Below are 46,410 nucleotides of genomic sequence, written 5' to 3'. Positions count from 1 at the left end.
GGAAGCAGACCCCGGGTGGGTCAGATTTACTTCGGCGATTCGACGGAAAGTGGGTCAGATTTAAATCGGCGTTGACAGGTGCCTCTGCATCCAACGCTGCCATCGTGCAAGTGGAAGGGGGCGGCATGCCATTGCCGATGAAGCGATATTCGGCGTTCGCTGTCACCCGTCTGGCTGGGCAGCTCTGCCACTACGAAGACCTCGCTGCCAAGCACATCACACTCTGCACATCAGACGCTCAAGCCAGCCGGATCGCTGCCGCTAGCGACCCATGAGCCGGCCGCCTGATGCGCCGGCCTTGTGGCAGGAGCCAGGTTTGGGCGCACAGGACAATTCGACGGACCAGCCGGGCGCGGGGGCGCCGGTCAGCCTGCAACAGCAGGGCGATGGATTGGTCGGTCTCAGTGACATGATCGGGCGCCGTGCCTGGCTGCGGCGACCTGCTGCGTGGGCGTTGCGCTGGGTGGATGTGAGCCTGCGCATCTTCGTAGTAGTGTTCCTGTTGACGGTGGTCGTCGGCGTGCTCGATCCGTTTGGATTGAAGCGTGCCAGTGAAGTGCAGTCGCAACGGATCGCGGGACGGATGTTCGCACCGTTCTATGGGATGCCGCCGACACCCGCCGGTTCGCCGCCGACGATTGCGCAGGACCATATCGCGGTGGTGTTGATCGACGACCACACTCTGCGGGCGCGCGAGTTGGCGTGGCCGCCGCGCTACAACTATTACGACGAGGTGCTGCGGCGGGTGTTGGCGCAGCGGCCGCGGGCGGTCTATGTCGACATCCTGATGGAGCGGCGGCGCGACTACGACGATAGCTATGCGGACGCGCGCGACGGCATCGCGGCCGAGATCGGCTGCGCGAAGGTGCCGGTGTTGTTCGGGGTATCGGCGCCGGGGCGGCGTTCCATCTTCTCCGGGGTGGGCTCTGCCGCATCCGGCTGCAGCACGGGCCCGGTTGCGACCGAGAGCGGCGTTACACCTGTTGCCCAGGATGTGGTGACCAGTTGGAGGGGCGTGGGCAGCGACTATCCGCTGTTGCTGGCAGCCGAGAACGTGCGCGACGAAGGCTGGATACCGCCGCTGTCCACCGGGCCGGGGTTCGGGGCGGATTATCGTTCGGTGGCCCTGGCGTTGTATCAGCAGGCCTGCCGGACACGCTCGAGCGCGGGCTGCCGCGAGCGTGCGCAGGCACTGAGTTCAGAAGTGCTGGGCACGCCCATGGCGGTGCAGTGGGGCTCGACATTGCCGCGCGTGCAGGCGCGGCCGCGTGGGCTGGGGTGTGTGCGCACCGCGCCGGCAGGATGGTGGAGCCGCCTGCACAGCGCGCTTGGGCTGACACGCGATGGCCTTGCCAGCGGTGTCGATGCGCAGGCGGAAAACCGACGGCGCGAGCGCTGCGCATACACGCTGACCGTGTTCGAGGAACAGCTGGATGACCCGGCGGTGGCTGTCGTGCTGAAGGACCGTGTGGTGCTGATCGGCACGCGCCTGAGCGGTCTTGGCGACCAGGTGCTGTCGCCCGTGCACCAGCAACTGCCAGGCGTCTACCTGCATGCCATGGCGCTGGACAATTTGATGAGCTGGGGCAGCCAGCACATGTCGACCGACAGCTGGCGCGACCGCGTGGCGGAGCTGCTCGGCATGTTGCTGCTCTGCTTCGCTGCGGGTGCGGCCTTGCTGCTGACCAGACGCGTGCCGCTGCGCAGACTGCGCGCCATTACCGTGGTGGTGGCCTGCCTCGGTAGCAGTCTGTTGATCGTTCTGGTGTCCCAGCTCTATCTGCGGCAGCCGCCAGGCCACTGGCTTTCTACGCTGGTGCTTGCCTTTGTCGCGATCAGGGCAGTGGGGTGGCGGGATGTTCGCGAACAAACCTTGGCCCAGCCTGCCGAGGCGCCGGAGAACACACATGGGTGATGCGATGAAGCGATTTTGGTCGATGCTGCTGCTGGCGGCGCTGCAGGTGCAGCCAGCCCTGGCGCAGGGACGGCAGCAGGCGTATGTGGCAGAGGTGTATGGGCAGGTGATGACCTATCAGGAGGTCGATGGCAGATTTCGCCGCGTAGGGCCGCTGCCGGCAGGCATTGAGCTGCGTCAGGCGCGGGTCAGCCGCGTGTCTCCCAAGGGCTATGTGCTGGTCGAAACCGCGGCTGGGCCGGTCTGGCTGGACAAGTTGAAGGTGAAGGTCGCTGGCGATCTCACGCTTTCCGGTAACGTGCGTTGCACCAGCACGGTCAGCGAGGCCAGCGACGCGGTCACTGCCGGTGTGCGCGGCGTCGGCGAGGGATGTCGGTGACTCCGGTGTGCCGTCTGCTCGCCGTGGCGCTGGCGCTGCTGGTCACCGGGTATGCCAGTGCTGGCGACACGCTGATCAAACAGAAACACATCGACGCGATCGGCCGCGGTCTGCAGATCTTCACCGGTGCCAATCAATCGCTGCGGCAGGGACGGGTCATGACGGCGCTGCAGCGGCAGCGATGGACTTATGGCACCGTGCAGCACGCCCAGCTCGATGCCGACCTGGATCAGGTATTGCAGGAGATTCGCACCGTGGCCGGGGCCTCGGCGCCGGCGGCCAGGATCCATGTCACACCGGCGCCACTGCTGGAGGCCTATGCAAACGAGGATGGCTCCATCTTCATCGCGGCCGGCATGCTGTCCAACCTGCCCAGCCGTGATGCGTTGGCGGCCCTGATTGCGCACGAGTATGCGCATGTGATGATGCGCCATGCCGGTGCCAGTCTGCTCGAGCGGCTGAGCAATGTGGGCGGTGGGCTGACCTCGCTCTACCTGGATCAGGCCTATGTGGACGCACAGCGCCGGGGCAATGCGGAGACCGGCTATGTGCGCGAGGCCGTGATGCGCGAGGCGTTGTTGAAATCGGTGCAGGCGGGAATCGTGCCGCGGCGGATGCGCCTGCAGGAAGAGGAGGCCGACCGCAAGGGTATCGACCTGATGATCGCTGCCGGCTACAACCCGCTGGGAATGATGGAATTGTTGACACTGATGGAGCTGTGGGAACAACAGAACAAGCGCGTCAACGCGGAGGCGATTGCGAAGGCAGGACTGTCTGGCACGGTGGAGCGGTATCTCAAGGCGAGCGATCAGGCGCACTCGGCCGCACGCAAGGTGGGCGACCGCAACCTGATCGATGGCCTGATCACGACTGTCGTGCAGAGCGTGAACCGTTCCGTGGACCAGGCTAGCCGTGGTCACCGCGCGGCGGAGCAGCGGGCCGAGCAAGCGCGCGGACATATCGAAGCGCGCTATGGCGATGCCGAGCGCCCGGACATGCGCGCTCTGCCCTGGCGCCAGCAGCCGCAGGTGGCCGACCTGTTTGCCGATCTGGAGCAGATCCAGACATTGATGGAAGACGATGCCGGCCGGCAGCCGCGGCGTCGCCATGCTGCATCCACTGCACTGGCGTCGCTGCTCGCACGGCCTGCGGGGCAGACGCCTCTGGGCCGCTATCTGCAGTTGCGCCTGAAGGAACATTCAAGCGACGAGGGTGCGGCATTGCTGGAACGGCAGCGCGAGCTGGCGCGCGACGATTCGCTGTTCATTGCCCATCAATTCGCGCTGGAAGCCATGGACCGCTACAACCAGCGCGAGCAAGCGCTCGAGCTGCTCGCGATCAGCCGCAAAAGCCTGGGTGACCCGCCGGAACTGCTGCCCTACGACATTCGCTTCCAACGGCGCATGGGCAAGGACGACCTTGCAAAGCTCGCCCTGGCGCGCTGTGCGGGAACCGGCGATCCCCGCCTGCGGCGTGCCTGCGAGGAAGCGCGGTGATGCGCGGTGAGGTGGTGAAGGTGCGCTTGCCTGCGACGCAGGGAGTAATAGCGAGACACGCTAATGCAACGAGCTGAACGCGCAATAGACCCACTCTACCCGTTGGCTACGGCACGGGACACCGACGCGCCGCAAGCTGCGCCGCTGTGGCGTATGCTGCGGCAGACCTTTGGGGTCGATCTGAAGTGGTGGGTGCCTTGCTGGGGCGGTGGCATGGTGTTGACGCACTTCTTGCGTATCGGGTATGTGCCTTCGCTGTCGCTTGGCGATCTGGGTGTGGTGCTGAGTGCGGTCGCGTTATTCGGAGGGTTGGCCCTGCTGGGCTTCCTGGCCCTGCTGGTGGTACCCGCCTGGATGATTGGGTTGATGGTGGATCAGCATCTGCTTCCGGTACCGCTGCGTGCCAAGCAGAACGTTACACCCAGAAGTGCACTGCGGTCGTATTATCGGCACGCGCAGCTGAAGCCAGGGAAGCGACGGAAACGGGTTTTGGACAGACTCCCCGTCTTTGCCTGCGCAGCGGTGCTGGCCGCGTGTTACTACGCTGTCATGCTGCTGTGCGCACATGGCGGACATGGACGCGTGGCGACTTACGGCATCGTCGCCGGTTTCTGTATAGGTGCATCCGGTCTGACGATCCTCGCGGTAGCCTGGGATTTAGACAGAGTGCGCCGCTTGTGGCCGCTGTTGCGCAAACGCCGCGGTACGCTGGCATTGATGTTGCTGCTATATCTGGCGTTCTGGCCATTGGCAGGATTCGCTGTGGGCTATTTGGCTCCGCCAACTGCAGGAGCGGACTGGATGTATCTGATCCTTTCCGCCGTCATGGTGATCATGATGCATTGGGCAATCTATGCCACACATCGGGCTGGCTTTTCCCAGCGGCTTCGAGTCGTGGGGCCTGCCATGCTAGTCGCATTGCTCTACAGCGGCGGACTGTTGGGCATGGTCGATGTCAGCGTTCGCAAGCTGGGCATCGGTATGCTGGATGGCGTGCAGTTGCAGTTGACCGAACAGGGTTGCCAGATCGTCAAGGCGAGTTGGCCGGAGGCAGCTTGCCGGCGAGCGCAGCCGTCATCGCCTGTCTTCGTGCTGCCGGCGGTGGATATCGTCACCCGCCTAGGATCGGATTTCTATGTGACGCAGCCGGGCGGACTTGCCGACGAAAGTAGGCCTCGCCTGCTGATCCCAGCAAGCCAGATCCTGAGCTGGAGCAGGGTGGGTAAGTCCAGGAAGGTCGCCGCCACGGCAGCGCCGACGCGATGACCCGAGGCGTGTTGGATGCAGTGGTCCTCGGCATGCCAAGAGAGGCTGCCAGCACTGACGCAGGAATTTCGCCACGCGCAGATGTCGTCCCTCAACAGGGTGGCACCAGGCCGCCGGTCACACCGGCGCAGACTTCAAAATCCCCGACAAACTCTCGCGCAGGATCAACTGCAGATGCATGCGGTTGAGTTCCATGCCGCTGGTCATCACGCTGTGCAGGCCGCCGCACATGGCGGCGACGGCGAAGACGCGGGCCTGGAATTCGTGTTCGCTGCTGGCGGGGTCGGCGTGGCCGCGCAGTAGCCGCTTGAGCAGTGCGCTGAGGTGTTCGATCAGCGATGCGCTCTGCCGGCGCATGAAGGCGGCCAGCACCGGGTCGCGCAGGGTGGCCAGGTGCAGTTCCAGGTCGATGCGGGTGCGCTTGATGTTGATTTCCTGCAGCAGCCAGTCTTCGAGCAGTCCGGCGATGAAGTCCACCACGTGCACGTCGGCCGGGCGTTGCACCAGCCACATCTGGCGGATGGCGCGCATGTAGTTGCGTTCCAGCAAGGCGCGCACCAGCGCGTCCTTGTCTTCGAAGCGCTGCAGCAAGCTGCCGCAGCTGACCTTGGCGCGTTCTGCGATCAGCTCGAAACTGGTGGCGCCCAGGCCCACCTCGTCGATGCATCGTTCGGTGGCATCGAGCACCTCTTCCAGCAGCAATTCTTCGCGCTCTTTCGCCGTGCGCAGCAGCAGAACGTTGGACATGGGGCAGCAGGTCTGCGGGGGGCTGCAGTATACCGGCGCGGCGTTGCCCTTCCGTCGCGTTCGCTTGTTGCTGTGCCATCAGTCATGGATGCGTGTGCGTATTGAAACGCAGGTCACAGATGCGCTGGTCGACCGTCTTTTCACGGTGGCTGTGCGACACGGGAGGTCGACGTTGTGCTGGAGACGCATGTGAGTGAGAACAGTGCGGTAGCCGGTGTGTCGGCACAGTGGCCGGCGCGGTTATGGGTGGTGCGGCACGGGCAGAGTTCGGGCAATGTGGCGCGCGATGCGGCCGAGTCAAACGGCGCGTCGCTGATCGACCTGGAACACCGCGATGCAGATGTGCCGTTGTCGGCGCTGGGCGAGCGCCAGGCCGAGGCGCTTGGTGCATGGATGGCCGGTCTGCCCGAGTTGGAGCGGCCGACCTTGATCCTGAGTTCCCCCTATGTGCGTGCGCGGCAGACGGCCGCTGCGGTGGCGCGTGCGCTGGGGCAGCCGGCCGAGTCGGTCAGCGTGGACGAGCGGCTGCGCGAGAAGGAGTTCGGCGTGCTCGACCGTTACACCACCGCCGGCATTCTGGCGACCTTTCCGGAACTGGCCGAGCAGCGCAAGCTGGTGGGCAAGTTCTATTTTCGTCCGCCCGGTGGTGAGAGCTGGTGCGATGTGATCTTCCGCCTGCGCAGCATCGTGGGCGACCTCCAGCGCAATCATGTGGGTGCACGCGTGTTGGTGGTGGGGCACCAGGTGATCGTCAATTGCTTCCGCTATCTGATCGAGCGGATGGACGAAGCCACCATCCTGGGCATCGACCGCGAAGGCGATGTGCCCAATTGCGGCGTCACCGACTACGCGGCCACCACCGATGGGCAGTCACTGCAGTTGATCCGCACCAAGTTCGTGCCGCCGGAGCTGGCCGACGAGCCGGTGACCACCGAATCCGACCGCCCGGCCGGGGCACGCTGAATGCGTGCCACGCGGATGCGCACCTTGACGGCCGCGGCGTTGCGCACGATGCCGCTGCCGTCACCGGGTGGCGACAAGGAGCAGCGTGGGCGGGTGCTGATCGTGGGGGGCTCCACGCGTATCCCCGGCGCTGCGCTGTTGGCGGGCGAGGCGGCCTTGCGTGCGGGTGCCGGCAAGCTGCAGATCGCTACCGCGGCAGGCGTGGCGCCAGGGATGGCGTTGGCAGTGCCGGAAGCGATGGTGTTGGGGTTGGGGCAGAACGCGCAGGGCGAGATCGTGCGCGGGCACCGCGCACTGGATGCGGCCATGGCCGCATGCGATGCGGCGGTGATCGGCCCGGGCATGACATCCACCGCCACCACGGCGGCTCTGGTCCAGCGCGCGATTGCGCAGGCGGTATGCACGCTGGTGCTCGATGCGGGTGCATTGTCCAGGCGCTTGCGTGCACCGGCCGGGCGGCCGTTCGTGCTGACGCCGCACGCGGGAGAGATGGCTGCGCTCGCCGATGACGACAAGGCGGCGGTGGAAGCGGCACCTGCCGAGTACGCGCTGGCCTTTGCCAGGAAGATGCGCAGCGTGGTGATCGTCAAGGGCGCGGACAGTTTCATCGCCGGGCCGGACGGCGCGCTGTGGGTGCATCGCGGCGGCGTGCCGGGCTTGGGGACCTCCGGGTCGGGCGATACCCTGGCAGGCGTGATTGCGGGGTTTGCCGCACGCGGAAGCGATGCATTGACCGCAGCGTTGTGGGGCGTGTTCGTGCATGCGGCAGCCGGCAAGCGGCTGGCCGCGCGGATCGGCACCGTGGGTTTTCTGGCACGGGAGATCCTGCCGGAAGTTCCGGGGATCGTGGATCGGTTATCGCGCGGGTCGGCAACGGATAGATAGCTCCTCTCTCATCGGGACAGGGGGGAAGGGACGATTGCTTAACCGTTTTACAAACGGTCGATGCGCTTACTCGCATCGCTGGCGACGCATGCTCTGCGTACGCCCGTACCCTCATCCGGCGCTGCGCGCCACCTTCTCCCGATGGGAGAAGGAATCTGGAGCGCACAACGCGTCGCCGCAGGCATCCCCTGCAGCTTGCCTCCAGTGGTGGGGCCGTATGCCTGCGGGTTGCGCATGGGCATCCATTACTGACGGTGCAGCCTTACTGCACCGACATCGAATACGGCCGCTGCGCCGGATCGGTGGCCCACTGCCGGTTCGGTGTGGCCTGCATGCGGAAGCGCAGTTCGCCGCCGGCCTGGATCTCTTCGTGCGTGAGGTAGGCGCGGGTCAATGGTTTGCCATTGAGCGTGGCGCTGCCGATGTAGGCACGTGTATCGCTGAGGCCATCGGCGAAGACGCTGAAGCGCTTGCCATTGGGCAGGTTGAGCGTGGTGCGCGGCAGGAATGGGCGGCCGATGATGTATTGGTTGCTGCCCGGCGCCACCGGGTAGAAGCCCAGCGTGGTGAACACGTACCAGGCCGACATCTGGCCCAGATCGTCGTTGCCGGCCAGGCCCTCCGGGCCAGCGTGATACTGCGTTTCCATGATCTGCTTCAGGCGGGCCTGCGTGCGCCACGGTTGGCCGGCATACGCGTAGAGATAGGCCACATGGTGGCTGGGCTCGTTGCCGTGCGCGTACCAGCCGATCAGGCCGGTGATGTCTTCCATGTGTTCGAACACCTTGGGGTCGACCTTGGCATCGAATACGGCGTCCAGGCGGGCAAGCAGCCTGTCTTCGCCGCCATGCGCGGCCGCCAGGCCGGCCACGTCCTGCGGCACGTACCAGGAGTACTGCCACGCATTGCCTTCGGTGTAATCGCTGCCGTAGCCGCTGGCGGAGGGATCGAACGGCTCGCGGAAGTCGCCGGCGCGGGTGCGTGCGCGCATGTAGCCAGTGGCCGGGTCGAAGGCGTGCTTCCAGTTGCCGGCGCGCTTGCTGAAGTCGGCGGCGATCTGGTGCTTGCCGAGCTTGTCGGCCATGCGCGCGATGGTCCAGTCGTCGAACGCATATTCCAGCGTCTTCGAGGCGGCTTCGCCTTCTTCGTCGATCGGCACATAGCCGAGCTCGCGGTATTGCGCGATGCCGTCGTAGGGGCCGTAGTTGGCGCTGGCCGCCATCGCCTGCAAGGCTTCGTCGGCGTCGAAACCGCCGATGCCCTTCATGTAGGCGTCGGCGATCACCGGCACCGCGTGGTAGCCGATCATGCACCAGGTTTCCAGGCCGTGGAATGCCCACACCGGCAGGATGCCGTAGGCGCTGTCGCGGCGTGCGGCCAGCAGCGAATTGACCATGTCGCTGCTGCGTTGCGGTGGCTGTACCAGCGTGAGCAACGGGTGCAGGGCGCGGTAGGTGTCCCAGAGCGAGAAGGTGGAATAGTTGGTCCAGCCATCGGCACGATGCACAGCATTGTCCGGGCCGCGGTAGCCGCCATCACTGTCCATGAACAGCGTAGGGCCGAGCAGGCTGTGATACAGCGCGGTGTAGAGCTGGGTACGTTGCCGTGGCGTGCCTTGCGCGTCGATCGCCGACAGTGCCTTCGTCCATTGCGTACGCGCATCGGCGCGCACGCGGTCGAAGTCGAAGCCGGGCACTTCGGCCTGCAGGTTGGCGATGGCGGCCGCTTCACTGACCGGCGACAGCGCCACGGTGACCACCAGTGGCGTGCCGTCGTTGGCGACATCGAACACACCGACCAGTTGCCTGCCTTCGATCTGCGCGCGCTGCGCGGGGTTCTTGTCACCCGGCGGCGGGAAGCCCTTGTACGGGATGTCCTGTTCGGTGTCGTGCAGTTGCGTGGCGGTGAGCGGGCGCGAGAAGCGCATCGCGAAGTACAGCTGCCGGCCCGGTGCCCACCCGCGCGTTTCACGAAAGCCGGTCACGGTGCCATCGGCGCGCACGCGCAGCCGCGACCACTGCACCTTGCCGGGGTAGTCGTACAGGCTGGTGCGCAGGTCCACCAGTACATGCGCCGGCACGCCCTTGGGAAAGCGGTAGCGATGCACGCCCACGCGCGCGCTGGCAGTGAGTTCGGCGCGGATAGCGCGGTCTTTCAAGGTCACCGCGTAATAGCCGGGCTGCGCCTGTTCGCTGGCGTGGTCGAACTGCGCGGTGTAGCCGCTGCCGGGCTTGCTGGCATCGCCGCGTTCCAGCTTGACCTGCCCGGTTTGCGGCATCAGCAGGATGTCGCCCAGATCCGAGTGTCCGGAGCCGGAAAAATGCGTATGCGAAAAGCCCACGATGGTGGTGTCGCTGTGTCGGTATCCTGCCGCCCAGCCGTAGGCCTCCTTGCGCGGCTTGATCTGCGTGTCCGGACTCAACTGCACCATGCCGAACGGCACCGTGGCGCCGGGGTAGGTATGGCCTTCGCCACCTGTGCCGATGAACGGGTCCACTGCGTCGAAGGCGGACGCGGCCGCGCGCGGGGCGGCGGGACACGCGAAGGACGCGACGGCGGCAAACATGGCCAGCCAGCGCAGGCGGGAAACGATCGATCGATGCGGCATGCGAAGCGGCTCCGGGCGGATGCAGCGCCGGACCGTAGCACAGCGGCGACAGCGGACCATGCGTGCGCCTGCGCATCGCGTGCTGGCTGTGGTCGGGGTCGCCAGGCTGACGGGCCCCACGGCGAACCGCTGTATTGGGTGGGTGTGGCTGGCTGCGCGTTGCAAAGCATTGCGGCAGCGACGAACTCGTCCGTCATCCGCGGCCGGTACAAGCGTGGGTTTGCACTGCTGCAATGTGGAGACGTCGATCGATGTCCGGCGACCGCAGTTTCGGCAGGCTGCTGAAATCCCAACGCGCAGCCATGCAGCCACGCGCCGGGCGCAGGTGGGCCTCGCCGAGTCGTCGTCTGTCGACGTCATCGATCAACTGACCGTTGCGATGCAGCCAGCGCTACCGCAACAGCGCGCCTGGAGCACATCGGTTGCGTGCGCTTGTACGGCATCGGTGTTCGCGCGAGCGTCGGCATTGCCCGTTCGGGTGATTGCCATCGCCATCACCCCTGTCCATGCTTGCATGCAGTCCCCCACCTGCGTTGCCGATCCATGCCCCTGGACGATACCCGCCACCATCAGATGTTTCCCGAGCTCGATGCGGGCCAGCTGGCACTTGCGCGGCGCTTCGCCAGCGGCCCGGCGCAGCGGTTCGCGCCAGGCGATACCGTGTTCGAGGTCGGCGATGCGCAGGCGCCGGTCTGGGTGGTGCTGGAAGGCGATATCGAGGTGGTACGCCGCGACGGCCTGGGCAACGAAAAGCCGATCACCCGGCACACGTCCGGCCAGTTCACCGGCGAGGTGAGCCAGCTGGCCGGGCGCGCGTCGCTGGCCGCCGGGCGCGCCGGGCCGGATGGTTGCCTGGCGCTGCCGTTCGATACCGCACATGTGCGTGCGCTGATGATCAGCTCCGCCGAAGTCGGCGAGGTGGTGATGCGTGCGCTGATCCTGCGCCGGGTGGGCCTGATCGAGGGCGATGCCTCCGGCTCGGTGTTGATCGGTGCGCCGGGCGACAGGCATCTGATGCGGCTGCAGGGCTTTCTCACCCGCAACGGTTATCCGAACACGGTGGTGGACATCTCCAACGACGATGGCCGCGCACTGGTCGAGCGCCTGGGTATCCAGGCGCACGATCTGCCGGTGATGGTCTGCCCCAGCGGCCGCGTGCTGCGCCAGCCCAGCGATGCCGAAGCCGCGCATTGCCTGGGCATGACGCCGGAGATCGATCCGGACCGGCGCTACGACGTGGCGATCGTCGGTGCCGGCCCCGCAGGCCTGGCCACCGCGGTGTACGCCGCTTCCGAAGGCCTGTCGGTCCTGGTGATGGACCAGCGCGCCATCGGCGGGCAGGCGGGCGCCTCGGCGCGCATCGAAAACTATCTGGGCTTTCCTACCGGCATTTCCGGCCAGGCGCTGGCCGGTCGTGCCTACAACCAGGCGCTGAAATTCGGTGCGGAACTGGCGATCCCGATCGAGGCGGCCACCCTGGAATGCGGGCGCGACGACGGTGCCCTGCACCTGGATCTGGCCGATGGCAAGCAGGTGCTGGCCAGCACCGTGGTGATCGCTTCGGGCGCACGCTACCGTCGCCCGGAGATCGACGGGCTGGACCGCTTCGAAGGCCATGGCGTTTCGTATTGGGCATCGCCGGTGGAAGCGCGGCTATGCGAGGGCGGCGTGGTGGCGCTGGTGGGTGGCGGCAATTCTGCCGGCCAGGCGGTGGCCTTCCTGGCGCCGCGGGTCGCGCAACTGCATCTGATCATTCGCGGCAATGGGTTGGAAGCATCGATGTCGCAATACCTGATCGAGCGCATCGCTGCGCTGCCGAACGTGCAGCTGCATACCGGTACCGACGTGTCCGCACTGGAAGGCGATGCCGAACGCGGCCTGCAGGCGGCGGTCTTGCGCACGCGCGGCGATGGCACGATCACGCGCGTGGAGCTACGGCACCTGTTCCTGTTCGTCGGTGCCGACCCCAATACCGGTTGGCTGCAGGACTGCGTGGAGACCGACCAACGCGGTTTCGTCGTCACCGGCGCCGCGCGCGGCGATGGCGTGCCGGCCTGCCTGCCGCTGGAAACCAATCGCCCCGGCGTGTTCGCCATCGGCGATGTGCGCGCCGGTTCGGTCAAGCGCGTGGCCGCTGCGGTGGGCGAGGGTGCGGCGGTGGTCGCGCAGATTCATCAGTATCTTGCGCACCAGGCCAATCCGGTGCCGGTGTCCGAGCTTGCCAGTGCTGGGGAATAGGGAATAGGGAAAGCCGCTCGCGCGCTCACTCCGGCCAATGCACCTGCGGCAGTGCGCCGATCTGCGGGCGGGCGAACAGATAGCCTTGCTGCAGCTGGATGCCCAGGTCGCGCAGTGCGCGGTGTTCGCCGGGGCGTTCGATGCCTTCGGCGATGACGGCGATGTGCAGTTCCTCGCACATGCGGGTGACGTGGCGCACGATGGCCTGGCGGCTGCGGTCGGTGTCGATGCCGCGCACCAGCGCGATGTCCAGCTTGAGCAGGTCGGGCTGGAATTCGGCCAGCAGGCCGAGGCCGGCGTAGCCGGCGCCGAAATCGTCGATGGCGGTCTTCATGCCGCGGGCGCGATAGGTGCGCAGGATGTCGAGCAGGTGTGCGGGGTCGGCCAGATATTCCTGTTCGCTGACCTCGAAGATGATGCCCGCCAGCGGCCAGCCGTATTGCGCGGTGGCAGACAGCGTGGCGCGCAGGCAGTGCTCGGGGTTGTAGACCGCGTTGGGCATGAAGTTGATCGACAGCAGCGCGGGCAGGGCGATCTGCGCGGCGCATTCGATGGCCTTGATGCGGCAGGCCTGGTCGAAGGCATAGCGGTTGCGTGCGTCCACCGCCGCCAGGATGCTGCCGGCAGATTCGCCATTGACGCCGCGCACCAGCGCTTCGCCGGCGTAGATGCTGCGCGCGGCGACATCGACGATGGGCTGGAACGCCATGGTGATGGCAGTCGGAAATTCCTGGCCATCGCGGCAGGCGTTGCAAACAGGAATCTGGGTCATGACGTGGGTCACCGTGCGGCGTGGATCGAGCCTAGCCCTATCGGCTGCAATGGCGTGTCATTGAGATGGCCGGTCCGATTGCGGCGCTGCCGACAGGTTTTGCAAGGCCAATGCCCTCAAGCGGCACAGTGGTCCGGGTTATCTGGCCGGCCGATACACGGCCAACGCGTGCGGTGTTGCGCCGACACCGCGGATGGCTGCACCCGCTGCGACGGCCTTCCAGCGTGCGGCGAGGGGCCTGCCGTGCTGCCCAGCTCGCCTTGCCCATCGCACCGTCCTCACCCCGCCTATGGTCGGGCTCGACGATACTGGGAGCATCGCCCGCATCGGATGCCCCATGACCGCTCTCACCGAACGCTACGCCCAGGCCGTGGACTACGCCCGCATCGCCCATGCCGGGCAGCTGCGCAAGGGCACGCAGATCCCTTATCTGAGCCATCTGCTGGGTGTGTCCACCCTGGTGCTGGAATGTGGTGGTGACGAGGAGCAGGCCATCGCCGGGCTGCTGCACGATGTGGTGGAGGATTGCGGCGGCGGGCATGAGGCGTCGATCCGCGCGCAGTTTGGCGACAGCGTGGCCGACATCGTGATGGCCTGCACCGATGCCACCGCCGAGGACAAGGCCGAGGTAGACGACAGCGAGCGTGCACGCAAGCGCGACTGGCGCGAGCGCAAGCTGGCATACCTGGAGCACCTGCGCAGAACGCCGGAGCGCGCCTTGCTGGTGTCTGGCTGCGACAAGCTCTATAACGCACGCACCATCGTGCAGGATCTGGAAAACCCTGCGGTGGGCCAGGACATCTTCGCTGTCTTCACTGCCGGCCGCGATGGCACGCTGTGGTACTACGCCGCACTGGAAGAGATCTTTCGCACCCGCAACACCGCTACTGCGCGCTTGTTCAGCGCGGTGGTGGCGCGCATGCAGGCCTTGGCCGAAATCGGGCAACGGCCGGTGCCCGCGCACGCCCCGGCCTGACACCGATGTGCGCAGGCGATGATCGATCGCAAGCCCTGACGCTGGCTGCATGCCGGGCGCGCTAGGCTGGGGCCTTGTCGATCCCGGTTTCATGTTCATGCTCAATGCAACGCCCGCTTCCTCCGGCCAGGTGCACGTGCGCGGGGCGCGCGAGCACAACCTCAAGAATGTGGATGTGGATATTCCACGCGATGCGCTGGTGGTGTTCACCGGGGTGTCCGGCTCGGGCAAGTCGTCGCTGGCATTCGGCACCATCTTTGCCGAGGCGCAGCGGCGCTATCTGGATTCGATCTCGCCGTACGCACGGCGCCTGATCGACCAGGTGGGCGTGCCGGAAGTGGATGCCATCGACGGCCTGCCACCTGCGGTGGCGCTGCAGCAGGCGCGTGGCGCGCCAAGCGCGCGTTCGTCGGTGGGCAGCGTCACCACCATCTCCAATTCGCTGCGCATGCTGTACTCGCGTGCGGGCCACTATCCGCCGGGGCAGGAGATCATCTATGCGGACGGGTTTTCGCCGAACACGCCGGCGGGTGCCTGCCCCACCTGCCATGGTTTGGGCCGCATTTACGACGCGACCGAGGCGACCATGGTGCTGGATCGCGGCCTGAGCATCCGCGATCGCGCGGTCGCGGCCTGGCCCGGTGCCTGGCACGGCCAGAACCAGCGCGACATCCTCACCACGCTGGGCCATGACGTGGACCTGCCGTGGCACAAGTTGCCGAAGAAGACCCGCGACTGGATTCTCTTCACCGACGAGCAGCCGGTGGTGCCGGTGTATGCCGGCTACAGCCTGGACGAGGTCAAGCGCGCGCTCAAGCGCAAGGAAGAGCCCAGCTACATGGGTACCTTCACCAGCGCGCGGCGCTATGTGCTGCATACCTTCGCCACCACGCAGAGCGCGCAGATGAAAAAGCGCGTGGCGCAGTATCTGGTCAGCACGCAATGCCCGCATTGCGGGGGCAAGCGGCTGCGCCGCGAAGCGCTGTCGGTGACCTTTGCCGGGCTGGATATCGGTGAGCTGTCGCGGCGCCCGCTGGACGAATTGGCCGAGTTGCTGCGCCCGGCAGCGGATGCCGACCTGCGTACGCACGGGAAAAAGAACGGCGCGGCCGAGCATCCGGAGCAGCGTATCGCCGCGCAACGCATCGCCGCCGACCTGCGTGCGCGTATCCAGGTGGTGCAGGCGCTGGGGTTGGGATATCTCAGCCTGGAGCGCAGCACGCCCACCTTGTCGCCGGGCGAGCTGCAGCGCTTGCGGCTGGCCACGCAGATCCGCTCGCAGTTGTTCGGCGTGGTGTACGTGATGGACGAGCCATCGGCCGGTCTGCATCCGGCCGATGCGCAGGCGCTGCTTGGCGCACTGGATCAACTCAAGGCCGCAGGCAACTCGGTCTTCGTGGTGGAGCACGAAGTGGATGTGATCCGTCACGCCGACTGGATCGTGGACGTGGGTCCGGCCGCCGGTGCGCATGGCGGGCAGGTGCTATACAGTGGCCCGCCGGCAGGACTGGAGGCGGTGGAAACCTCGTCCACGCGGCGCTACCTGTTCGGCGCGCCGCCGCAGGCGCGCAGCCGCGCGCGCCAGGGCAGCGGCTGGCTGCAGTTGCGCGGCATCACCCGCAATAACGTGCGTGGGCTGGATGTGGATCTGCCGCTGGGTGTGTTCACCACGGTCACCGGGGTATCCGGCTCGGGCAAGTCGTCGTTGATCAGCCAGGCACTGGTGGAGCTGCTGGCGGCGCATCTGGGACAGGCCCAGGCAGAAGACGACGAGACGCTCGATCCGCTCGAGCGGGGCACCGAGGTGCCGGTGGGCGGCGCGATCGTCGCTGGGCTGGAGCAGGTGCGCCGGCTGGTGCGCGTGGACCAGAAGCCGATCGGGCGGACACCGCGCTCGAATCTGGCCACCTACACGGGCCTGTTCGATCCGGTTCGCAAGTTGTTTGCCGCCACGCCGGCCGCGCGCCGCCGCCGCTACGACCCGGGGCAGTTTTCCTTCAATGTGGCCAAGGGCCGCTGCGCCACCTGCGAGGGCGAAGGCTCGGTATCGGTGGAACTGCTGTTCATGCCCAGCGTGTATGCACCGTGCCCCACATGCCATGGCGCGCGCTATAACGCCAAGACCCTGGAGATCGAATTGCGCGGGCATTCGATCGCGCAGGTGTTGGAGATGACGGTGGAGCAGGCGGCCAGCTTCTTCGCCGACGACGCCAGTGTGCTGCGTCCGCTGCAGGTATTGCGTGAGGTGGGCCTGGGCTATCTGCGTCTTGGTCAGCCGGCCACCGAACTGTCCGGTGGCGAAGCGCAGCGCATCAAGCTGGCCACCGAACTGCAACGCGCCCAGCGGCGCGACACCGTCTACGTGCTCGACGAACCCACCACCGGCCTGCACCCGGCCGACGTGGATACCTTGATGGCGCAGCTGCAGGGGCTGGTGGACGCAGGCAATACGGTGATCGTGGTCGAGCACGATATGCGCGTTGCCGCCGGCAGCGACTGGGTGCTGGACATGGGCCCGGGCGCGGGCGATGCAGGCGGCGAAGTCGTGGTGGCCGGAGCGCCGGAAAGCGTGGCGCGCCATCGTGTCAGCCGCACGGCACCGTTTCTGGCGCAAGCGATGCGCGAGGGAATGCCGCGCTGAGAGTGCGCCGCCGGTAATGGCGGCAGCTGTCCGGTGTACGAGGCCGCTGCGTCGAGCAGATGGCGCGATGCGTTGCCGCACACGCCTGGCATGCAGCGCAGCGGCTGTCGTTACCAATCTTGACTTCGAGGCACTCGCACCGATTGCGGCGCCGATCAGGCTTGCCATCTGCAGGCCCCGGCGCTGGTGCCGCCGGGGCCTGGTCACAGGCACTCGTCGACTGCTGGCCGATCAGTCGGCCATCACCTTGTCCGGTGTCATCGGCGTGCTGCGGACGCGCTTGCCGGTGGCGTGGAAGATGGCGTTGCAGATCGCCGCCGACACGCCGACCTGCCCGATCTCGCCCACGCCCTTCGCGCCCAGGCTGCTGACCACGCGATCGTCTTCGTCGGCGAAGATCACCTCGATGTCGTGGATGTCTGCATTGGCGCTGACGTGATACTGCGCCAGATCGTGATTCATGAAGCGGCCGAAACGATGGTCCGATTGGGTATGTTCGTGCAGCGCCTGGCCGATACCCCACACCACGCCGCCGATGATCTGGCTGCGCGCGGTGGTGGGGTTGAGGATGCGTCCGGCAGCGATGGCGCTGACCACGCGGGTGACCCGTACGGTGCCCAGGTCCTCGTCCACGCGCACTTCGACGAACACGGCCGCGTGCGTGGCGCGGGTGTACTTGCGTTGCTTGAACACGTTGGGCAGCAGCAGAAACTTGTCTTCGATCTGCGCCAGGCCGGCGGCCTGCAGCAGCTGCGGCAACGCGATGGCGCTGCTGGCATCGGCCCGCAGGGCGATCGCACCGTTGGCGAACACCACATCGTCCAGCCTGGTCCGCGCGAAGCGCGAATCGGGCAGGTTCTGGGCCAGCCGCAGCAGCCGCGTACGCAACTTGCCACAGACGCCATCCACGGCAGACCCTATGGTACTCACGTGCGAGGAGCCGCCTTCGATAGGAGCCACCGGCAGAGTTGAATCGCCGAGCTGGAAGCTGACCTGTTCCAGCGGCAGGCCCAGCGCCTCGGCAGCGATCATCGTCATCACCGTATACGTGCCGGTGCCGATATCGCTGGCTGCGCTGCTCACCACCAGGCGCCCATCGGCATGCAGCACGGCATGCGCGCGCGCGAACATCTGCATCGCATCCCACTGCCCGGTGGCCATGCCCCAACCCACCCATTCGCGCCCCTCCTTGCGCGCACGCGGCTGCAGGGGACGTTGCGACCAGCCGAAGCATTCGGCGCCTTGGCGATAGCATTCGCGCAATGCCTTGCTGGAGAACGGTTTGCCATCGGCAGGATTGACCTCGGCGTAGTTCTTCAGTCGCAGCGCCAGCGGATCGATGCCGACTTCGTAGGACAGTTCGTCCATGGCCACTTCCAGCGCATGCATGCCGTGGGTGGCGCCGGGCGCGCGCATGTCCATCGGGCTGTACTGGTCCAGGCTGACCAGGTTGTAGCCCAGGTGCACGTTGTCGCAGGCGTAGAGCTGCCCGCTCCAGTTGACCACCACTTCCACGTAGTCTTCGATGCGCGAAGTTTCGGCGATGGCCTCATGCCAGATCGCACGCAGCGTGCCATCGCGGTCGGCACCGAGCTTGAGCCGCTGCACGGTCTCCGGGCGATGACCGAAGGTGAACATCTGCTGGCGCGTGAGCACCACCCGCACCGAGCGGTCCAGCAGGATGGAGGCCATCACCGCCAGCGGCAACTGGTATTGCGGGCGCAGCCCGGAGCCGAAGGCGCCACCCACGTACGGGTTGCGCACGGTCACCTTGCGCTTGCTCAGGCCGAACACATGCGAGACATACCAGCGACTGTTCTGCGAGCCCTGGGTCTTGTCGTAGATGGTGAAATGGCCATCGGCCTCGCGGATCACGGTGGAGGCGAACAGTTCCATCGGATTGTGGTGCTCGACGCCGCTGTAGTAGTCCGCCTGCACCTGGCAGGCGGCATCGGCGAAGGCGGTGTCCGGCGTGCCCTTGTCCTTGGGCGGCGGCGTGAACCCGGCCCGCATGCCTTTGGGTTTGTGCGCACGGTCCAGATGGGTCATCAGGTTGGTGTGGTGCGGTTGCTGGGCGTATTCCACCTCCACCAGATGCGCGGCATGCCGCGCCGCCTCGAATGTCTCGGCCACCACCAGTGCGATGGGCTGGCCGCTGTAGAGAATGGTGTTGTCGTAGAGCGGGCGGAACGGCGAGCCGGGCGGCGCGGTCATGTCCTTGTAGAACAGGTCCATGCCGCGCATCCGCGGGCGGTTTTCGTGGGTGACGATCTCCAGCACACCCGGCACGGCGCGTGCCGCAGCCAGGTCGAAAGCAACAATGTGGCCTTTGGCAATGCTGCTGCTGACCACCACGCCATAGGCCAGGTCCGGCACCGGCCATTCGGCGGCGTAGCGTGCCTGGCCGGTGACCTTGGCGCGCCCGTCGATGCGGGCGACGCCGGTGCCGGTGGGGCGGAAACCGGTGCCGGGCTCGGCCACCGGTGGCATCAGTTCGCTGCCGTGCAGCTCGGTGCTGCGTGCATTCATGGCGATTCCTCCAGCGCGCTGGTGCGTCCGCGGTTGTCGACGGTACCTTCGCGCGCCACTTCCAGCGCGCGCACGATGGTCCGGTGCGCCAGGCGCACCTTGAACGCATTCTCGCCTTGTGGCTGCGCGCCTTGCAGCAGCGCATCGGCCAATCGCCCGAAACTGTCGGCATCGGCGGGTCGCCCGACCAGCTGCGCCTCGGCCTCCGGCTGACGCCAGGGCTTGTGCGCCACCCCGCCCAGGGCCACGCGCACCGCACGGATGCTGCCGTCTCCGGCCAGGTCCAGTGCAGCGGCCACCGACACCAGCGCGAATGCGTACGACAGGCGCTCGCGGATCTTGAGGTAGGCGCTATGCGCGACGAAGCGCTGTGCATCGGGTAGATCGATATGCACGATCAGCTCGTCCGGCTCCAGCGTGCTGTCCAGTTCGGGATGCTCGCCCGGCAAGCGGTGGAAGTCGGTGAATGCGATATCGCGTTCGCCGCGAGGGCCCTGCACGTGTACGACCGCGTCCAACGCCGCCAAAGCCACGCACATGTCCGAGGGGTGCGTCGCGATGCATTGTGCGCTGGCACCGAGAATGGCGTTGTATTTGGTCAGGCCGCCGATGGCCGAGCAGCCGCTGCCCGGCGTGTGCTTGTTGCACGCGGTGGCGCTGTCGTAGAAATACATGCAGCGCGTGCGTTGCAGCAGGTTGCCGCCATTGCTGGCCATGTTGCGGATCTGCGGCGAGGCACCCGCCAGGATGGCTGCGCTCAGTAATGGATAGCGCGCCTGCACGTCTGGGTGGTACGCAGTGTCGGCATTGCGCGCCAACGCGCCCAGCCGCATGCCTCCATCGGGCTGGACGCTGATGCTGTCCAGCGGCAGGTGATTGATGTCCACCAGGCGGCTGGGCCGCATCAGCTGCAGCTTCATCAGGTCGGTGAGATTGGTGCCACCGGCGATCAGGCGAACCGGCGCTTCCGAGGGCACAGGATGCGGGTCTTCGCCGCGCGGGGCGATGGCGGCGAGCGCCGCGTCGATGCTGTCGGCGCGCACATAGCTGAGCGGAATCATGCCGGCACCGTCCCGGGTTCCCAGGTCCTGGTTGCGCCGCTTTTCGCTTCGGCGGATGTGTCGAGCACGTCCATCACTGCGTCGGTGATCTGCGGATACGCGCCGCAGCGGCACAGGTTGCCGCTCATCAGCTCGCGGACCTGATCGCGATCGCGCGCTTTGCCTTCGTTGATGAGGCCTGCTGCCGAGCACAGCTGGCCCGGCGTGCAGTAGCCGCATTGGAAGGCATCGCGTTCGATGAAGGCACGCTGCAAGGGATGCAGCTGCTCGCCATCGGCAAGGCCTTCGACGGTGGTGATGTCGGCGCCGTCCTGCATGACGGCCATGGTCAGGCAACTATTGATGCGGCGCCCATTCACCAGCACCGTGCAGGCGCCGCACTGGCCGTGGTCACAGCCTTTCTTGCTGCCGGTGAGATCCAGCCGATCGCGCAACAGATCGAGCAGGCTCACCCAGGCTTCGAGCTGCAATTGGTAGGACTGGCCATTGATGCGCAGCTTGACCGGATAGGTCGGTGCGGACGTGGCAGTCGCCTGCGCCGTGTCGTGGGCGGTGGCGGGCGTGGCATTCATGCGAACCCCGTGGCGATGGCTGAGGAGGGCCACCACCTTGAACGCGCCGCGGTCAACGCAGAGTGACCACACAGCCATCGAACGGCGCCTGCTGCGCGCTGAGACGGACATCGTGCTGCGTCGTGGCGGTGGCACGGGTGTGCCAGTAGGTATTGCGCGATTGTCTAACAGGTGGCCACGCGTCAGCTGAATTCGTCAGCGACACGGGCGCTTCAGCTGCCTGCGTCCCGTCTGCTGCGACACGCGGCCGCTATTCTTGCGCCATCAGAACACGATGGCCGCCATGAGCCGACCCGGCGTCAACACCGATCTTCCGTTGCATGATGGACACGTGCTGCAGTGTCCGATGCTCGCACGCGTGCTCGACCACACCACAGGCGTGCTCGAGCAAGCAATGCGGCGTGCCCGGGCGGGCAATGCAGAGCGCCTGCAGGCGATTGCGTGGCCGGATGCGCAAGTGCGCCGGCTCGAAGCCACCGCTCACAGCCCTTCGGTGCAGGATTGCATCGCGCCGCAACGGCGCGATGCGTCGCGTTGTGGCGGGCGCAACGTGGCTGGCCGGAAGCCGGCGTCGGCCATATCTGCAGCTGCGCCGCCAGTGCGCGTACGCGCAGATTGGCGATGAGCGCGCGCGAGTGGGAAGGCACGAGAGTGGCGACCGATGGGCGTTGTTTCACCTACGTGTTCCCGTGCCGATGGGAAGACCATTGCAAGATCGGCTTTTCGCGCGATCCATTGGCACGCATCGGCAGCCTGCATCCTCGCTGGTTCGATTTCTTCGATCTCCAACGCGGTCTGCTGGTGGAAGCTGAGCGCGAGCGCGATGCGCGCGATCTGGAGCTGCAGCTACGTCGGCCCTTGCGTGCGCACAATGCACCGGCCCCGATGACGATCCGGGTCGCCGCCGGTGGGCAGACCGAGTGGTTCCGTGGCGTGAGCGAGGCGCTGGAACTGGCGGTAGCCGATCTGCGCACCCACGGCTATCGCGTCTTCGTGTTGCGCGACTGGTTGCACGCGGCAATGGCGCAACGCATCGACTGGTTGTACGACTGGTCCGCCGCGCAGCTGAGTCCGGACGAGCTGGAGGGCCTGATCGGGCCAACCCCGGCCCAACGCGCGTTGCGCGACGTGCTCGATGGCTACCGCGCCGTGGATCTGCCGCTGCAGGCGCATCTGCCCGAGCGGATCTGGGTCTGGTATTGCGGCAACCGGTGAGCGCATTGCCAACGCCTTGACGCCAGCCGGCACAGCATCGCGGCAGTTCCCGAGGAGGTGCCCCATGCAGACCGCACAACTGACATTGACCGAGGCCTTCAAGGTGTTGTTCTCGCTGCATCAGGTGCAGGCCGCCGAGATGGTGATCGCACCGGGCGAGGGCGAAGGCGGGCCCGACAATCGCCATCGCGGTGCCGACCAGTGGTTGTACGTCGTCGATGGCGACGGCACGGCCATCGTCGATGGGCAATCGCACCCGTTGCAGGGTGGAAGCCTGCTCGCCATCGAACGCGGCCAGGCGCATGAAATCCGCAACACCGGAACGCGGCCTCTGAAGACCGTCAACTTCTATCACCCACCGGCCTACGATGCGCAAGGCGAGCCGTTGCCGGCCGGGGAGGGCTAGTGTGATCGTGGTGCCATTACGTATGTATCTGCCGAATACGCCAATGCGATCGATGGCTGCGCAAGCGCAAGCGCAGGTGAAGACGCCAGGCATGCTTCAACGCAAAGTAAGCATCGCGCCGACTGTGTATTGACGCAGCGTTTGATACACCGAGTTGCCATCCATCGCCTGGGATAGTGTCATGCCTCAGACCAAGACACGCCGCGCTGCCGCCAAGGACAAGCGCGAAGGAAAGTCGGCCAGTACCCAGGCCGGCGAATATGTGAAAGAAGAGATCGACCAGGTGCGCAAGGGTGCGCACGGAGTGAAAAACACCAAGCAGGCCATCGCGATCGGCTTGTCCAAGGCGCGCCGCGACGGCGTGGATGTTGCGCCATCCCGTTCTGCATCCAAGGCCACCAGGAAAAAAACTGCGCAGGACAAGGCCGCTGCGACCTCCAAAAAACCGGTGTCGCGCACACGCTCGGCCGGCGCAAAGAAGGCTTTGAAGACCGCCAGCAAGCACACCACCGCCAAGAAGACGGTGGGTAAAAAGGCGTTGTCCACCCAGACTGCGCGTGCCGCAAAAAAGCGCACGGCCAGTGATCGCTCGACAGCAGCGAAGAAGGCAGCGAAGACCAAGGGCCCGGCCGTGCGCAAGGCGGCCGCGAAGAAGGCGGCTGCGACGCGCAAGCGTGCTGGCCAGGGCAGCGAGACTTAGCGCAGCGGTTGATCATGCCGCGTGCTGCAGACAGACGGGTTCCGAGTCTGATGCAACTGCCTGACACGGCGAGTATCGGCCAGCTCGCTTCAGACGTAGTCGGGCGTTGGTTCATTGACCCGCTGCGGATGTCGCACCTGCAGGCGGGGCCTCAGCCATGCTGCGCAGGCCGCTTCGTCCAGCGAGCCGTCGGCCAACCCGATGTAGAACCCGTAGAGCTCAAGATCGTCTGCCACCAGCATTGCACCGTTGAGCACGACGAAGGTTTCGCAGGCGACGGCGGCGGTGCGTTTGTTGCCGTCGACAAACGGGTGATTGCGTGCCAGGCCATAGGCCAGGCTGGCCGCAAGCGCCGCCAGATCCGGTGGCGGGTCGCCGTAGGACAGTAATTGCCTGGGTCTGGCCAGCGCCGAGTCGAGCAGGGCATCGTCGCGCACGCCGCTACCGCCACCATGCTCTGCCAGCTGGCGCTCATGGATGGCAAGCACCAGTGGCCGTTCGATCCAGATGATCATGGCTGCGGGTTACTGCGCCAGCTTGTGCAACAGCGTGCGGCGTTCGCGCATCACCTGCTCGGCCACATCCATCTGTGCCGCCAGCGTCGGGTCGAAGGCGGTCAGCTTGATGCCGTCTGGCGTCTCCAGTGCATAGAGTTCATCGCCCTTGCCGAGTCGCAGGCGGGCAAGCAGTTCCTTGGGCAGGATGACCCCCGAGGAATTGCCGATGGCGGTGATCTTGAGTTTCATGGCGGCATCTCACGTTAGTATTTGAGTTATAACTTGTGCCTCGGCCAGTCGCAAGTGGCGTGCTGAAGCGGCTCAGCAAGCCGGTCTCGCCTGCTGCGATCGATGGGTGTACAAATGTACACCTTGTCCCGTCCAGCTGCCGAACCTCCGATGCCATCGCTTCCCCCCCAACGTGCCGCCGTGCTGGCCTTCCTGCAGGAGCAAGCCATGGCAGGGGTCTTTCCCAGCCTGGCCGAAATCGCGCAGGCCTTCGGGTTTGCCTCGCGCACTGCGGCGCAAAAGCATGTGCAGGCGCTGGCCGAGGCCGGCTTGATCGAACTGCTGCCCAATCAGAAGCGCGGCATCCGCATGCCGGGCGGTCGTCAACGCGATGCCTTGCTGGCGTTGCCGGTGCTGGGGCGGGTGGCGGCCGGCGTGCCGATCGGGGCGGATATCGGCCTGGACCGGCAACTGTGGCTGGACCGCGCGCTGTTTTCGCTGCGCCCGGATTACCTGCTCAAGGTGCAGGGCGACTCGATGATCGACGACGGCATCCTGGATGGCGATCTGGTCGGCGTGCATCGCAGCAACGAGGCGCGTGATGGCCAGATCGTGGTGGCGCGGGTGGATGGCGAAATCACCATCAAGCGGCTGGAGCGCGGTGCCGACTCCATTCGCCTGCTGCCGCGCAACCGCGCGCATGCGCCGATCGTGGTGGCCGCCGATGCCGACTTCGCGATCGAAGGGCTGTACTGCGGCCTGATCCGGCAGGGCTGAGATGAGCGAGCCGGTGCAATTGCGACAGCACGGCAATGCGGCAGTGGCCATGCCGCTGGACGCATTGCTGGCCGCGCGCACGGTGTGGCGGGCCGGCCACGGCACGGCCACCGTCAGCGGCGGTGAAACCACCGGGCACGCCGCGCTGGATGCGGTGCTGCCCGATGGCGGCTGGCCGCGGCGTGCGCTCACCGAGCTGTTGTTGCCGGCCCATGGCGTGGGCGAGATCGGCTTGCTGCTGCCCACGCTGGCACGCATGACCGGCGCCGGCAGCCGGGTGGTGCTGGTGGCGCCGCCGTTCATTCCGTATGCGCCGGCCTGGCAGGCGGGCGGGGTGGTGCTGGAACAGCTGGAGGTGGTGCAGGCCGAGCCGCGGCAAGCGCTGTGGGCCTTCGAACAATGCCTGCGCAGCGGCGCCTGTGCGGCGGTGCTGGGCTGGCCGCAGACTGGCGATGCACGCGCGCTGCGGCGCCTGCAGGTGGCGGCCGACAGCGGCAATTGCTGCGCATTCGCGCTGCGCGACCGGCGCCATGCGGTCAATGCCTCGCCGGCGGCGCTGCGGCTGGAATTCCTGCCCGAGCGCGAGGCCTGGCAGGTGCGCAAGTGCCGCGGCGGGCAGGTGCCGTCGCAGCCGCTGCGGCTGGCGCATTGAGGCGCGCGCATGTTGTGGGCCTGCCTATTGCTGCCGCAGCTGGCGCTGGACGCTGTCCTTCGGCGTCTGGAAGAGCCGCAGGCGCCGCTGGCGCTGGTGGAAGGCCCGGCGCAGCTGCGCAGCCTGCATTCGGTCAATGCCGCAGCCGCGGCGGCGGGCTTGAAGGCCGGCATGCGGTTGTCGGCGGCGCATGCGCTGATGACGCAGGTACGTACCATCGATTACGACGCGCAGGACGAAGCGCGGATGCAGCGGTTTCTTGCGGCCTGGGCATACCGGCATAGTTCGTTGGTGAGCCAGCAATGGTCGCGCGCCATCGTGCTGGAAGCCGCAGCCAGCTTTCGCCTGTTCGGCCCCTGGCCACGTTTCGAGCGCCGCCTGCGCGATGAGCTGCAGGCGCTGGGCTTCCAGCACCGGCTTGCGCTGGCGCCCACGCCGCGTGCCGCACGCGTACTGGCCGGCCTGCGCGATGGTATGGCGGTGACAGAATTGCAGGCCCTGCACCGAACGCTGGACAGCGTGCCGGTGCGTCGTGCCGCGTTGCCGGGCGATGCCGGCGAGCGCCTGCAGCACATGGGCATCCGCACGCTCGCCGCAGTGCGTGCGCTGCCGCGCGACGGGCTGCGCCGCCGCTTCGGTGCAGACCTGCTGGAGCACCTGGATCGTCTCTATGGCGACGCCGATGATCCATTGGACTGCTATGCGCCGCCGGACCATTTCGATCAGCGCGTGGAGCTGGGCTACGAGGTGGAAACGCATCCGGCGCTGCTGTTCCCGCTGCGGCGGTTGATCGGCGACCTGTGCACCTACCTGTCCATCCGCGATGGCGGCGTGCAGCGTTTCCTGCTGCGGCTGGAGCACGAAGAGGGCGCCACCGATGTGGAGATCGGCCTGCTCACGCCCGAGCGTGCGCCCACGCTGCTGTTCGAGCTGGCCCGCAACCGGCTGGAGCGGGTGGAGATTCCGCGCCCGGTGGTGGCGATGCGCCTGCTGGCGCGCCAGTTGCCCCCGTTCGTGCCGGCCATGCGCGACCTGTTCGATCAGCGCGCGCAGCAATCGGTGGACTGGCCGCAACTGCGCGAGCGCCTGCGTGCGCGGTTGGGCGATGAGGCGGTGTATCGGGTGATGCCGGCCGACGATCCACGCCCGGAGCGGGCCTGGCGGCGCGCCATCGGCGATGCGGTGCGCGAGGCCGCTGCGCCGCCACGCCCGCCGCGGCCCACTTGGCTGCTGCCGCAACCGGTACCGCTGCACGAGACGCAGCTGCGCATCGTGTCCGGTCCGGAGCGACTGGAAAGCGGCTGGTGGGACGACGCCGAAGCCCGGCGCGACTACTACGTGGTGGAAACCGCGCGCGGCCGCCGCGCCTGGGTGTTCGCCGCGCCGGGCCGTGTGGATGGCTGGATGCTGCATGGATGGTTTGCGTGACCGGATCCATGTCCGCGAGGGATTGCAGCATGTCCTGGCCGGTGCATCGCTGCGCTGGCGGCGCACGTGGCACGCATTGCGCGCAATCGGCCACAGGATCTGCAAGCGCACGGTCTGCTGCGCACCGCAATTTGTGTGCGGCGCTGCGCACTGCGCACGAGCCGCGTCCATGAGCTGGGACGACGCCGTCGATGGCGTGGACCGCGATACCCCCGGCGGGCGCATGCCGCGTGGCTGGAATGTGGCCGCACGCCTGCGCGCGGCCAATGACGATGTCACCCATGCAGACGCTGCCGATGGGTTGCCCGCCTATGCCGAGCTGCATTGCCTGTCGGATTTCTCGTTCCTGCGTGGCGCGTCCAGTGCCGAGCAGCTGTTCTCGCGTGCGCAGCACTGCGGCTACAGCGCGCTGGCGATCACCGACGAATGCTCGCTGGCCGGCATCGTGCGCGGCCTGGAGGCCTCGCGCGCCACCGGGGTGCGGCTGATCGTCGGCAGCGAATTCACCCTGGTCGATGGCACCCGCTTCGTGCTACTGGTGGAGCATGCGCAAGGCTATCCGCAGCTGTGCGCGCTGATCACCACCGCACGGCGCGCGGCAGGCAAGGGCGCCTATCGGCTGGGGCGTGCCGAGGTGGAAGCGCAGTTCCGCGACGCGGTGCCCGGCGTGTTCGCGTTGTGGCTGCCCGGCATGCAGCCGCAGGCCGAGCAGGGCGCCTGGTTGCAGCAGGTGTTCGGCGAGCGCGCATTCGTGGCGGTGGAGCTGCACCGCGAACAGGACGATGCCGCGCGCCTGCAGGCCCTGCAACTGCTGGCGCAGCAGCTGGGCATGACCGCCCTGGCCAGTGGCGATGTGCATATGGCGCAGCGCCGCGAGCGCATCGTGCAGGACACCTTGACCGCCATCCGTCACGGCCTGCCGCTGGCCGAATGCGGCGCGCACCTGTTTCGCAATGGCGAGCGGCATCTGCGTACCCGGCGCGCGCTGGGCAACATCTATCCACCGGCCTTGCTGCAGGCCACGCTGGCATTGGCGCAGCGCTGCACCTTCGACATCTCCAGACTCGAATACACCTATCCCAAAGAGTTGGTGCCCGAAGGGCATACGCCTGCGAGTTATCTGCGTCAGCTCACCGAAGCCGGTATCCGCGAGCGCTGGCCCGGCGGTATCTCGGCCAAGGTGCGCGAGGACATCGAAAAAGAGTTGGCCTTGATCGCGTTCAAGAACTACGAGGCATTCTTCCTCACTGTGCACGACGTGGTGCGCTTCGCGCGGTCCAGGAAAATTCTCTGCCAGGGCCGCGGCTCATCAGCCAACTCGGCGGTGTGTTATGCATTGGGCATCACGGCGGTCAACCCGGACGAAACACGTCTGTTGATGGCGCGCTTCCTGTCCGAACAACGCGACGAGCCGCCGGATATCGACGTGGATTTCGAGCACGAACGCCGCGAGGAAGTGCTGCAATACGTTTACGAGAAATACGGCCGCGAACGCGCCGCCCTTGCCGCCACGGTGATCTGCTACCGCGGCAAGAGCGCGGTGCGCGATGTGGCCAAGGCGTTCGGGCTGCCGCCCGACCAGATCGCGCTGCTGGCCAATTGCTACGGCTGGGGCAATGGCGATACGCCGATGGAGCAGCGCATCGAGGAAGCCGGCTTCGATCTGGCCAATCCGTTGATCGACAAGATCCTCAACGTGACCGAGCAGTTGCGCGATCACCCGCGGCACCTGTCGCAGCACGTGGGCGGATTCGTGATCTCCGATGAACCGCTGTCGCTGCTGGTGCCGGTGGAGAACGCCGCCATGGCCGACCGCACCATCATCCAGTGGGACAAGGACGATCTGGAAACCATGAAGCTGCTCAAGGTCGATTGCCTGGCCCTGGGCATGCTGACCTGCATCCGCAAAACGCTGGAACTGGTGCGTGGTCATCGTGATCGCACGTTCACCATTGCCACGCTTCCGAACGACGATACGCCGACCTACAGGATGATCCAGCGTGCCGACACCGTCGGCGTGTTCCAGATCGAGTCGCGTGCACAGATGGCGATGCTGCCAAGGCTCAAACCGGCAGAGTTCTACGACCTGGTGATCGAAGTGGCGATCGTGCGGCCTGGCCCGATCCAGGGCGATATGGTGCACCCGTACCTGCAACGCCGCAAAGACAAGAGCCTGATCAACTATCCCTCCGAAGGCGTAGAAAAGATTCTCGGGCCAACATTGGGAATTCCGCTGTTCCAGGAGCAGGTGATGGAGTTGGTGATCCACGCCGGCTACGACCCTGACGAAGCCGACAAGCTGCGCCGTTCGATGGCGGCCTGGCGCCGCGGTGGCGATATGGAATCGCATCGCGTGCGCATTCGCGCATTGATGGAAGGCAAAGGCTACGCCTCCACCTTCATCGACCAGATCTTCGAGCAGATCAAGGGCTTCGGCTCCTACGGGTTTCCGCAAAGCCATGCCGCCTCGTTCGCCAAGCTGGTCTATGCCAGTTGCTGGCTCAAGCGCCACGAACCGGCGGCCTTCGCCTGCGGCCTGCTCAATGCGCAGCCGATGGGCTTCTATTCGGCCAGCCAGATCGTGCAGGACGCGCGCCGCGGCAGCCCCGAGCGCGCGGCGGTGCAGGTGCTGCCGGTGGACGTGCTGCACAGCGACTGGGACAACACCCTGGTCGGCGGCAGGCCGTGGCGCAGCGACGAGGACCCTGGCGAACAACCGGCGATCCGGCTGGGCATGCGACAGATCAGCGGCTTGTCGAAGCAGGCGGCCCTGCGCCTGGTCGCCGCGCGTGCGCAGCGCGCCTTCGCCGATATCGGCGACCTGTGCCTGCGTGCGGCGCTGGACGAAAAGGCCCGCCTGGCACTGGCCGAGGCCGGGGCGCTGCAGTCGATGGTGGGTAACCGCAATGCCGCGCGCTGGGCCATGGCCGGGGTGGAGGCGCGTCGCCCGTTGCTGCCGGGCAGCCCGAAAGAGCGCCTGGTGCAGTTCGAGGCGCCGCGCGCGGGCGAGGAGATCCTGGCCGATTACCGCGCGGTGGGCTTGAGCCTGCGGCAGCACCCGATGGCGCTGCTGCGCCCGCAGATGGTGCAGCGGCGCATCCTGGGCCTGCGCGACTTGCAGGGCCGCCGCCACGGCAGCGGCGTGCACGTGGCCGGGCTGGTGACCCAGCGCCAGCGCCCGGCCACCGCCAAGGGCACCATCTTCGTCACCCTGGAAGACGAGCACGGCATGATCAACGTGATCGTCTGGGCGCACCTGGCGCTGCGGCGCCGCCGCGCGCTGCTGGAATCGCGCCTGCTCGCGGTGCGCGGGCGCTGGGAACGCGTGGATGGCGTGGAGCACCTGATCGCCGGCGACCTGCACGACCTCAGCGACCTGCTCGGCCAGATGCAGCTGCCTTCGCGCGATTTCCACTAGCAGCGATCCACGCGTCACCGTCGACCAGTCAGGGGTGCAATGCGCCATCCCGACCGGCGTTGGCGTCAGCGGTGATCATGCGCAGCTGTGCGCGGGCCCTCGCGAGCGATGCGTACCGTGCGGTCGCTATGGCATTGCCGCAGATCGTCGGGCGCGCCGCTGGCGGCGATGGATCGTGTTTCTCGTGCACGGCCCAGCCCGCCAGCGGCCGTGATCCCGATGCGCCCGGCCGCCGCCACCGCGGCCACGCCAAACGCGGCCACGCCAAACGCGGCCGCTCGTCGGCTCACGCCAACCAACCGGTCTGTTCCATGCCCGGGTCACCGGGAACCAACCGGTCTGTGCTACACCATGCACTCCCGCGCGCTCCGCGCGAGCTGTTCCTTCACCCACGAGGCGATCATGAAGTTGGAGGCGTTGTTCGAGCAGTTGCATACCTTGCCCACCGTGCCCAAGGTGGCGCAGGACCTGATCCGTCAGTTCGACGATCCGGACACCAATATCGATACGCTGGCGCACACCATCGAGCGCGATCCGGTGATCGCCGCCAAGGTGCTGCGGCTGGCCAATTCGGCGCGCTTCCATGGTCTGCGCGATTCCACCAGTGTGGAAGACGCCGCCATGCGGCTGGGTTTCAACACGCTGCGCACGCTGGTGCTGGCCTCGGCGATGACCGGCGCCTTCCGTGCCGGCCCGGGCTTCGACCTCAAGGCGTTCTGGCGGCACAGTTTCGAGGTGGCCGGCATCTGCCGCCTGCTGGCGCGCCAGCATGGGCTCGATCCGGAGACCGCCTTCACCTGCGGCATGATGCACAACATCGGCGAACTGCTGATCCAGTCCGGCGCACCGGATTACGCCAGCCGCATCAACCACGAGACCTCATCGGCCGGGCATGCCGCCGAAGAAACCCTGCAGCTGGGCTTCGGCTACCCTGAGGTCGGCGCCGAGCTGGCACGCCGCTGGCAGCTGCCGACGGTGATCCAGAACGCCATCGCCTACCAGGTGCGCCCTGCGGCCGCGCCCGAGGGCGAGCGCATGCCGTTGCTGGTCGCCCAGGCGGTACAGGTCTCCGATGCGTTGCATGCCCATGGCGGCGCCACTGCGGCGGCACTGGAGGCGGTCCGTGGGCCGTTGATGGATGGCGTGGATCTGGACGCCCTGTTCACGGCGCTGCCGGATGTCATCGAAGCCGATCGCGCGTTCGCCGAATTGCTGCACTGAGCCGTCTGCCGCTGCGTCGCTGCAGACGCAGCGGATCCAACGTGCGGTCCTGCGCGCTTGGGTTGGTGACGCTTGCGATGGCAGACAGGGAACCGCTCCTGCCCGGGCCCGCGGCAGGAGCGGGCTGCCAGCGGGATGGTGACTGCAGGGTGGCGATCAGCATGCAGGGCGTTTGATACCGCAAGGCCGGCGTTACTTTCCTATGGCTGCGCAAGCTGCCGCTGCCGTCTGCCGGCACCTGCGCTGTCTCGGCGAGGGCGCCCGGCAGCGTGGCGACGACAGATGCCGCGGAGCGCCTGCCTTGTCATGTGCGTCACACGCCAGACCCTGCACGCTGTCACGCCGCGCCGCAGCTGGACTCGATCGGGCGCACACGCTAGCGTGGCACGGATTTTTTGCCCACAGGGGAATGCCCAATGAGCCATGACGCGCAGCCGCGCCAGCTCACCTTTCGCGCTGTCGTACTGGCCATCGTGCTGGCGGTGGTGCTGTCGGCCGCCAACGCCTATCTCGGCCTGTTCGCGGGCCTGACCATCGCCACCGCGATTCCGGCGGCCGTGGTGTCGATGGGCGTGCTGCGCCTGCTCGGCGGCGGCACCATCCTGGAGAACAACATCGTCCAGACCGGCGCCTCGGCCGGTTCGTCGATCGCCGCCGGGGTGATCTTCACCATTCCGGCGCTGGTGATCATGGGCTACTGGCCGGACTTCAAATACTGGTGGGTACTGGGCATCGCCGGCATGGGCGGCCTGCTGGGTGTGCTGTTCTCGGTGCCGCTGCGGCGTTCGATGATCGTCGAAGACCCGCTGCCGTTCCCCGAAGGCAAGGCCGCCGCCGAAGTGCTCAAGGCTGGCGAAAATCCCGGCCCGGGCCTGAAGATCCTGGCCGCCTCCGGCGCCATCGGTGCGCTGGTCAAGCTGGGCGCGGCCAGCGGGCTGCGGGTGATTCCGGACACCTGGGCGCAGGCCACCTACCTGGGCGGCAGCCGCCTGGTGGGCTATATCGGCACCAATCTGTCGCCGGCATTGCTGGGCGTGGGCTACATCGTCGGCCTGAACGTGGGCATCGTGGTGCTGTCCGGCTCCATCCTGTCCTGGCACATCGCCATCCCGCTGTACCAGCAGTTCTTCATGGGCTCGGACCCGGCCCTGGCGCAGAGCCTGGCCGGTGTGCCGGCGGCCGATGCGGCGTTCGGCATCTGGGGCGCGAAGATCCGCTATCTCGGTGTCGGCGCGATGTTGATCGGTGGCGTGTGGACGCTGTTCTCGCTGCGCAAGTCGCTGCTGTCCGGCGTCAAGAGCGGCTTTGCCGCCGCACGCAAGGGCAGCGGCGGGGTGGTGGCGCACACCGAGCGCGACCTGCCGATGAAGTGGATGCTGGTGGCGCTGGTGCTGTGCACGCTGCCGCTGCTGGGCCTGTACCAAGCCATCGTGCAGCAGTGGCACGTCTCGATCCCGATGACCATCATCATGATCGTGGCCGGCTTCCTGTTCGTATCGGTGTCCGGCTATCTGGCCGGCTTGATCGGCTCGTCCAACAACCCGGTCTCCGGTATCACCATCTCCACCATCCTGTTCGCTTCGGCGGTGCTGGTGCTGCTGCTGGGCAAGAGCGGGCTGGTGCCGGTGGGCATCGGCGCCGCGCCCCTGGGCGCGGTGGCCGCGATCATGATCGGCGCAGTGGTGTGCTGCGCGGCGGCGGTGGGCGGCGACAACCTGCAGGATCTCAAGGCCGGCTATCTGGTCGGAGCCACGCCATGGAAGCAGCAGTTGATGCTGGGCATCGGTGCGTTCTCGTGCGCGCTGATCATGGCGCCGGTGCTGAACCTGTTGGCCCAGGCCTACGGCATCGGTCCGGCCACGCCGCAGCATCCCAATTCGCTAGGTGCGCCGCAGGCCACATTGATGGCATCGGTGGCCAAGGGCCTGTTCGGCGGCCAGCTGCCGTGGAGCATGATCGCGATCGGTGCGGTGGTAGGTGCGGCCATCATCGCGCTGGACGAATGGTTGAAGGCCACCGGCAAGCGTTTCCGCGTACCGGTGCTGGCAGCGGCCATCGGCATCTATCTGCCGCTGGAGCTGATGGTGCCGATCTTCCTCGGTGGGCTGATTGCGCATCTGGTCGAGCGCTTCCACAACATCCGCGCCGACGACGAAGACGGCCGCGATCGCGTGCATCGCCCGGGCGTGCTGTTCGCCGCCGGCCTGATCACCGGCGAGGCGCTGATGGGCATCGCGATCGCTGTGCCGATCGTGGTATCCAGTCGTGCCGACGTGCTGGCACTGCCGGCCACCCTGCAACTCAACCAATGGTTCGGCCTGGCCATTCTCGCGTTGGTCGGCTGGCTGTTGTATCGCGTCGGCAAGCGCGGCGAACGCGCTGCCTGATGCCGGCGCTGCAGGTGGTGCACGCGCGTGTACCACCTGCAGTGCGCAGCGCTGCCCGGGGCACGCCTGCGGTCTCTGTGGCGAATGTGGATCTGCAGGCCAGGCACTGTTGTCCAGCCGGCGCTGCATCATGCACACACACCGGAGCACCACCGGTCACGCCACTTTGCGCGGGATTTACGCTTCACGCCGGGCGCCGGCATAGCGCCTTTATGCCGCCGTTACCTATCGTGGCGTCTCCCGCACCGCGGTGCGCCACGAGATTCGCAGACCGCATCATCCCCGACCTGTCCTCCCAGCCACCGCTGCGCGCACGCGACAGCTCGAACCACCCGCACTTGCCTTCGTGGTCAGCGTGCGCCGGCATCGATGCCTCCCGGAGAGGTCTCGGCGCCCGCGGCCTGCCGCATCCCACCCTGAGTTATCGCGCGCCTGCCTTCCGGTATGGCGCCGCTTCGCCATGGAATCCATCCAATGCCGTTTGCCGTTCCCCATTCTCCCGCGCGCCAGCGCGTGCCGCTGCTCACCCTCGCATCGACCGTACTGCTATGCGCTGCCTCATGGCAGGTGCACGCACAGGACGCCAGCGAGGCGCCGCTGTGCACCGACCGTCCGACCAAGGCCAATGCCACCTGCACCGTGCCGGCCGGCGCCTGGCAGCTGGAAACCGATATCGGTAACTACGCTCGCGACACCCAGCCCGGCACGCGTACCGAAACGTCCTACTTCACCAATCCCACGCTCAAGTACGGCGTCAGTGACCGCATCGATCTGCAGCTCAACTGGGCCCCGCAGCTGCAGGTCAGGAGCACCGATCGTGCAACCGGCGAGCGCAGCAGCCTCAGTGGCGGTGGCGATCTCTACCTGCGCATGAAAGCGCGCGTCTACCAGAGCGATACCGCCAGCGTGGCGCTGTTGCCGTTCGTCAAGGCGCCCACTGCGCGCACCGGCCTGGGCAACGACAGCTGGGAAGGCGGCCTTGCGGTGCCGATCAGCTTCGTACTGCCGCGCAGCTTCTCGCTGACCTTCGGTCCGGAGCTGGATTGGCTGGCCGACAGCGACGGCAGCGGCAAGCACGTGGCCATCGTCAACCTGATCAACCTGGCGCGGCCGTTGACGCCCAGATTGTCGATGGCGGTGGAGCTGTGGTCCTCGATCAATCGCGATCCCGCGCAGACCATCGAACAGGCCTCGGCCGACATTGCCGCCACCTATCTGCTCAATCCGCTGCTGCAGCTGGATGTGGGCGCCAATTTCGGCCTCAACGAGCGTACCCCGGACGCGCAGCTGTACATGGGGCTGTCCCACCGCTTCTGAGGCATGGCCCACACCTGCCGCAGGCGTGGGGCAGGTGTGGGCACGGGGCGGCGACGCATGACCTCCTGCCTTTGCGCGTGCGCCGCAGCAACGCCTACCATCGACGTTTTGCCGTTGCGGGAATCTCGATGAAGCTTCGTTACGCCTTGCTGCCCCTGTGTCTGTTGAGCGCCTTGCCAACGCTGTCCGCCGCGCGCGGTTTCGATGTGCGCGACATGGTGGCGCTGGACAGAGTGTCTGCGCCTACGCTGAGCCCGGATGGCAGCGTGGTGCTGTTCGCCAAGCGCCAGGCCAAGACCGCCAACGGCAAACCGGCCACCAGCCTGTGGGTGCGCAACCTGCGCACCCGCGATGCGGCGCCGCCCAAGCGGCTCACCCCCGAGGGCTGGAACGTCAACAGCCCGGCGCTGTCGCCGGATGGCAAGACGGTGTACTTCCTCAGCAGCAAGTCCGGCAGCCAGCAGCTGTACGCGCAGCCTCTGGCCGGCGGTACCCCGCAGCAGCTCACCGCCTTCGCGGTGGACGTGGACAGCTACAAGCTCTCGCCGGACGGCAAGCGCATCGCCTTCAGTGCCGGCGTGTTCCAGGACTGCGGCTCGGACCTGGGCTGCACCAAGAAGAAGCTGGGCGAGCGCAAGAACAGTAAGGCCAGCGGCGTGGTGTACGACCAGTTGTTCGTGCGTCACTGGGACACCTGGAACGACGGCCGTCGCAACACCTTGTTCGTGGCCGAGTTGCCGGCGGCCGGTGCCAAGGCCGTGGTCGGCGCCTCGGCCATCAGTGCCACGCTGGCCGGCGATGCGCCGTCCAAGCCGTTCGGGGGCAACGACGATTACGCCTGGTCGCCCGATGGCGCCAGCGTGGTGGCCAGCGTGCGCATTCCGCAGCCGCATGGCCCCGAGGCGGGCAGGAACGCCAGGGCCGGTGCCAAGCCCACCGGCAACGATGAATCCTGGCAGACCAACTTCGACCTGTACCGCCTGGATGCCACCGGCAAGGCCGCGCCGGTCAACCTGACCGCGGACAACCCGGCCTGGGATGCCGGCCCGGTGTTCAGCACCGACGGCGGGACGCTGTACTACCGTGCCATGCAGCGGCCCGGCTTCGAGGCCGATCGCTTCGGCCTGATGGCGATGGACCTGGCCAGCGGCAAGACCCGCGAAATTGCGCCCAAGTGGGATCGCTCGGCGGGCGAGATCGTGCTGAGCGAAGACGGCGCCAGCCTCTACACCAGTGCCGACGAACTCGGCGAGCATCCGCTGTTCAAGATCGATATCGCCAGCGGCGAGGCGACCAAGCTGGTGGGCGAGGGCAGCGTGCATGCGCCCACGCTGGCCGGCGGCACGCTGGCGTTTACCCGCAGCTCGCTCAAGAGCGGCGACCAGATCTTCGTCAGCGATGCGCAAGGCCAGGGGCTGCGTGCCATCACCCAGAGCGCCGCCGAGCAGCTGCCCGACGTGCAGTTCGGCGACTACGAACAGTTCAAGTTCAAGGGCTGGAACAACGACACCGTGTATGGCTATGTGGTCAAGCCGTACAACTTCCAGGAAGGCAAGACCTATCCGGTGGCGTTCCTGATCCACGGCGGCCCGCAGGGCAGCTTCGGCAATGGCTGGAGCAATCGCTGGAATCCGCAGACCTACGCCGGCCAGGGCTATGCGGTGGTGATGATCGACTTCCACGGCTCCACCGGCTATGGCCAGGACTTCACCGATGCGATCAGCCAGCACTGGGGCGACCGCCCGCTGGAAGACCTGCAGAAGGGCTGGGCGGCCGCGCAGAAGCAGTACGGCTTCCTCAACGGCGACAAGGCCTGCGCACTGGGCGCCAGCTATGGCGGCTACATGGTCTATTGGATGGCAGGCAACTGGAATCAACCGTGGAAGTGCCTGGTCGACCATGACGGTGTGTTCGACAACCGCACCATGGGTTATGCCACCGAGGAGTTGTGGTTCAGCGAGTGGGAAAACGGCGGCACGCCGTGGCAGAACCCGGCTGGCTACGAGAAGTTCAATCCGGTGCTGCACGTGGACAAGTGGAAGGTGCCGATGCTGGTGATCCACGGCCAGCAGGATTTCCGCATCCCGGTCGAGCAGGGCCTGGCCGCGTTCACCGCGCTGCAGCGCAAGGGCATCGAATCGAAGTTCCTGTACTTCCCGGACGAGAATCACTGGGTGCTCAAGCCGGACAACAGCATCCTGTGGCACGACACCGTCAATGGCTGGTTGAAACAGCATATAGGTCAGTGACCAGAATGGTCCCGGCACTTCGCTTCGTTGCGGCGTGCCGGGATTCCTGCAGGCCTTCCTGCCTGCCGCTGGATGCGCATGGACGATGCGCGTTTTGATTGCTGGGCCCGGGCACAACGCAATCAACCGCAGCAGCGGTCGTATCGCACGACGTGCGCAGGTGGGGGCGTCGCCTGCTGCAGCGCTCGCTCGAGACGGCGATGTGTGGCCACGACAGCGCCGGATGAGTGCGCTTGCCGGACGTCAGCGGGCGTGCGGCAAGGCCAACGCCGGCTGATCGGGCACGGATATCATTGCCCCAGCGACATGCGGGCATGGCAAAATAGCGTTTGTTTAACTTCTGCAGTTCTTGCCGGGATCGCAAGGAACTCCCCACATGCGCAGCTTCGTTCCTCCCGCTTTTTTCGGGCTCGCCCTGATCGTCAGTCCTGCCTGGAGCGCCGTTCCGCGGCAGGCGGCCAGTGCGCCGGTACGCGCAACGGCCGCTACCGCCCCAGCGGCGGGCAGCAGTGCCGAAACCGGCGGCGGCGAGCTGCTGGTGCCGCTGCCGGCCACGCTCAAGTCGGGCATGAGCTACCGCGCCTTTTCGCAAGCGATCGCCGAGCGCGGCTGGCAGCCGGTGGATCCGCTGGCCGCCGATAGCTGCATGGCGGTGGGCGACTGCCAGATCGAATTCGTCTCGCCCGCTGCCGCCGCGCGCCTGCGCGTGCAGGTCGGTTCGCAGGACGGAGCGGCCGTGGTACAGGGCTGGGCGGCACGGCGCATGCCGGCCGACCGCCTGGGCACGACCAGTGCCTCTCTCGACAACGCCAAGGTCAGCCCCCCTGCAGCCACGGCGACCGTGGCCGAAGAGCCACGCTGAGCGCCTGCAGGCTGCGCAGCCTGCGCGGCGTATCATGAGGTAGTGCGTTGACGGTGGTCGCAGCCAGTGCGGCGTCGCCGTCCTGATGTCGCGCCTTTCCTGATCACGAGCCCCCGTCCTGCATGAAGAGCATCGATCCTGCCGATCTGGAAGCGTTGTTCGATGCCGTGCCGGACGTGCTGTTCTTCGTCAAGGATCGCGAGGGCCGCTATACCCACGTCAATCAGACCATGCTGCGGCGATTGGGCCTGAAGTCGCGCAAGGAGTTGATCGGCAAGCGCGTGGCCGAGGTGTATCCCAGCGGGCTTGGCGCCAACTACGCCAACCAGGACGAGCAGGTGCTGGCCGGAGAGGTCATCGATAACTTGCTGGAGCTGCACCTGTTCGCCAACCGTGAGCCGGGCTGGTGCCTGACCTGCAAGCGTCCGTTGCTGGTGGACGGCAAGGTGCACGGCATCATCGGCATTTCGCGCGACCTGGGCCCGCAGGACGGGCACGAATCGCAGTACGAGAAACTGCGGCTCGCCCTGGCCTATCTCAACGCCAATTACGCGCAGAACATCCGCATGCAGGCGCTGGTGGACATCACCGGATTCTCGATGTCCAAGCTGCAGCGTTCGTTTCGCAAGGTGTTCCAGCTCACCCCGCAACAGGTGCTGGCCAAGTTGCGTTTGCAGATGGCGATGCATCTGCTGCACGGAGACAAGAGCCTGACCGAGATCGGCCATGCCTGCGGCTTCAGCGACCAGAGCGCGTTCGCGCGGCAATTCAAGCAAGCGGTGGGCATGACGCCACGCGAGTATCGCGCGCTGGCGAATGCGCAGCTTCACGCGGTGCACGCTGCTGAATGACTGGCTCCGCGCACCTCCAGGCAACTGTCGGAGGTGGCTTGGGGGCAAGCGGTGGTTGCAGGGTGGCTGGAAAACAACCGGGCGCAAAACGCTCTGGGGAGAGCGTGTTACGCCCGAACTGCGGTGGGCGGTTTTGCGGTGAACTCAGGCCAGCATGCGCACCTTCGGCTCGCGCGCCCACTGCCGGATCTTGGCGGCGGCGATGAAGGCCTTGGTGTCGGCCACCGGCACGATGCCGGTGTCCTTGCCGACGTTGCCTGCCTTGAGCAGCAACTGCGCGCCCTCGTCGTAGGCAATCGCCTTCAGATGGGCCCAGGCGTTGCTGACGAAGTCTAGGGCCGCCGATTCGTTGGTCAGTTGCTTTGCCGCTGCCGACGACAGCACTATCGCCACTGCATCGAACACGATCGAAGGCGTGCCGGCCAGTTGGCCGTCGGCGGCCAATTGCGCGCCATCGCTGAGTTTGGCGCCGCCCAGCTTGGGTGCGACGATCTTGACCGTGGCACCTGCCGCTTCGGCCGCCTTGCGCACGGCTTTGATCGCTGCGGCATCGGAACCGTCGTGGATCAGGATGCCGACGGTACGGCCCTGCAAGGTGTCCTTCATCCTGCCGATCAGCTGCAAGGCCGGCGACAACGGCATATCCGTGGGCGCGACGGCGGCAGGTGGTGCGGGCGGCAGGCTGGTCATGCCCATGCCGTCGGCCACGCGCTTGGCCAGGCTCTCATCGATATGCCGCAGGTGGCCGACAATGGCTTCGCGCACATGCGCGGTCTCCACCTTGGACAATTCGAAGACCAGCGCCGAGGCCAGATGCGCCTGCTCCGGCGCGGTCTGGCTGCGGAAGAACAGCCGCGCCTGGCTGTAATGGTCGGCAAAGCTCTCCGCGCGCACGCGGCCTTTCGCGCCATCCTCGGCCGGCGTGGCATGGCTGGGGAATCCACGCAGCGCCTCGCGCGGCGCATCGGCCTGCAGTGAGCTCGGCTCGTAGGCCACGCGGCCCTTGGGAACTCCCATCTGCATGTGCCCATCGCGCTGGTTGTTGGCGAAGGGGCACTTGGGCGCATTGATCGGGATCTGATGGAAGTTCGGACCGCCCAGGCGGCTGAGCTGCGTGTCCAGATAGGAGAACAGCCGGCCTTGCAGCAGCGGATCGTTGCTGAAGTCGATGCCGGGCACGATGTTGGCCGGGCAGTACGCCACCTGCTCGGTCTCGGCGAAAAAATTGTCCGGCCAGCGATCCAGCACCATGCGTCCGACGATCCGTAGCGGCACCAATTCCTCCGGGATGACCTTGGTCGAATCCAGGTGATCGAACGGGAACGCCTCGGCTTCTGCCTCGGTGAACAGCTGCACCCCCAGCTCCCATTCCGGGAAGTCGCCGTTCTGGATCGCTTCGAACAGGTCGCGGCGCTGGAAATCCGGATCCGCACCGGCCAGCTTCACCGCCTCGTCCCAGATGGTCGATTGCAGTCCGAGCTTGGGCCGCCAATGGAATTTGACGAAGGTGCTTTCGCCGCGTTCGTTGAGCAGGCGGAAGCTGTGGATGCCGAAGCCTTCGATCATGCGTAACGAACGCGGGATGGTGCGATCGCTCATCGCCCACATGATCATGTGCATCGACTCCGGCGTCAGCGACACGAAATCCCAGAAGGTGTCATGGGCGCTGGCTGCCTGCGGGAAGCCGCGATCCGGCTCCATCTTCACCGCGTGGATCAGATCGGGGAACTTCATCGCGTCCTGGATGAAGAACACCGGGATGTTGTTGCCCACCAGATCCCAGTTGCCTTCCTTGGTGTAGAACTTCACCGCGAAGCCGCGCACATCGCGTGGGGTGTCCACCGACCCGGCGCCGCCGGCCACGGTGGAGAAGCGGGTGAAGACCGGGGTCTTTTCGCCCACTTCGGTCAATAGCCTGGCGGTGGTGTACTCGCTCAACGAGGCCGTCAGTTCGAAGTAGCCATGCGCAGCGCTGCCGCGCGCGTGCACGATGCGCTCGGGAATGCGCTCGTGATCGAAGTGGGTGATCTTCTCGCGCAGGATGAAGTCTTCCAGCAACGTCGGCCCGCGTGGCGTGGCGCGCAACGAATTCTGGTTGTCGCCAACCGGAATGCCCTGGTTGGTGGTCAGCTGCGGATGCGTGCCACCGGCTTTCTGATGCAATTCATCGCCGCTGCCGCGCACGTCGTGCGCGTCTGCAGACTTGCCACCAGCGAGCGGCTGTGCGGATTTGGGGGACTTGGCCATGGGGACTCCACGTTGGCGGGCTTGAGAGGCGAGCTAATCCGCCTGAGCCTGGGAGCGTGGCTGTTAATCGGATGTGTCTGCGTGCGAACGAATGCTCACATCCGTACCGGCTTCCCACTCTGAAGCGTGCGCAACTGTGTGCTGCTTGCTAAGTGTCGCGTCGTTGGCGCAGCTAACGACGCTTGTGCAGGAAGCAACGCGACGCAGGCGATGGCCTGCAACAGATCTAGTGGCTGCTTGAGTGCAGGTGGAGGCGGGCATGCACTGCTGGCGATGTTGCGGATAGCGAAAGCACATGTGCTATATGTCCGGCCCGGATGGCAGCGCGTGCAGGGACGGTCGGCATGACACGATTGAAGCAAATCCTCGTGTGGTCGGGAATCTGCGGGGTCTGCGCCTTATGCGCTTTCAATCTCGCCTATTGGTGGGCCTTGAGCGGCCAGTTCGACTGTATCGAAGGCGGTTGCGGACTACTGGCCGAGCTGGTGCTCTGGCCTATCCTGAGTATCGTCCTGGTCGCTGCCGCCGCGATGCTTGCCTGGGTCGTACGACGCAGGCGCGGACGTCGCTAGCGCTTGCCGCGTGCGGCCCGACGATGGCCATGGTTACCGACAACACAGACTGGTTCCATGCCCGCCGTCGAACCCAGCCGGAAAGGACACGGCCGGGTTCGACGACGGGAATGAAGTGGCGCGGAGTTACGCCTCGGCGTCTTCCTTGTATGCATCCACCGGGATGCAGGCGCACATCACGTTCTTGTCGCCGTAGACGTTGTCCACACGTGCCACCGGCGGCCAGTACTTCTGCTGCTTGAGGCTGGGCAGCGGGAAGGCGGCCAGTTCGCGCGGGTAGGCATGCGTCCACTCGCTGGCCGACACCTGCGTGGCGGTGTGCGGTGCGTGCTTGAGCGGGTTGTCCTCGCGGTCCAGGCGGCCGTCTTCGATGGCGCGGATCTCTTCGCGGATCTGGATCATCGCGTCGATGAAGCGGTCCAGCTCATGCTGCGATTCGCTTTCGGTGGGCTCCACCATCAAGGTGCCGGCGACCGGGAAGCTCAGCGTCGGCGCGTGGAAGCCAAAGTCGATCAGGCGCTTGGCGATGTCTTCGGCACCGATGCCGCTGGTCTTTTCCAGCGGGCGGATGTCCAGGATGCACTCGTGCGCGACCAGGCCATTGCGGCCGGTGTACAGCGTCTTGTAGTGCGGTGCCAGGCGCTTGGCGATGTAGTTCGCGTTGAGCAGGGCCACCTGGGTGGCCTTGCGCAGCCCGGCGCTGCCCATCATGGTCACGTACATCCAGCTGATCGGCAGGATCGAGGCAGAGCCATAGCTGGCCGCGCTCACCATGCCGCCGATGCGCGAGGAGTGTCCACTCCCTCTTTCGGAGTGGAGTCCGCCGCCATGGATGGCGGCAGTTTGACCTTCGCCGGCATGGATGCCGGTACGAGGTAGGTACGGCGCCAGGTGTGACTTCACCGCGCATGGGCCCACGCCCGGGCCGCCGCCGCCATGCGGAATGCAGAAGGTCTTGTGCAGGTTGAGGTGCGACACGTCCGAGCCCCACTTGCCGGGCTTGGCCACGCCGACCAGCGCGTTCATGTTGGCGCCGTCGGTGTACACCTGGCCGCCATGCGCATGCACCGCTTCGCAGATCGCCACCACGTCCTCTTCGAACACGCCGTGGGTGGACGGGTAGGTGATCATCAGCGCGGCCAGACGATCCGAATACTTTTCCGCCTTGGCGCGGATGTCGTCCACATCCACATTGCCGTTGGCATCGCACTTGGTGACCACCACGGTCATGCCGCACATCTGCGCCGAGGCCGGGTTGGTGCCGTGCGCGGATTCGGGAATCAGGCAGATGTCGCGATGGGCCTCGCCGCGCGCGCGGTGATAGGCGCGGATCGCCAGCAGGCCGGCGTACTCGCCCTGCGCACCGGAGTTGGGCTGCAGGCTCACCGCGTCGTAGCCGGTGCATTCGACCAGCATCGCTTCCAGTTCGTCGATCAGCTGCGCGTAGCCGGCCGACTGTTCGGCCGGGGCCAGCGGATGGATCGCGCCGAACTCCGGCCAGGTCACCGGGATCATCTCGGCGGTGGCGTTGAGCTTCATGGTGCAGCTGCCCAGCGGGATCATGGTGCGATCCATCGCCAGATCCTTGTCGGCCAGCGAGCGCATGTAGCGCAGCAGTTCGTGTTCGCTGTGGTGGGTATTGAACACCGGGTGGGTCAGGAACGGGGTGCTGCGCAGCAGGCCTTGCGGCAATGCGTCGGCGGTGGCGGTGTCCAACGCATCCACATCGGCCGTGGCACCGAACAGCTGCGCCAGTGCGACCACATCGGCACGCGTGCTGGTTTCATCCAGGCTGATGCCGACCGCTTCGCTGTCGATGGCACGCAGATTGATGCCAGCCGCACGCGCACGGGCGTGGATCGCATCGGCATCGATCTCCTTGACGTGCAGGGTGTCGAAGAAGCGCTCGCCCACGTTGATCCCGGCCCTGCGCAGTGCGGCGGCCAGGATCGCGGCCAGGCGATGGGTGCGTCGTGCGATGCGGGTGAGGCCATCGGGGCCGTGATACACCGCGTACATCGAGGCCATGACTGCCAGCAGCACCTGCGCGGTGCAGATGTTGGAGGTAGCCTTCTCGCGGCGGATATGTTGCTCACGCGTCTGCAAGGTGAGGCGATACGCCGGGTTGCCTGCAGCGTCGATCGACACGCCGATCAAACGGCCTGGCATCGAACGCTTGTAGGCGTCGCGACAGGCCATGAAGGCCGCATGCGGGCCACCAAAACCGAATGGCACGCCGAAGCGCTGCGAATTGCCCACCACGATATCCGCGCCCCATTCGCCCGGCGCGGCGATCAGGGTCAGCGCCAGCAGGTCGGTGGCCACCGCCACCAGGCCGCCCTGCGCGTGCACGGCATCGGCCAATGCGGCGTGATCGCCGATGTGACCGAAGCTGTCCGGATACTGCAGCAGCACGCCGAAGCACTCGGCCTGCAGCGCTTCTTCCGGCGTGCCCACGCGCAGCACGATGCCCAGCGGCTCGGCGCGGGTGCGCAGCAGTTCCAGCGTCTGCGGATGCACGGCGTCGTGCACGAAGAAGGTGTCGGATTTGGACTTGGCCGAACGCTTGGCCAGGGTCATCGCTTCGGCAGCGGCGGTGGCCTCGTCCAGCAGCGAGGCGTTGGCGATCTGCATGCCGGTCAGGTCCGCGCACAGGGTCTGGAAGTTGATCAGCGCTTCCATGCGGCCTTGCGAGATCTCCGCCTGATACGGCGTATAGGCGGTGTACCAGGCCGGGTTCTCCAGGATGTTGCGCAGGATCACCTTCGGCGTGTGGGTGCCGTAATAGCCCTGGCCGATGAAGGTGCGCCGGACCTGGTTCTTGCTGGCGATGGCGCGGATCTTGGCCAGCGCCTCTTCTTCGGTGATCGCATCGGGCAGCGCGAGCGGTGCCGGCGACTTGATGTTGCCCGGCACGATGGCATCGGTCATCGCATCCAGCGAGGCGTGGCCGACCACGTCCAGCATCTGGGCGATTTCCGCATCGTTGGGGCCGATATGGCGTTCGACGAACGCGCTGTGGTGTTCGAGGTCGCGCAGGGAAGACGGGGTCTGGGACATGGCGGGCATCCGGGGCAGAGGGCGTGCGAAAGGTCGGAAGCACCACGACCGGCATGACGCGCATACGCGCGCCACCACCCATCGTAGCGACGGTCTTCCTCGCGCCCCTCTGTCCTTTTGCCTGAGAGTTTAAGAACGCGGCATGGCGCTGGGCCTGCCTGCGTTCCGTGCCCCTTCGGCGCCGGCATCGGCCGGTCTCTCCAGAGTTGTGTTGAAGATGGTATCGGGCCTGAGCGATTACGGGCTGTTGCGCCTTCGGCAGCGGCAGTGCCGCTTCTCCCACCGTGTTGCCGGTCGATTATAGCGTGGCGGTGCGCCGCCGCGCGTGCCGCATCGGCAACGCTCGGGTTTGCTTAACCTTGCCTGCGCAAGCGCCTATGATCGGCGTCCTTGTGCGCATACGGCGCTGCGACCGGCAGGCGCCGCAGTGCATCCCCCATGCGCCACGTTCCGGACCACTGGATGACCCCCACCACGCCCTCCACCCGACGCATGGCGCTGCTGCTGGCCGGGCTGGCGATGTTCGGCCCGTTTTCCATCGACACCATCTTCCCGGCGTTCTCGCGGCTCAGCCGCAGCCTGGCCGTGGACGAGGTGGCGATCCAGCAGACCATCAGCGTCTATCTGCTGGCCTACGGGGTGATGAGCATCGCGCACGGGCCGCTGTCCGACGCCTGGGGCCGCAAGCGGGTGATCCTGGGCGGGCTGGCGCTGTTCATCGCCGGCTCGATCGGCTGCGCGCTGTCGCAGGACCTGCCCACGCTGCTGGCGTTCCGTGCGTTGCAGGGACTGTCGGCAGGCGTGGGCATGATTGTCGGCCGCGCGGTCATCCGCGACCTGTTTCATGGCCCGGATGCGCAGCGGCTGATGAGCCAGGTATCGATGATCTTCGGCATCGCGCCGGCCATCGCGCCGATCATCGGCGGCTGGATCCTGCTCAGCGGCGCCGGCTGGCCACTGATCTTCTGGTTCCTGGTGGTGTTCGGTCTGGTGCTGCTGGTGGCAACCCTGGTCTGGCTGCCGGAAACCCACCCGGTCCAGGCGCGCACGCCGCTGCAGTTCAAGCGCCTGCTGCAGGACTATGTGCGGATCGGCTTCAACCCGCGCTTCCAGCGGCTGGCCGCAGCCGGGTCGTTCAATTTCGCCGGCATCTTCCTGTACATCGCCTCGGCGCCGGTGCTGATCATGCAGCACCTGCGGTTAGGCGAGGGCGACTTCGCCTGGCTGTTCATTCCCACCATCGGCGGCATGACGCTGGGCTCGTTCCTGTCCGGG

At 66.6% G+C, this 46,410-nt stretch carries 34 protein-coding genes and 1 riboswitch (1 of these 35 only partly in view); of the genes, 24 read left to right on the top strand and 10 right to left on the bottom strand.

Features of this window, described 5'->3' with window-relative positions; all coding sequences use genetic code 11:
* The 5 genes from LL962_RS09720 to LL962_RS09700 form a co-directional block, all read left to right on the top strand.
* Window positions 1-275: hypothetical protein (locus LL962_RS09720; RefSeq protein ID WP_228316746.1), on the top strand; the 275-nt coding region annotated here is incomplete at its 5' end.
* 194 nt (window positions 276-469) lie between these two features.
* A complete protein-coding gene (locus tag LL962_RS09715; protein WP_228316745.1) occupies window positions 470-1,915 on the top strand; it encodes a CHASE2 domain-containing protein in 1,446 nt (481 codons plus the stop codon).
* A 4-nt stretch (window positions 1,916-1,919) separates the two neighbouring features.
* Window positions 1,920-2,294, top strand: a complete 375-nt coding sequence (locus tag LL962_RS09710) for a hypothetical protein (RefSeq protein ID WP_228316744.1) — start codon at window positions 1,920-1,922, stop codon at window positions 2,292-2,294.
* Entirely contained in the window at window positions 2,285-3,790 is a 1,506-nt protein-coding gene (locus tag LL962_RS09705) for a M48 family metalloprotease (RefSeq protein WP_228316743.1), read from the top strand. Before LL962_RS09710 ends, LL962_RS09705 begins: the two co-directional genes overlap by 10 nt.
* A gap of 63 nt (window positions 3,791-3,853) precedes the next feature.
* The gene (locus LL962_RS09700; RefSeq protein ID WP_228316742.1) at window positions 3,854-5,056 is read left to right on the top strand and encodes a hypothetical protein; all 1,203 of its coding nucleotides are present in this window, start codon (window positions 3,854-3,856) and stop codon (window positions 5,054-5,056) included.
* Window positions 5,057-5,173: 117 nt separating this feature from the next.
* On the opposite strand, the gene LL962_RS09695 is transcribed toward LL962_RS09700, so the two are convergent.
* A complete protein-coding gene (locus LL962_RS09695; RefSeq protein ID WP_228316741.1) occupies window positions 5,174-5,803 on the bottom strand; it encodes a TetR/AcrR family transcriptional regulator in 630 nt (209 codons plus the stop codon).
* A 174-nt stretch (window positions 5,804-5,977) separates the two neighbouring features.
* Between LL962_RS09695 and LL962_RS09690 the strand changes: the two genes are divergently transcribed.
* Both LL962_RS09690 and LL962_RS09685 read left to right on the top strand, forming a co-directional pair.
* Complete coding sequence (locus tag LL962_RS09690; RefSeq protein WP_228316740.1) at window positions 5,978-6,766, top strand: histidine phosphatase family protein; 789 nt, start codon at window positions 5,978-5,980, stop codon at window positions 6,764-6,766.
* On the top strand, window positions 6,767-7,651 hold the full coding sequence (locus tag LL962_RS09685; RefSeq protein ID WP_104584409.1) for an NAD(P)H-hydrate dehydratase: 885 nt from the start codon (window positions 6,767-6,769) through the stop codon (window positions 7,649-7,651).
* Between the two features lie 262 nt (window positions 7,652-7,913).
* Here LL962_RS09685 and LL962_RS09680 read toward each other — a convergent pair whose 3' ends face one another.
* Window positions 7,914-10,259 (bottom strand): GH92 family glycosyl hydrolase, encoded by a 2,346-nt coding sequence (locus LL962_RS09680; protein WP_228316739.1) that lies wholly within the window; start codon window positions 10,257-10,259, stop codon window positions 7,914-7,916.
* A gap of 543 nt (window positions 10,260-10,802) precedes the next feature.
* On the opposite strand from LL962_RS09680, the gene LL962_RS09675 reads away from it, so the two are divergent.
* Complete coding sequence (locus LL962_RS09675; RefSeq protein ID WP_228316738.1) at window positions 10,803-12,497, top strand: FAD-dependent oxidoreductase; 1,695 nt, start codon at window positions 10,803-10,805, stop codon at window positions 12,495-12,497.
* A gap of 25 nt (window positions 12,498-12,522) precedes the next feature.
* Here the strand turns inward: LL962_RS09675 and LL962_RS09670 are convergent, their stop codons facing one another.
* Window positions 12,523-13,269 (bottom strand): EAL domain-containing protein, encoded by a 747-nt coding sequence (locus tag LL962_RS09670; RefSeq protein ID WP_228316737.1) that lies wholly within the window; start codon window positions 13,267-13,269, stop codon window positions 12,523-12,525.
* A 337-nt stretch (window positions 13,270-13,606) separates the two neighbouring features.
* Here LL962_RS09670 and LL962_RS09665 point away from each other — a divergent pair, with 337 nt between their 5' ends.
* Together LL962_RS09665 and LL962_RS09660 are read left to right on the top strand one after the other, a co-directional pair.
* Window positions 13,607-14,245, top strand: coding sequence for an HD domain-containing protein (locus tag LL962_RS09665; RefSeq protein ID WP_228316736.1), 639 nt, complete (start codon window positions 13,607-13,609; stop codon window positions 14,243-14,245).
* A gap of 97 nt (window positions 14,246-14,342) precedes the next feature.
* A complete protein-coding gene (locus LL962_RS09660; protein ID WP_228316752.1) occupies window positions 14,343-16,886 on the top strand; it encodes an excinuclease ABC subunit UvrA in 2,544 nt (847 codons plus the stop codon).
* A gap of 231 nt (window positions 16,887-17,117) precedes the next feature.
* Here the strand turns inward: LL962_RS09660 and LL962_RS09655 are convergent, their stop codons facing one another.
* Genes LL962_RS09655 through LL962_RS09645 form a run of 3 tightly spaced genes read right to left on the bottom strand, consistent with a single transcriptional unit; the run spans window position 17,118 to window position 21,048 of the window.
* On the bottom strand, window positions 17,118-19,415 hold the full coding sequence (locus LL962_RS09655; RefSeq protein WP_228316735.1) for a xanthine dehydrogenase family protein molybdopterin-binding subunit: 2,298 nt from the start codon (window positions 19,413-19,415) through the stop codon (window positions 17,118-17,120).
* Window positions 19,412-20,500, bottom strand: coding sequence for an FAD binding domain-containing protein (locus tag LL962_RS09650; protein ID WP_228316751.1), 1,089 nt, complete (start codon window positions 20,498-20,500; stop codon window positions 19,412-19,414). The genes LL962_RS09655 and LL962_RS09650 overlap by 4 nt, the downstream gene beginning before the upstream one ends.
* Window positions 20,473-21,048, bottom strand: coding sequence for a (2Fe-2S)-binding protein (locus LL962_RS09645; RefSeq protein WP_228316734.1), 576 nt, complete (start codon window positions 21,046-21,048; stop codon window positions 20,473-20,475). The genes LL962_RS09650 and LL962_RS09645 overlap by 28 nt, the downstream gene beginning before the upstream one ends.
* A gap of 621 nt (window positions 21,049-21,669) precedes the next feature.
* Between LL962_RS09645 and LL962_RS09635 the strand changes: the two genes are divergently transcribed.
* The 3 genes from LL962_RS09635 to LL962_RS09625 all read left to right on the top strand — a co-directional run bounded on the left by LL962_RS09635 (window position 21,670) and on the right by LL962_RS09625 (window position 23,369).
* Entirely contained in the window at window positions 21,670-22,263 is a 594-nt protein-coding gene (locus LL962_RS09635; RefSeq protein ID WP_228316733.1) for a GIY-YIG nuclease family protein, read from the top strand.
* 64 nt (window positions 22,264-22,327) lie between these two features.
* Complete coding sequence (locus LL962_RS09630) at window positions 22,328-22,669, top strand: cupin domain-containing protein (RefSeq protein WP_104584394.1); 342 nt, start codon at window positions 22,328-22,330, stop codon at window positions 22,667-22,669.
* A gap of 181 nt (window positions 22,670-22,850) precedes the next feature.
* Window positions 22,851-23,369 (top strand): DUF6496 domain-containing protein, encoded by a 519-nt coding sequence (locus LL962_RS09625; RefSeq protein WP_228316750.1) that lies wholly within the window; start codon window positions 22,851-22,853, stop codon window positions 23,367-23,369.
* Window positions 23,370-23,458: 89 nt separating this feature from the next.
* On the opposite strand, the gene LL962_RS09620 is transcribed toward LL962_RS09625, so the two are convergent.
* Window positions 23,459-23,884, bottom strand: coding sequence for a type II toxin-antitoxin system death-on-curing family toxin (locus LL962_RS09620; protein WP_228316732.1), 426 nt, complete (start codon window positions 23,882-23,884; stop codon window positions 23,459-23,461).
* 9 nt (window positions 23,885-23,893) lie between these two features.
* Window positions 23,894-24,115 (bottom strand): AbrB/MazE/SpoVT family DNA-binding domain-containing protein, encoded by a 222-nt coding sequence (locus tag LL962_RS09615; protein WP_104539509.1) that lies wholly within the window; start codon window positions 24,113-24,115, stop codon window positions 23,894-23,896.
* A gap of 150 nt (window positions 24,116-24,265) precedes the next feature.
* Here LL962_RS09615 and lexA point away from each other — a divergent pair, with 150 nt between their 5' ends.
* The 10 genes from lexA (at window position 24,266) to LL962_RS09565 (ending at window position 39,256) form a co-directional block, all read left to right on the top strand.
* Entirely contained in the window at window positions 24,266-24,871 is a 606-nt protein-coding gene (gene lexA / locus LL962_RS09610; RefSeq protein ID WP_228316731.1) for a transcriptional repressor LexA, read from the top strand.
* Between the two features lies 1 nt (window position 24,872).
* A complete protein-coding gene (gene imuA / locus LL962_RS09605; protein WP_167395164.1) occupies window positions 24,873-25,523 on the top strand; it encodes a translesion DNA synthesis-associated protein ImuA in 651 nt (216 codons plus the stop codon).
* A gap of 9 nt (window positions 25,524-25,532) precedes the next feature.
* Window positions 25,533-26,951 carry a Y-family DNA polymerase gene (locus tag LL962_RS09600; RefSeq protein ID WP_228316730.1) on the top strand — a complete coding sequence of 473 codons (1,419 nt, stop codon included), beginning with the start codon at window positions 25,533-25,535 and terminating at the stop codon, window positions 26,949-26,951.
* A 169-nt stretch (window positions 26,952-27,120) separates the two neighbouring features.
* Window positions 27,121-30,369: an error-prone DNA polymerase gene (locus LL962_RS09595; protein ID WP_228316729.1), complete on the top strand. Its 3,249-nt coding sequence runs from the start codon at window positions 27,121-27,123 to the stop codon at window positions 30,367-30,369.
* A gap of 402 nt (window positions 30,370-30,771) precedes the next feature.
* Window positions 30,772-31,590, top strand: coding sequence for an HDOD domain-containing protein (locus tag LL962_RS09590; protein ID WP_228316728.1), 819 nt, complete (start codon window positions 30,772-30,774; stop codon window positions 31,588-31,590).
* 416 nt (window positions 31,591-32,006) lie between these two features.
* Window positions 32,007-33,977 (top strand): OPT family oligopeptide transporter, encoded by a 1,971-nt coding sequence (locus LL962_RS09585; protein WP_228316727.1) that lies wholly within the window; start codon window positions 32,007-32,009, stop codon window positions 33,975-33,977.
* A gap of 474 nt (window positions 33,978-34,451) precedes the next feature.
* A complete protein-coding gene (locus tag LL962_RS09580; RefSeq protein ID WP_104584373.1) occupies window positions 34,452-35,294 on the top strand; it encodes a transporter in 843 nt (280 codons plus the stop codon).
* Between the two features lie 128 nt (window positions 35,295-35,422).
* Window positions 35,423-37,543, top strand: coding sequence for an alpha/beta hydrolase family protein (locus LL962_RS09575; RefSeq protein ID WP_228316726.1), 2,121 nt, complete (start codon window positions 35,423-35,425; stop codon window positions 37,541-37,543).
* 376 nt (window positions 37,544-37,919) lie between these two features.
* Window positions 37,920-38,405, top strand: coding sequence for a hypothetical protein (locus LL962_RS09570; RefSeq protein ID WP_228316725.1), 486 nt, complete (start codon window positions 37,920-37,922; stop codon window positions 38,403-38,405).
* A 122-nt stretch (window positions 38,406-38,527) separates the two neighbouring features.
* Window positions 38,528-39,256, top strand: a complete 729-nt coding sequence (locus LL962_RS09565; protein WP_228316724.1) for an AraC family transcriptional regulator — start codon at window positions 38,528-38,530, stop codon at window positions 39,254-39,256.
* Between the two features lie 144 nt (window positions 39,257-39,400).
* Here the strand turns inward: LL962_RS09565 and LL962_RS09560 are convergent, their stop codons facing one another.
* Window positions 39,401-41,503, bottom strand: a complete 2,103-nt coding sequence (locus tag LL962_RS09560) for a catalase (protein WP_228316723.1) — start codon at window positions 41,501-41,503, stop codon at window positions 39,401-39,403.
* Between the two features lie 698 nt (window positions 41,504-42,201).
* Window positions 42,202-45,144 carry an aminomethyl-transferring glycine dehydrogenase gene (gene gcvP, locus LL962_RS09555; RefSeq protein WP_228316722.1) on the bottom strand — a complete coding sequence of 981 codons (2,943 nt, stop codon included), beginning with the start codon at window positions 45,142-45,144 and terminating at the stop codon, window positions 42,202-42,204.
* A gap of 90 nt (window positions 45,145-45,234) precedes the next feature.
* A riboswitch (glycine riboswitch) is annotated at window positions 45,235-45,349 on the bottom strand.
* 248 nt (window positions 45,350-45,597) lie between these two features.
* On the opposite strand from gcvP, the gene LL962_RS09550 reads away from it, so the two are divergent.
* Window positions 45,598-46,410: the 5' portion of a multidrug effflux MFS transporter gene (locus LL962_RS09550; RefSeq protein ID WP_228316749.1), read on the top strand. It continues 441 nt past the right edge of the window; only the first 813 of its 1,254 coding nucleotides appear in the window; the start codon lies at window positions 45,598-45,600; its stop codon lies beyond the right edge, outside the window.

The organism is Xanthomonas sp. NCPPB 1067, assembly GCF_020783795.1.
Taxonomy (GTDB): domain Bacteria; phylum Pseudomonadota; class Gammaproteobacteria; order Xanthomonadales; family Xanthomonadaceae; genus Xanthomonas; species Xanthomonas melonis.
The sequence above is the reverse complement of the archived record's forward strand: the minus strand, read 5'-3'. Positions and strand labels throughout refer to the sequence as shown.

Coding starts and splice junctions, on each gene's coding strand:
- LL962_RS09560 (WP_228316723.1), bottom strand. CDS start 41,503: ATGGCCAAGTCCCCCAAATCCGCACAGCCGCTCGCTGGTGGCAAGTCT.
- LL962_RS09580 (WP_104584373.1), top strand. CDS start 34,452: ATGCCGTTTGCCGTTCCCCATTCTCCCGCGCGCCAGCGCGTGCCGCTG.
- gcvP (WP_228316722.1), bottom strand. CDS start 45,144: ATGCCCGCCATGTCCCAGACCCCGTCTTCCCTGCGCGACCTCGAACAC.
- imuA (WP_167395164.1), top strand. CDS start 24,873: ATGAGCGAGCCGGTGCAATTGCGACAGCACGGCAATGCGGCAGTGGCC.
- LL962_RS09710 (WP_228316744.1), top strand. CDS start 1,920: ATGAAGCGATTTTGGTCGATGCTGCTGCTGGCGGCGCTGCAGGTGCAG.
- LL962_RS09660 (WP_228316752.1), top strand. CDS start 14,343: ATGCTCAATGCAACGCCCGCTTCCTCCGGCCAGGTGCACGTGCGCGGG.
- LL962_RS09575 (WP_228316726.1), top strand. CDS start 35,423: ATGAAGCTTCGTTACGCCTTGCTGCCCCTGTGTCTGTTGAGCGCCTTG.
- LL962_RS09590 (WP_228316728.1), top strand. CDS start 30,772: ATGAAGTTGGAGGCGTTGTTCGAGCAGTTGCATACCTTGCCCACCGTG.
- LL962_RS09665 (WP_228316736.1), top strand. CDS start 13,607: ATGACCGCTCTCACCGAACGCTACGCCCAGGCCGTGGACTACGCCCGC.
- LL962_RS09705 (WP_228316743.1), top strand. CDS start 2,285: ATGTCGGTGACTCCGGTGTGCCGTCTGCTCGCCGTGGCGCTGGCGCTG.
- LL962_RS09570 (WP_228316725.1), top strand. CDS start 37,920: ATGCGCAGCTTCGTTCCTCCCGCTTTTTTCGGGCTCGCCCTGATCGTC.
- LL962_RS09565 (WP_228316724.1), top strand. CDS start 38,528: ATGAAGAGCATCGATCCTGCCGATCTGGAAGCGTTGTTCGATGCCGTG.
- LL962_RS09635 (WP_228316733.1), top strand. CDS start 21,670: ATGAGCGCGCGCGAGTGGGAAGGCACGAGAGTGGCGACCGATGGGCGT.
- LL962_RS09615 (WP_104539509.1), bottom strand. CDS start 24,115: ATGAAACTCAAGATCACCGCCATCGGCAATTCCTCGGGGGTCATCCTG.
- LL962_RS09645 (WP_228316734.1), bottom strand. CDS start 21,048: ATGAATGCCACGCCCGCCACCGCCCACGACACGGCGCAGGCGACTGCC.
- LL962_RS09595 (WP_228316729.1), top strand. CDS start 27,121: ATGAGCTGGGACGACGCCGTCGATGGCGTGGACCGCGATACCCCCGGC.
- LL962_RS09600 (WP_228316730.1), top strand. CDS start 25,533: ATGTTGTGGGCCTGCCTATTGCTGCCGCAGCTGGCGCTGGACGCTGTC.
- LL962_RS09700 (WP_228316742.1), top strand. CDS start 3,854: ATGCAACGAGCTGAACGCGCAATAGACCCACTCTACCCGTTGGCTACG.
- LL962_RS09675 (WP_228316738.1), top strand. CDS start 10,803: ATGCCCCTGGACGATACCCGCCACCATCAGATGTTTCCCGAGCTCGAT.
- LL962_RS09685 (WP_104584409.1), top strand. CDS start 6,767: ATGCGTGCCACGCGGATGCGCACCTTGACGGCCGCGGCGTTGCGCACG.
- LL962_RS09625 (WP_228316750.1), top strand. CDS start 22,851: ATGCCTCAGACCAAGACACGCCGCGCTGCCGCCAAGGACAAGCGCGAA.
- LL962_RS09695 (WP_228316741.1), bottom strand. CDS start 5,803: ATGTCCAACGTTCTGCTGCTGCGCACGGCGAAAGAGCGCGAAGAATTG.
- LL962_RS09585 (WP_228316727.1), top strand. CDS start 32,007: ATGAGCCATGACGCGCAGCCGCGCCAGCTCACCTTTCGCGCTGTCGTA.
- LL962_RS09630 (WP_104584394.1), top strand. CDS start 22,328: ATGCAGACCGCACAACTGACATTGACCGAGGCCTTCAAGGTGTTGTTC.
- LL962_RS09655 (WP_228316735.1), bottom strand. CDS start 19,415: ATGAATGCACGCAGCACCGAGCTGCACGGCAGCGAACTGATGCCACCG.
- LL962_RS09680 (WP_228316739.1), bottom strand. CDS start 10,259: ATGCCGCATCGATCGATCGTTTCCCGCCTGCGCTGGCTGGCCATGTTT.
- LL962_RS09670 (WP_228316737.1), bottom strand. CDS start 13,269: ATGACCCAGATTCCTGTTTGCAACGCCTGCCGCGATGGCCAGGAATTT.
- LL962_RS09620 (WP_228316732.1), bottom strand. CDS start 23,884: ATGATCATCTGGATCGAACGGCCACTGGTGCTTGCCATCCATGAGCGC.
- lexA (WP_228316731.1), top strand. CDS start 24,266: ATGCCATCGCTTCCCCCCCAACGTGCCGCCGTGCTGGCCTTCCTGCAG.